We start from the raw sequence: 57671 nt of genomic DNA on the forward strand, positions 1-57671 counted from the left end.
ACCCCGATCGCCATGGACCAAGGCCTGCGCTTCGCCATCCGCGAAGGCGGCCGCACCGTCGGCGCCGGCGTCGTCGCCAAGATCGTCGAGTAGTCCTCGACTTTCTAGCTTCGGCTACCAAGACAAGCGAAGGCCCCGGAGGAAACTCCGGGGCCTTTTGCTTTGGCGGATAGGCGGCGACACGAGGCAGTCGCGGGGCGTCGCGCTTCGGCGGCGTAGCTATGTCGGCAACCGGCTTGACGCCCCAGGTGCGAGAGCTAAGCAGAGTGCGGGGTTGGGGATTCACGCCATGGATTGGCGCAGGCTGAGGGAGACGTCGGTTTTCCGCTATGGCTTCGCCGTCTTGATGGCGGCGCTAGGCCTTGGCGTGCGCCTGGCCATGGGGGACTGGTTCCCGCCGGGCTTTCCCTATCTGACCTTCTTCCCGGTGATCATCGTCACCACCTATCTGGTCGGGGCGCGGCCGGCGATCCTGTGCGCGACCCTGTCCGGCCTGGCCGCCTGGCGCTTCTTCATCGGGCCGGAGCAGGGCTTCGCGCTGGGCTTCACGACCGTCGTGGCGATCGCCTTCTTCGCCTTCGTGGTGGCGGTCGACATCTTCTTCATCGACGGCATGCGCGGCGCGCTGCGACAGCTGTCGGCCGAGCGCGAACGCTACGCCAAACTGACCGAGAGCCAGGACCTTCTGTATCGCGAACTGCACCACCGGGTGAGCAACAACATCCAGGTGGTCGGCGCGCTGCTGCGCCTGCAGGCGGCGGGCGTCAAGGACGGCGACGCCCGCCACGCCCTGGTCGAGGCCGGGGGCCGCATCGAGGTGATCGCCAAGATTCAGCGCGAGCTGCACAACCGGGTCGGCGACCCCGTGCCGTTCCGCGCCTTCGCCGAGACCCTGCTGCGCGACGCCGGCGCGGCGGCGGGCGTGACGGCGACGGTCAGCGTGCATGGCGGCGAGCAGCCCGTGCATCCGGACCAGGCCACGCCCGTGACCCTGGTGCTGCTGGAATGCTTCAACAACGCCCTGGAGCACGCTTTTGGCGACAGTCGCGGCGGCGCGGTGCAGGTGCGGCTGGACCAGAGCGGCCCCGAGCATGTCCTGACCATCCACGACAACGGGGCGGGACCGCCGGCCGGCTTCGACCCGGCCAAGTCGACCAGCCTGGGCCTGCGCATCGTCCGGGCCATGGCCAGCCAGCTGGGCGGCAGGTTCGAAATGACCCGCGCAGACGGCTGGACCACCTGCCGCCTGACCTACTCGGCCCGCGAGGGCTAGGGTTGGCGGTGATAGAACCGCGTATCCAACGCCATGCGAGGAAAGGCGGGCGGCAGGTCGTCGGGTGAGACGGCCGCGAAGCCGTTCTTCTCATAGAAGCGATGGGCCGCGAGGAAGCGATCGGTGGTGCCCAGATAGATGTCGGCGACCCGATGGGTGCGGGCGTGGTCCAACGCGGCCTCCAGCAACGCCTTCGCCGCGCCGACCTCGCCCCGGCCCTTGGGCGCGACGAACATCTTGCGCAGCGCCACGGCGCCTTCGCCGATGTCCTTGAGGGCGATCGTGCCAACGATCTCGCCGTTCAGCTCGGCCGCCCAGAACTGTCCCGCGCCAGCCTGGTAGAAGTCCGGGATCGCGGCCAGGTCGGGCTGATCGGCGGCGGTGATCGAGAAGCTGAACTCCTCGCGCTGGATCGACAGGATCAGCGCAAGGACCGCGGCGGCGTCGTCCGCCACGAAAGGGCGTACGACGAGCTCGCTCACAGGCGGTCCACCGGCGCGGCCTGGGGCGAGGCTTCGCGCGGGGTGGTCCAACGCGCCAGCTTCGGCTGCAGCCAGCGCTCGACGTCGTCGACGATCTCGTAGACCACCGGCACCAGCACCAGCGACAGCACCGTCGAGGTGATCAGGCCGCCGATCACCGCCACGGCCATCGGCTGTCGGAACTCTGAGCCGGTGCCGATGCCCAGGGCCGTGGGCAGCATGCCGGCCATCATCGCCAGGGTGGTCATGACGATCGGTCGGGCGCGCTCATGGCACGCGTCGATGATGGCGTCGCGCTGGCTCATGCCGGCCCGTTCCTGCTCGATGGCGTACTCGACCAGCAGGATCGAGTTCTTGGCCGCCAGACCCATCAGCATCAGGAAGCCGATCAGCGACGGCATCGACAGAGACTGGCCGGTGACCAGCAGGGCGAAGAACGCGCCGCCGATCGCCAGGGGCAGGGCCGACAGGATGGTGATGGGCTTGAAGAAGCTGCGGAACAGCAGCACCAGCACGCCAAACACCAGGCCAACCGCCGACAGCAGGGCGATGGCGAAACCCGTGAAGAGCTCGACGAAGGCCTCCTGGTCGCCGGCCGTGGCCGGCGCGACGCCCGCGGGGAGCTTCTTCATGGTCGGCAGGTTGTTGACGTCCTTCATCGCCTCGCCCAGCTGGGCGCCGTTGTTAAGGTCGGCCTCGATGGTCAGCTGACGCTTGCGGGCGAAGCGGTCGATCTTGGCCGGGCCGGCCTGGAAGTAGAGGTCGGCCACGGTGTCGAGCCGGGTCGTGCCGCCGCTGGCCGTGGGGATGCGCAGGGCGCCCAGGGCTTCGAGGTCGGCGCGGGTGTCGGCCGGCAGGCGCACGCGGATCGGGATCCGGCGCTCGCCCTGGGTCATCTTGGCGACGTTGGCGTCGATGTCGCCGACCGTGGCCACGCGGGCGATGGCGGCGATGTCGGCGGCGCTGACGCCCAGGCGGGCGGCCTCGTCGGCGCGGGGGCGGATGACGATTTCCGGACCGCTGGGCGGGGTGGAGGGGCGCGGATCGGCGATTGTCTTCAGGCCGCGCATCTCACGCTCCACCTGAGCGGCGGTGCGTTCCAGCAGGGGGCCGTCCTCGGCGGTCAGGATGGTCTGGACGTCGGATGAGCCCCAGTCGCCCTGCAGGTTGACGCGGGCGTCGGGGATGTCGCGCAGGCCGTCGCGAACCACCTGCTTGATCTCGGTGACGGTCAGGTCGCGCTTGCCGTCCAGCACGACGGTGATGGTGGCGTCGCGGACGTCGGCGCCGCTCTGGCCGCCAAACCCGCTGCTGATGTTCGACCCGACCTGGGCGAAGACGTGAGCGGTTTCCGGGCGCTTGCGGAACATGGTGGTCACCGCCTGGACGGAGCGCTCCATGTCGGCCGCAGTCGCGCCAGGCGGCCCCTGGATCTTCAGATAGTAATAGTTGGCGTTGCCGGCTGGCTGGAACGCCGTGGGCAGCAGGCCGGCCAGCATGATCGAGCCGACGAAGATCAGGCCGCCGATGATGCAGGCCAGGATCCGGTGGTCCAGCGACCAGTCCAGCACGCTGCGATAGAAGCCCTTGAACTCGGGACGCGGGTGCGGGTCCTTGGCCGGCTTCAGGAAATAGGCGGCCAGAAGCGGGGTCAGCAGGCGGGCCACGACCAGCGAGAACAGCACGGCCACGGCGACCGTCAGGCCGAACTCCTTGAAGAACTGGCCGGGCGTGCCGGGCATGTAGGACACCGGCACGAACACCGCCACGATGGTGAAGGTGGTGGCCACGACCGCCAGGCCGATGGCGTCCGCCCCCTCCATCGCCGCCTGGAACGGTCTCTGGCCCCGGGCGACGCGCTTTTCGATGTTCTCGATCTCGACCACCGCGTCGTCGACCAGGATGCCGATGACCAGGGTCAGGGCCAGCAGGGTCACGACATTCAGCGAGAAGCCCATCACCGCCATGAAGGCGAAGGTGGGGATCAGCGACACCGGCATGGCGATGGCGGTGATCAGGGTGGCGCGCCACTCGCGCAGGAACAGGAACACCACCAGCGAGGCCAGCAGCATGCCCTCCAGCAGGGTGTGCTCGGTGGCCGCGAAGCTGGCGCGGGTCTCGTCGACGGTCGAGAAGATCTTCACGAACGACACGTCGGCGTGCTTGGTCTCAAGCGCCTCGATGGCCTTCTTGACCCGGTCTTCGACGGCGACGTCGCTGGAGTCGCGGGTCTTCATCACCTGGAAGGCGACGACGGACTTGCCGTCCAGGCGGGCGAAGCCCCGTTGCTCTTCCGAGCCCTGGCCGACCTGGGCCACGTCGGTCAGCTTCACATAGCGGCCGCCGCTCAGGGGGATGGTGATCTGGCGAAGCTGGTCGACGGTGGTCGCCGCGCCCAGCACGCGCAGGGTCTGCTCGCGACCGCCGACATTGGCCCGGCCGCCGGGCGCGTCGACGCTGAAGCTAGCCAGGGCCTGGTTCAGCTGCGGCGCGGTGATGCCGAAGGCGGCCATGCGGTCGGGATCGATGACGACGTTGATCTCGCGATCCACGCCCCCGACCCGGGCCACCTGGGCCACGCCCTTTTCGCCCTGCAGAGCGCGGGTCACGGTGTCGTCGATGAACCACGACAGCTCGGTCGCGCTCATGTTCGGGGCCGAGACGGCGTAGGTGATGATCGGGGCGCTGGTGATCTCCAGGCGCTGGACGATCGGTTCGTCGACCTCCTTAGGCAAGGTCGACCGGGTCTGGTCGACCTTGGAGCGCACCTCGTCGGTCACCTTCTGCAGGTCCTCGCCGAGGTTGAACTCGATGGTGGTGGTCGAGGCCCCCTGGACCACCGACGAGCGGATGGTCTTGACGTTGGAGATGCCGGCCATCGCGTCCTCGATGGGGCGGGTGACCTGGGTCTCCATCTCGCCGGGCGCCGCGCCGCTCTGGGTGACCGTCACGGTCACGGCGGGGAACTCGACGTTGGGGAACTGCTTGATCGGCAGGCTCAGATAGCAGCCGATGCCGGCGACCATCAGGGCGATGAACAGCACCGCGACCGGGATCGGGTTCTTGATCGCCCAGGCGGAGATCTTCAGTTCGCCGCTCTTCTGTTCGCCGACCATCAGCGGGCGGCCTTCTGAGTGGCGGGGCGAATGGTGTCGCCGTCGGCCACGAACGAGGCGCCGCCCAGGACGATGCGGGTTCCGGCGGGCGGTCCCTGGACGAGCTGGGCCCAGCCGCCGCCCTTCTGGCCGATCTTGATGGCCACCTGATGGGCGCGGTTGTTGCTGTCGACGGTCATCACCGACAGCCCGTCGGCCTCGTAGCGGATGGCCGATTCCGGAATGGCGGTGACCGCCGCGCCGGAGGCGCCGAAGGTGGCGCGACCGAAGCCGCCGGGGCGCAGGTCGGGTCGGACGGGCAGGCGCACGCGCACCTTGCCCAGGCGGCTGTTGGTGTCGACCCGGGGGCTGACCAGACGCACGACGCCCGAGATCAGCTGGCCGCCAGGCAAGGACACCTGGGCCGATTGGCCGGCGCGCACACCGGCCAGGTCGGCCTCGTTGACCTCGGCGTCGAGCTCGACCAGGCCGTCGCGAGCGATGGTGAACCACGGCGTCGTGCCGCCGCCGGCGATCTGGCCGGGCTGGACGCCGCGTTGCAGCACCCGGCCGCTGACAGGCGAGGTGATGGTCATGCGCGAGGCGCGGGTGCGGATTTCCTTCAGCGCCGCTTCCTGGGCCTTGGCCTGGTAGCGGCGGGTCTCGATCTGCTCTTGGCTGAGAACGCCTTGGCCGTCGAGGCCGGCCACGCGCGCCGCTTCGGCCTGGGCCTGGGCCGTGACGGCGGCCTGCTGGTCGACCTGGGCGCGCAGCAGGGTGTCGTCGAGCTGGGCCAGGGGCTGGCCGGCCCGCACCCAGTCGCCTTCGTCGGCATAGAGGCGCGCGACGCGATAGCCCGAGAGCTCGGAGCCGACGGCGGCCTCCTCACGGGAGACCAGCACGCCGGAGGCCTCGACCCCGCCGCCCAGCGGCCGGGTCTCGACGCTGCCGACGCTGACGGCGCGAGCCTGGGCGGCGGCAGGAGCCTTCGCCGCGTCCTTGTCTTTCTTGTCGCCGCAGGCGGTCAGCCCGACCGACGCGATGACAAGCGCGGCGGCGATCGTGGTGCGGGTCGTCATGGGGGAGGATCTCATTTCGAGGAAGCCTGGGCAGGAGCGGACGCGGCGCGGGCGTCCCTGGTTTGGGCGACGGCGTCGGGCGACCAGCCGCCGCCGAGCGCCTTGTAGGTCTGGACCGCGCGGCCCAGGGCCTGGGTCTTGGCGGCGGTCAGGGCCGAGCGCGACGCGCGCCAGGAGGTTTCTGACTGGAGGGTCGTGGTCTGGTCGATCAGGCCTAGCGTGTAGCCCTTGCGATTGGCGGCGTAGGCGCGCTGGGCGCGGGCCTCGCCATCGGTCAGCAGGGCCACGCGGCGCTGGTCGGCGGCCAGCTGGGTCATCGCGTTCTCAGCCTCGCCATAGGCGGTCTGCACCGCCTTCTCGTAGGCGATGGCCGCCTGCCGCGTGCGGGCGTTCTGGGCGTCGATCTCGGTCAGCAGATAGGGGATGTTCAGCACCGGGATCGAGACGTTGCCGCCCAGGGTCCAGGTCGAGGTGGTGGTCGAGGTCGTGCCGCCGCCACCGCCGCCGTTCAGGAAGGCGTAGGCCGGCGCCACGCTCTTGGCCAGGCCGACGCCGGGCGTCAGGGTGAAGGTGGGGAACAGGGCCAGTTCGTTGATCTTCAGGTTGCCGGCCGCCGAGGCCAGCTTGGCCTGGGCCTCGCGCACGTCGGGTCGGCGAGCCATCAGCTCGCCCGGCACCGTGGCGGGAACCGGTGGGGCGGCGGCCAGGGCGGCCTCGACCGGCAGGTTGGCCAGCGGCTCGGCGCCCTTGCCGACCAGGACCAGTAGGCTGCGGCGGGCCGCGCTGAGCTGGGCCTCGAGATCGGCCACCTGGGCCAGGCTCTGGGCCTCGTCGGCCTCGGCGCGATCGGACTCCGACGAGGCGATCAGGCCGGCCTTGGCCTTCTTGACCGAGAAAGCGCGCAGCGCGCCATTGATGCGGGCGGTCTCTCGGGCGTCGTCCAGCTGAACCGCCAGGCCGCGCGCCTCGAAATAGGACTGGGCCACCTGGGCGGCCAGAGAGGCGCGGGCGCCTTCATAGGCGAAGCGGGCGGCGGCCAGGTCGTTGTCGACCACCTGGCGGGCGGCGCGGCGGCGGCCCCACAGGTCCAGCTCCCAGCTGACGTCGAACTTGGCCGAATAGTTTTCGGTGTCGCCGCCCTGGGTGAAGCTGGAGCCGCTGCTGTCGAGGATCTCGGTGTGGGTGCGGCTGGCCGCGCCGGTCAGGGGCGTGGACGGGATGTAGAGTTGGCGGATCTGGCCCTTGCGCGTGGCGCGGGCCAGGTCGAGCGCCGCCTCGGCGCTGCGGGCGTCGGGAGCGTTGGTCAGGGCCGTGTCGATCAGCGCCGTCAGCTGCGGATCGTTGAAGCTGGTCCACCAGCGATCCAGCGTCGCCTGGGGCAGGGCGGCGCCGGCCGGGGCCTCATAGGCGGCCGGCAGGCGAGTGTCGGTCGTCGGGCGCGGGCTGTGCACGCAGGCGGACAGGGCGAGGCCGGCCAGGCCCAGGGCCAGCACCGAGACGCCGGATGGCCGAAGGCGACGCTCGTCGGTCGGGATCACACTCATCGACAGGCACTCTTGGGCGCGACCGCGCGGGGGAGGGGCGGGGGAGGAAGGGACATCGGGCTCAATGGGGTTCGGGAGGCATGGGCCCAAGGCCCGCCACGTTGCGATAGGCGTCGACGACCTGGTCCAGGAAGACTTCGATGACCTGGCGGTCGGCCGGGCTCAGGCCGGCCAGGACCGCGTCCAGGCCGTTCAGCATCGGCGCCAACTGCTCGAAGGCCCGCTCGACGGCGGCTTCCACGGGAACGACGAAGATCTTGCGGCGGTCGTTGGTCTTGCGTTCGCGCGCCACATGTCCGGCTCGCTCGAGGCGGTCGACGATCTGGGTGGCGGCCGCGGTCGTCACCTTTAGACGCTCGGCCAGCTGACCCGGCGTCTGGGGGCCGTTGTGCAGGAGGTGCTCCAGAGCCGCCATGTCGGTGACGTTCACGCCCAGGGTTTCGCCGATCTTCTTGCCGATCTCGCGGTTCAGGACCGAGATCGTCTTCAGGCGCTGACCAATGGGGTCGCGCGGCACATGCGAGTTGCGCCATCCCTGATAGGTGAGGGTCGGATCCCGGGTCATGGCGGCGACCGATATTATTAAGCCGCTTAACAGTCAATCGACTTAGGTATTGATACGGATGCCGTCGTCGACGCTCGCGATCTGCGTACCACCGTTCATCTAAGTCGGGCGGGCGACAATAAAAGAGCTGCGCGTTCATTCGGTTCCGTCGCTCCGGCCGGGATGCGCGGGCGCGCCGTCCTCTCATATGACGAATGTGGCGAGGGCTTTGCGACAGCCGCGCGTCGAAAGATTTCGCCGCCTTGGCCCAGTGTTGCGACGTCGCGCCGAAAGGCTCCCGGGCAGGGCGACGGTTGACGTACCGTCAAAACATACCGCATCATCGAAACAGGTGTTCGACTCCGAAATCGACCACCGGCTTCGCGGCAAGTCGTGGAGCCAGTATGCGTGGCTTTCCTAGTATCCGGCTCGGGTTTAACCCAGGGGTGTCGGTCTTGAACGGCGCATCTTCAGATTTCGAAAAAGGCGCGACGCCTGATTTCGCCGGTTGCGGCGGGATTGCGCTCGCGCGTCGACGACGAAGGCGCCGCGACCCCCACGCTTAAAAACGAGCCTCAAAAAAACGCGTTCAAAAACGCAAACGAGGGAGGGAAGAAACTATGAAACGCACCGTGTTCCTGCGCGGGGGCTCGTCACTGGCGCTGGCCGTCGCCCTGACCACCGGCATGGCCCATGCCCAGCAGGCCAAGCCCGACACCGCGCCCACAGAAGTCGAGGAAGTGGTCGTCACCGGCTCCTTCATCCGCGGCACGCCCGAGGACGCCGCCCTGCCGGTGGACGTCATCGGCGCCGAAGAGCTGCAAAAGCGCGGCTCGCCCTCCACCGTCGAACTGATCAAGGCCCTGTCGGTGTCCAGCGGCGTGCTGGGCGACACCAACCAGTTCGACAGCCGCGCCCAGGGCTCGGAAGGCTCCGGCTCGGTCAACCTGCGGGGTCTCGGCTCGCAGCGCACCCTGGTGCTGCTGAACGGCCGTCGCATGGCCATCAATCCGCTGGCCGCCGCCGGCGCGGGCATCGTCGACACCAACATCATTCCCGCCGCCGCCATCGGCCGGCTGGAAGTGCTCAAGGACGGCGCGGCGGCGACCTATGGCTCGGACGCCATCGCCGGCGTCGTCAACTTCATCACCAAGAAGAACTTCAACGGCCTGGAAGTGGGCGCCGACTATCGGGTCATCGACGGCTCGGACGGCGACTACGGCCTCAACGCCACCTTCGGCAAGGTCTGGGACAACGGCAACGTGCTGGTCAGCGCCGGCTGGCAGCATCGCTCCAAGCTCAGCGTCGCCGATCGCGACTGGGCCAACCAGCCCTATCTGTCGAACCCCGAGGCGGGGTGGTCGGCCGCCGGCAATCCGTCGACCTTCATCCCCCTGGCCAGCACCACCAACGCCACGCGCGATCCAGCCTGTACGGGCATCGGCGGCTATGCCGGCTTCAGCGGCCTGACCCCGGTCTGCTACTGGCACTACACGCCGTTCGACAACCTGGTCGAGAAGTCCGACGCCTTCCAGATCTATGGCGAGGTCAACGCCGACCTGTCGGCCAAGACCAAGTTCCACGCCGAGGTGCTGTACGCCCACACCGACGTTCCCGACTGGAACACCTCGCCGTCCTACGCCGCCCTGGCCACGCCGACCGCCGAGGTCGCGCCCAGCGCCGCCCTGACCGGCCGCTACTACGTGCCCGCCACCAATCCGGGCCTGATCGCCTTCATTGCGGCCAACCCGACGGTGTCGCTGACCAACCTGGCTACCGGCGTCCAGACGACCGCACCGGGCTCGATCTTCGCGTTCGGGGCGCTGAACGTCGCCAACCGTCCGTTCGGCATCGGCGGCAATCCCAAGTTCAACTATGGCCCGTCGATCGGCTCGCGCTCGTTCGACGCCTTCCGGGTCTCGGCTGATCTGCAGGGCGAATTCGACAACGGCATCGGCTGGGACGTGGCCCTGACCTACTCGCAGGAAGTGGGCATCCGCACCGGCTACGACACCCTGGTCAACCGCTTCGCCCTGGCGCTGCAAGGGCTGGGCGGTCCGCTGTGCGACAGCAGCCCCACCACGCCGGGCATCCAGGGCACGCCGGGCGTCGGCGGCTGCATGTATTACAACCCCTTCGCCAGCGCGATCCCGAGCAACGTGATCACCGGCACGGCCAACCCCGGCTACAACGCGGCCCTGGCCAACAACAAGGACCTGGTCGACTGGTTCTTCAAGAAGCTGTCGACCAAGCAGTCCTCGCGACTGTTCGTGGGCGAGGCCGTGCTGAACGGCAAGACGGCCATCACCCTGCCGGGCGGCGACATCGCCTGGGCGGCCGGCGTCCAGTATCGCCGCACCTACTTCAAGGCCGACTACAACGACATCAGCAACGCGGCGATCAATCCGTGCGTCAACACGCCCGACTTCGGCGTGACCACCTGCACCGGTTCGGCCCGCAACGGCCCCTTCATGTTCCTGGGCGTCGGCAACGAGGCCGACAATCAGTCGGACGTGATGGCCGCCTTCGGCGAACTGTCGGTGCCGATCACCGAGACCTTCCAGGTCCAGGCCGCGGCGCGCTTTGAAGACTACGGCGGCGCGGTGGGCTCGACCTTCAACCCGAAGATCTCGGCGCGCTGGCAGGCCCTGCCTTGGCTGGCGGTGCGCGGCTCGGCCGGCTCGACCTTCCGCGGCCCGCCGGACCCGGTGACCACCACGACCTCGGTGACCTCGCTGCAGGGCATCCTGGGCGTGTTCCGGGCCGTGGACATCTTCGGCAACCCGAACCTGAACCCGGAAAAGGCCAACACCTATAACGGCGGCCTGCTGTTCAACGTCGGCAACTTCAAGGCCAGCATCGACTACTTCAAGTTCGACTTCAAAAACCCGATCGTCACCGAGCCGGTGGCCGGCATCGTCTCCGCGCTCTATCCGAACGGCGCGGCCGGCTCCAACAACTGCGCCAATCCCGCCTACGCGGGGCTGGTGGCGCGCTTCACCTACAACGGCGCCTGCGGGACCCCGACCACCAGCATCGCCCGCCTGAAGACCAACTACATCAACGGCGCGGCGGTGAAGAATTCGGGCTTCGACTTCTCGGCCGACTACCGGTTCGAGAACGTTCTGGGCGGCGACGTCTCGGTCGGCGGCAACGCCACCTACATCTCCGAGTACAAGGTGGGCGCGACCTCGGTCGAGGGCATCGTGGTCGAGAAGGCCTTCGACGCCGTGGGCCTGCTCAACTACCAGACCACCGTGGTGCCGATCCCGAAGTGGAAGGGCGACGTCTTCGCCGAGTGGAACATGGGCCCGCACAACCTGCGCGCCACGGTCCACTACATCGACTCCTACACCGACCAGCGCACGGCGCCCTTCGCGGCCAACGCCTACAAGGACACCACCGGCGCGGGCGTGACGGTGTCGGCGGGCAAGAAGATCGACGCCCAGGTCCTGACCGACCTGGCCTATCGGGTCTTCCTGCCCTGGGACACGACCCTGACGGCGGCGATCACCAATGTCTTCGACAAGGACCCGTCCTACGCCCGCCTGGATCTCGGCTACGACCCCTTCACAGGGGATCCGCTGGGCCGCACCTACAAGGTGGGGGTCCGCAAGAAGTTCTAGGATCTAGCTGGAGCGAACGAACGGAAGCGCGCCTCGCGAGGGGCGCGCTTCTTTCGTTGAGCGGCCAGGCTCAGCTCGGCTCGCGGGAACGCTCGGCCAGTCGATCGGCCTGGCGCTCCAGGTCGTCGGCCTGGGCGGGCAGGCTCTTGGCCAGGTCGAGCAGCGCGGCGTCGGTGACGATGCTGCCCCGCGACCGGTTGTCGGCGATCTGGCGGGCGCGATAGGCCGGATCGCGAAGACGAACCGCCTCGGCGCGCATGTCGCGGGCGCCCTGCCGCATCTGCTCGGCGCCCTTGGCCATCTCGATGCGGACATTGACCATATTGCGGGCGACCTCCTGCCGGATGCGCTCGCCGTCGACCCGGGCCCGTTCGCCCTCGGCCCTGGCGCGTTCGCCGTCCTTGCGGGCGCGTTCGCCGTCGATCCGAGCCTGATCGGCATGGATGCGGACCTGATTGGCGGCCAGGCGAGCGATGTCGACCTGGGCGCGGACGAGGTCGGCGACACGACGGGCAGCATCGGCTTGGCGTCGCGCTTCGTCGGCCTGGACACGGGCCTCATTGGCGCGGGCGCGCGCTTCGGCGGCCATCTGGCGTTCCTCGGGCGTCGCGAACCGGGCGAGGCTGTAGTTGACGCTCCCAGGCGGCGGCGCGGGCGGCTCCGGCGGGGGCGGGGGCGGAGGAAGCGGCGGAAGTGGCGGAGGAGCGGGAGCGGCGAAAGCCGGTGGTTGCGGGGGCTCCGGCGGCGCGGGCGGCGCGGGTGGCGGGGCCGGGGGAGCCGGCGGCGGCGGCGGCGCGACCCAGGTCTGATGGCGGATCTCCAGCGCGGCCAGGGGCGTGGCGACCACGGCCAGGGCGGCGATGGTCAGGGCCACCGTCAGCGGGCGGCGGCGGGCGGACGTGTCGGTCATGATGCAGGCGATCCTTGTCTTCAGCGTTCGGGCGTCAGCGGCCGCCATGGCCGTGGCCACGCGATGCGCGGGATGGGGGGCGGAATGGGCGGCCAGGCGAACCAGGGCCCGGGCGTAGAGCGTGCGGTCGATGGTCTTCAGAGCGTCGGCGTCGGCGGCTTCCTCCGACCGCGCGGCGAGGTCGGCATGCAGGCGCCAGACCAGCGGGTTGAACCAGAACAGCGCCAGCGCCAGTCGCGAGAGCACCAGGAAGATCCAGTCGTGGCGGCGCAGGTGGGCCAGCTCGTGGGCCAGGATGGCGGGGGCGGCGTGGCGTTCGGCCAGGCTGGCGGGGTCGACGACGATGAAGCCCGGGGCGACGCCCCAGCTCAGCGGGCTGGCGACGTGCGGGCTGGAGACCAGACCGGGGCGGTCGGAGGGTTCGAGGCGCTCCAGCGGCGCCAGCCAGGTGGGGCATGACACCGGCTGACCCTTGCGGGTCCAGCGTTCCAGTGTCGCCAGGCCCAGCAGCAGGCGGGCGCAGATGGCGGCCGCGCCGGCCAGCCACAGGGCGACGACGATCTGGACCGGCGAGAGCCAGGGGCTCGAGACAGCCCCGATCGCGCCGTCACGCTCGATCGGCAAGGCGGCCGCCGGCGCGAGCTCCGGCGAGATCGGCGGCAACAGGGCCAGGTCCAGCGTGGGCAGGATGGCGGTGACGACGGGCAGGGCCAGCAGCAGGCAGACCGTGGCGCGCAGGATGTCGACGCGATCGACGGGGCGCTGGGCCAGCAGGCGCGCGCAGGCCAGGCCGGCGCCGGCGACGAGGCTGGACTTGACCAGCAGGGCGATCAGCAGGGTCCAGGTCATGGCTTCTTCTCCACGGCCTGCTCGATGACCCGTTCCAGGGCGGCGGCTTCTTCCGGCGTCAGCTTCTGGCCCAGGCCCAGCAGGGCGGTGGCGGCGCTGGCGGCCGAGCCGGCGAAGAAGGTGTCGATCATCCGCCTCAGGGCGCCGGCCGCGACAGTCTCGGTGCGCTGGGCGGGACTGTAGAGGATGCCCTCGGGACCGGACGCCCGTTCAACCAGGCCCTTGGCCTCCAGCCGCGAGAGCATGGTGCGGACGGCGGAGTCGCTGAGCGGGTCCGACAGGGCGGCTCGGACGCCCGAGGCCGTGCCCGTTTCCAGCCGGCACAGGGTCTCGAAGACCTCGCGTTCGCGTCGGGGCAGGGATTCGATCATGGCGGCCTCCGCAACACTTCGTCGCTACATGTGTAGCGCTACGTGTGTAGCGGGCAAGCCTTCATAGGATGAATTCGCCGTAAGGTGCGGCGGTCCTAGCTCAGATAGTCGAGCAGGCTCATGGATCCGGACGTCGCCAGGCCGCCGTCGGCGCTGAACAGCGAGGCCAGCTTCTCGCGGGTGTTCTGCATGGCGACCATCTTGTCGTAGAGCTCAGGCGTCCAGCCGGAGGCCTCGCGCTCTTCGGTGGTCATGTCGGCATAGCGGGTGATCATCGACTTGCCGAAAGCCGACGGGTCGGACGAGGCGCTGTCCTTGTAGCTGGCCATCACCGACTCGTGGTTTCGGGCCTTGATCTCGCCGGCCGCCTGGCTGACCTCATGGGCCGAGAACTGGCCGTCGCGATTGAGCGAGATCGCCGCCAGCGAGCGGGCGTCGAACTTCGAGAAGTCGATCTCCCCGTCATCGGGACTGGTCGCGGCGTCGGCGCCGGTCGCCGTGGCGTACTGCTTGTCCAGCACGGTGCGGACGTCGCTGGCCACCTTGCCGAAGTCGCGGGTGCGCGGATTGGGAACCACGCCGCCGACCTCCTTCAGATAGGCGGCGACCGGATCGCCCTCGATGCCGCTGGGCGCGACGCCGGGGCGGGCGATGGCCTGCTTGCGGCCTTCGGTCAGGGCCGCCTTGTCCTGGGCCCATTGGGCGGTGGTCTTCTCCTCCGCGCCGGCGGCGTCCAGCCGGTCGAGGGCGGCCTGGTAGAGGCTGGCGTAGTCGCCGGTGACCCGGGCCGAGGCGGCCGGGCCGGCCAGGGCGTCGGCGTTGCGCGACTTCAGCTCCAGGGCGGCGACGACCTGTTCCTCGATCGGGAACTTGCCGCCCCGGCCGGTGGCGATGGCGTAGAGCTCGCGGCGGTCCAGGTCGCCAAGATCGATGGTCGCCTTGCCGTCCTTCAGCGCGCTGGCGGCCTTGGCCGATTTCAGCAAAGCGTCGAGCGCCGAGCGGGCCTCGGCGACCACGCCGTCGGCGGTGCGGGTGTCGGTCTGGGCCTTCAGCGCGGCCTGCGCCTCGGCCGACAGCGTGACGTTGACCGCCGCCGTGGCGTTGTTGGCCGCCTTGGCCTGGGCTGAGGTGTTGTCGGCCGTCGTTGTGGTGGTCTTGTTGGCCGCGACGCCGGTGTTGGCGTAGCCCGTGACGTACGGCTGGGATCCGATGATGGTCATGCGGGAACTCGAAGCGACTCAATCGCCGCAAGAGTAACAGCGACGACACGCTTTGAAATCCTGGGAAATCAGACCGTTGCCTGGTTAACGCGTGAAGACGCCCATCAGCAGCGGCCGCGCGAAAAGCTGGGCGGCCTCGTCGCGCTCGACGTCCGACACCCAGGTGCGCAGAGAGGCGGCGGCGTTCAGCATCGAATTGATCATGTGGGCGGCGATCATCGGGTCCACCGGGCGCACCGACCCGTCGGCGATGCCGTCCGAGATCATCGCTGCGAACCGCTCCGATCCTCGGCCATAGCCCTCGGCCATGTCGTGGCGGATCTCGGCGGGCAGGGCGCCCATCGACGAGGCGCGCAGCAGCGGGCCGTGGTCCGACAGCTGGTAGGCGACCAGGGCGGCGGTGGCCGACGCCACCTGGTCCCAGGACGAGCCCTTCAGCGCCTTGGCGTCGGCCTGCGACTTGCGGGTGACCGCGAAGGTGCGCTGGAAGCACTCGACCACCAGGGCGTCCTTGTCGTCGTGGTGGTGGTAGAACGAGCCCTTGGTGACGTTCAGCGCCGCTGAGATGTCCTCGACCGAGGCGCCGCGATAGCCGCGCTGGTTGATCAGGCGGGTGGCGGCGACCAGGAAGGTCTCGCGCCACTCCTGGCCGTCGGCAGACACCGGTGTCGGATCCGGCAGGGCCGCCGGCGTCCAGGCGCGATCTGGGGCGGCGATGCCGCCAGCCAGGATGTCGTAGATCTTGTCGCGGACCCGCTCGTAGTCGTCCAGGTCGTAGCGGCGCAGCCAGGTGCCCGACCAGAACACCTGCTCGAGCAGCAAGTGGGTGCGGGCGTTGCGCTCGCGCTTTTCCAGGTGGTCGAACTGCGGTCCTTCGAAGAAGCCGCGCACCCGCCGGAACATGTCGTTGAAAGCGCTCATCACCGAGGTGCGCATCGGCTCCTTCAGCGCCTTGACCTCGGTGAAGCTCGTCAGGGGCGTGGCCTCGCCCAGGCGCACCCGGCGGTTCAGGTCGAGATAGAGGTCGATGAACTTCAGCAGCCGGGCCGGCGGATCGGGCTCGGCGGCGGCCTGGTCGATCATGGCGTCGAACCGCTCCAGCCCGCGCATGAAGCAGGCGGCGGCCAGGTCGTCCTTCTTGCGGTAGTAATAGGTGACGCTGGTGGTGATCAGGCCCACGCGGGCGGCGACGTCGGCCAGGGTCATGCCGCGCACGCCCTGGCGGTTCAGCACCGCGGTGGCGGCGGCCAGGATCGCCTCCTTCTTGCGGGCATAGCGCGCCGTGGCTACGCCAGCGATCCGACCGTCATCCATACCTGGCGGGTCCCTAAACTGCCGGCGGCGCCGGTCTCTGGACTACACGGTCCAATTTAGGCGTCTCTAGACCCGAAACAAAGGGCGAGATCCATTATCCCGACCATATCAGATGGAAAGCTCTTCAGTTTTTCAGGTTTGTTTCAGGACGCCCTGAGAGCAGGCGCCGTCTGGCGCTCCACAAGCGTGGCGGTGATCGTCTGGATCAGGGCGGCAGGCGACAGCGGCTTGGCGATGGCGCCGTCCATGCCGGCGGCCAGGTAGCCGGCCTGCTGGTGGGCCATGGCGTTGGCGGTCATGGCCAGGATCGGCGTGCGGCCGACCTCGCCTTCCTGGGCGCGGATGCGGCGGGTGGCCTCGACGCCGTCCATGTCGGGCATCTGGATGTCCATCAGGATCAGGTCGAAGCCGCGTTGGGCCGCCTCGACCCCGCCGGCGCCGTCCTCGGCGGTCTCGACGCGGGCGCCCATGGCCTCCAGCATGCGCGAGGCGATCATGCGGTTGGTGGCGTTGTCCTCGACCAGCAGGACGCGCAGGCCGTCGAACAGCGGGGCCTCGGCCTCCTCGCAGTGGGCCACGGCAGCCGCGTGCGGTGCGTCGATCTCGATCCAGAAGGTCGAGCCCTGGCCCGGCGTGCTGGAAAAGCCGATCTGGCCGTCCATCAGCTGGACCAGCCGCTTGGTGATGGCCAGGCCCAGGCCCGCGCCGCCGAAGCGGCGGGTGGTCGAGCCGTCGGCCTGGCTGAAGCGCTCGAACAATTGCCGGCCGGCCTCTTCGGAAATGCCGATGCCGGTGTCCTGGATCTCGAACCGCAGGCGAGAGCCGCCCTCGACGGGCGTGGCGGTCAGGCGGACGTCGACGCCGCCCTCCAGGGTGAACTTGGCGGCGTTGCCCAGCAGGTTGAACAGGGCCTGGCGCAGGCGCACCGGATCGACCTGGACCCAGCCCAGGTCCGGTGAGGTTTCGACCCGCAGATGCAGGCCCTTGGCGCGGGTCTGCGGTCGCAGCAGGTCGGCGACGCCACGCACCAGGGCGGCCGGATCGGTGGGTTCGGGAGCCAGCTCCAGCTTGCCCGCCTCGACCTTGGAGAAGTCGATGATGTCGTTGAGCAGCTCCGACAGCATGGCGCCGCAGCCCAGGGCTTCGTTCAGCAGCAGGCGGCCGTCGTCCGACAGGTCCTCTTGCTTGAGCAGGTGCAGCACGCCCAGCACGCCGTTCATCGGCGTGCGGATCTCGTGGCTCATATTGGCCAGGAACTGGCTCTTGGCCTCGGCGGCGTCCAGGGCGGCGTCGCGGGCGTCGATCAGTTCGGTGACGTTCTGGCTGATGCCGATGACGTCCCACAGCTCGGGGCTCTGCCCCCGCACGCCGCGCCAGGCGGCCCGCATCACGGCCCAGGTGTCGTTCTCGGGATCGAGATAGCGATAGTCCAGCAGGCGGTGTTCGCCGGTCTGCAGCGTGGCCTGGAAGTTCTCCCAGACGCGCGCCCGGTCGTCCTGGTGGATCGAGGTCGTCATCTCGGTCATGGTCATGGTCCGCACGCCGCCGCGCGGGTGCGAGGGCGTGGGGATGTCCTGGTCGAAGACATAGACGCCCTTGCGGGGATTAAACCGCCAGACATAGACGCCGGCGGTGGTGCGCAGCATCTCGTTGGCCCGTTCGGCCTGCTGCTTGGCGATGGCGCGGGCGCGATCTTCGCTGAAGTCCTGGAAGACCACCAGCAGCACGTCGCGCGACAATTGCTTGGACTGCGAGCGCACCCACAGCCAGCCGCCGCCCTTGCGGGCCAGCCGGTGCTCCGAGCGCGCGCTGCCGGTCGCGCGCAAGGACCTGTCCAGCTCTTGGAAAATCTCGGTGTCGTGCAGGTGGAAGAAGTCGCGCATCGGCCGGCCAAGGCTTTCCTCGGCCGTCCAGCCGGTGAGGGCCGCCCAGGCGGGATTGACGCGGGAGATCGCGCCGTTCTCCAGCACCACGAACATGTCGAGGCTGTTCTGGAAGAACCAGTCGGCGGCGGCGTCTTCCGTGCTCGGGGCGCCCTGGTGATCCAAGTGCTTGCCCATGGGCCATCCCTCGTTTTCAATCAGTATGCACGGGCCTGGTAAAGTTAGGGTTGCGTCACAAGGTCTCGTTCTCAACAAAAACAACGCCTTCAGGCGCGGGCGGTCGCAAGGGGAGATCCATAATCTTGAGCAAGCCGGAAGCCGTAGGGCTGTCTTCGGAGCGCCTGAAGCGCATCGAGACCTTCATCCAGGACAAGTACATCGCCAGCGGAAAGCTGCCCTGCGCCCAGGTGCAGGTCTGGCGGCGCGGCCAGCTGGCCTACCAGACGGTGCTGGGATCGGCGGATATCGAGCGCGGCGCGCCCCTGAAGGCCGACAGTCTGTTTCGCATCTATTCGATGACCAAGCCCGTCACGAGCGTGGCCTTCATGATGCTGGTCGAGGAGGGGCTGGTGTCGCTGGACGACCCCGTCCACCGCTTCATCCCGGCCTGGCGCGATCTGGGCGTCTTCAATGGCGGGGTGCCCGGCGCGTTCCAGACCAAGAAAGTCGCCGAACCGATGCGGATGCTGGACCTGCTGCGCCACACCGCCGGCCTGACCTATGGCTTCCAGCAGCGCACCAATGTCGACGCCGCCTATCGCAAGGCCAGGCTGGACGGCATCGACAGCGAGGGCGGGCTGCAGACCTTCGTCGACACGCTGGGGACCATCCCGCTGGAGTTCAGCCCCGGCGAGTCGTGGAACTATTCGGTGGCCACCGACGTGCTGGGCTATCTGGTCGAGAAGATCTCTGGCCAGCCCTTCGACGCCTTCCTGCAGGCCCGCATCTTCAATCCGCTGAAGATGGTCGACACCGGCTTCTTCGTTCCCGAAAGCCAGCGCGGCCGGTTCACCGCCTGCTACGCCCTGACGCCGTCGGGCAAGGTGGTGCTGCAGGACGATCCGACCAAGAGCCGGTTCCTGTCCGATCCGGCGGTGAAGTCGGGCGGGGGCGGGCTGGTCTCGACGGCCGACGACTACATGCGCTTTTGCCGGATGCTGCTGAACGGCGGCGAGTTGGACGGGGCGCGGCTGCTCAGCCCCAAGACCATCAAGCTGATGACCCTCAACCACCTGCCCGGCGGCAAGGAGCTGACCGAGCTCTCCAAGTCGTTGTTCAGCGAGGCGGTGTTCGAGGGGCTGGGCTTTGGCCTGGGCTTCGCCATGACCGTCGACCAGGCGCGGACCAAGAACATCGGCTCGCTGGGCGAATACTTCTGGGGCGGCATGGCCTCGACCGCCTTCTGGGTCGATCCCGTCGAGGACCTGGCGGTGGTGTTCATGACCCAGCTGATGCCGTCGTCGGCCTATCCGATCCGGCGCGAGCTGCGGACACTGGTCTATTCGGCGTTCACGGAGAGTGCGGCCTAAGACAACGGGAATGCTCCCCCTTTGGGGGAGCTGTCGCGGAGCGACTGAGGGGGTCCTCAACGGCTTAGACCGGAGAGGACCCCCTCCGGCCCTCCGGGCCACCGCCCCCAAGGGGGGAGGATCTATCTCTTCGCCCACAAGAAAGCGGCGCGGGAGCAGGCTCCCGCGCCGAGTTGCGCTTTACCAAGTTCGACGCATTGGCCACAACGCGCCGCGTCCGCGCAAAATCCATGACTTAGAGTTTGTGGGACGCTTGCAAGTCGCGTCCCAGCCCCAGCTTCCACGCGTACGCCCTCCCCAGCACGGATCGCTCTGCGGCGCGTCGACGGGGCGGGTTCGCGTTCAACGCGGCGTCCGCTCCCGGGGACAATCTCGGCTGAAACTACTGTTTCGAATTTGTAGTATGTCCTGGGCGGCGTCAACGCCGCCTGCCCACAAATCGGGCGCCGTCGCGAGAGGCTGGACATCCGCGCGGCGTCGTGCAGGTTTCGTCTTTCAAACAGCCGTTCAAACAAGAGCAGGGGTGGAACCGCCATGACCGCGATCAACGCCGTCACAGATCTTACCGTCGAAGGCGACATCGGCGTCGTCACGCTGAACTCGCCGCCGGTCAACGCCCTGTCGGCCGCCGTGCGCGAGGGTCTTTCGGGGGCCTTCGAGGCCGCCATCGCCGACCCGGCCGTCAAGGCCATCGTGCTGATCTGCGAAGGCAAGACCTTCATCGCCGGCGCCGATATCACCGAGTTCGGCAAGGCCATGACCGGCCCGTCGCTGCAAGACGTCCAGAACACCATCGAAAACTCGCCCAAGCCGGTGATCGCGGCGATCCACGGCACGGTGCTGGGCGGCGGCCTGGAAGTGGCCCTGGTCGCCCACTATCGCGTCGCCGTGCCCTCGGCCAAGGGCGGTCTGCCCGAGGTCAACATCGGCCTCTTGCCCGGCGCCGGCGGCACCCAGCGTCTGCCGCGCATCGTCGGCGTCGAGAAAGCGCTGGAGATGGTCACCAGCGGCCAGCACGTGCCGGCCAAGGCGGCCCTGGCCATGGGCCTGTTCGACGAGCTGGTCGAGGAAGGCAATCTGCGCGCCGGCGCCATCGCCTTCGCCAAGACGGTGCTGGCCGAGAAGCGACCGCTGAAGAAGGTCCGCGAGCTCAACGACAAGGTCGAGGCCGCCCGCGGCAAGCCCGAGATCTTCGCCGAATTCCGCAAGGCCAACGCCAAGAAGTTCCGCGGCTTCATGGCGCCCGAAAACAACATCAAGTGCATCGAGGCGGCGGTGAACCTGCCGTTCGACGAGGGCCTGAAGGAAGAGCGCCGGCTGTTCCTGGAACTGATGTCCGGCAGCCAGTCGGCCGCCCAGCGCTACGTGTTCTTCGCCGAACGCCAGGCCGCCAAGATCCCCGATGTGCCGGACGATACTCCGACCATCCCGATCAAGAAGGTCGGCGTGATCGGGGCCGGCACCATGGGCGGCGGCATCTCGATGAACTTCCTCAACGCCGGCGTGCCGGTGACGATCATCGAGGCCAAGCAGGAGAACCTGGATCGCGGCGTCGGCGTCATCCGCAAGAACTATGAGAACACCGCCAAGAAGGGCCGCCTGACCCAGGACGACGTCGAAAAGCGCATGGGGCTGCTGACGCCCTCGATGCACCTGGAGGATCTCGCCGACTGCGACCTGATCATCGAGGCCGTGTTCGAGCTGATGGAGATCAAGAAGGAGGTCTTCGGCAAGCTCGACAAGATCGCCAAGCCGGGCGCGATCCTGGCGTCGAACACCTCCTACCTCGACATCGACGTGATCGCCGCCAGCACCAGCCGGCCGGAAAGCGTCATCGGCCTGCACTTCTTCTCGCCAGCCAATGTGATGCGCCTGCTGGAGATCGTGCGCGGGGCCAAGACCGACAAGTCGGTGATCGCCACCGCGATGCAGATCGGCAAGAAGATCGGCAAGGTCGCTGTGCTGGTCGGCAACTGCCACGGCTTCGTCGGCAACCGTATGCTGGCCCAGCGCCAGCGCGAAGCCCAGAAGCTGATCCTGGAAGGCGCCATGCCCTGGGACGTCGACCGCGTGCTCTACGACTTCGGCCTGCCCATGGGCCCGTTCGCGATGAGCGATCTGGCCGGCCTCGACATCGGCTGGGATCCGGCCAAGACCTCGTCGTCGACCGTGCGCGAAGTGCTGTGCGAGATGGATCGCCGCGGCCAGAAGAACGGCAAGGGCTTCTACGACTACGACGAGAACCGCAACGCCAAGCCCTCGCCGATCGTCGAGGAGGTGATCCGCGACTTCGCCGAAAAGCGCCAGATCCAGCGCCGCGAGATCACCGACCAGGAGATCCTGGAGCGGTGCCTGTATCCCATGGTCAACGAGGGCGCGAAGATCCTCGAGGAGGGCAAGGCCATCCGGGCGTCCGACATCGATATCGTCTGGATCAACGGCTATGGCTGGCCGGTCTATCGCGGCGGCCCGATGTTCTGGGGCGAGCTGGTCGGCCTCGACAAGGTGCTGGCCAGGATGAAGGACTTCCACGCGGAGTTGGGGGATGACTTCAAGCCGTCGGCCCTGCTGGAGCGGCTGGTGGCCGAGGGTAAGGGGTTCAAGGACGCCTAAGGGCTCGTCAGTATCCAAAAAAGCTTGTCATCCCGGCCGCAGCGCAGCGGAGAGCCGGGACCCAGGAGCCACCGCACTGCCATTGGCCCCTGGGTCCCGGGTCGGCTTCGCCGCCCGGGATGACAAGAATGTTTTGCGTTCCAGGGAAGACGCCATGACCACCATCGCCGCCATGATGTCCGCCGACTACGGCGTGATGGGCGACATCCTGCGGCTTCGGACGCAGGAAAACCCCGACCACCCAGCCATCATCATGGAAACCGGCGAGCGCGTGACCTATGGACAGTTCGACGCTCTGGTCGACCGCGTCGCCGCCGCCCTGCAACGCGACGGCGTCCAGCAAGGCGAGGCCGTCGCCGTCTGCGCCCTGTCGTCGATCCCCTATGCGGCGGTGTTCCTGGGCGGTCTCCGCGCCGGCGTCGCCGTGGCCCCGATCGCGCCTTCGTCCACGCCGGAGTCGATCGCCGGCATGGTCGCCGACTGCGGAGCCAAGCTGTTCTTTCTCGACGCGGGGGTGGCCGAGGCCCAAGCGCCCGCGCCGGTCGCCGCGCGCCACATCGCGCTGGACGGCTCGTCGACCGGCGAGGCCTTCGACGTCTGGTTGGCCCCCGAAGGCGCCAGGCCGACGGCGGTCGAGATCGCCCCCGAGCATCCGTTCAACATCATCTATTCCAGCGGCACCACCGGCACGCCCAAGGGCATCGTCCAGTCGCATGGCATGCGCTGGAAGCACGTCTTCCGAGGCGACGCCATCGGCTACGCGCCCGGCGCGGTGACCCTGCTGTCGACGCCGCTCTATTCCAACACCACGCTCGTCGTCTTCTTCCCCACCCTGGCCGGCGGCGGCACGGTGGTGCTGATGAAGAAGTTCGACGCGGGCCGCTATCTGGAGCTGGCCCAGCAGTACCGCATGACCCACACCATGCTGGTGCCGGTGCAGTACCGCCGCCTGATGGAGCGGCCGGACTTCGACAGCTACGACCTGTCGACCACGCACATGAAGTTCTGCACCAGCGCGCCATTCGCGGCCAATCTGAAGGCCGATGTGCTCAAGCGCTGGCCCGGCGGGCTGGTCGAGTATTTCGGCATGACCGAGGGCGGCGGCACCTGCATCCTGATGGCCCACGAGCATCCCGACAAACTGCACACGGTCGGCAAGCCCGCGCCCGGCCACGACATCCGACTGATCGACGAGGACGGCGTTCAGGTCGGCCCCGGCGTGGTCGGCGAGATCGTCGGCCGCTCGGCCGGAATGATGAACGGCTATCACGGCCAGCCGGGCAAGACCGCCGAGGCGACCTGGATCTCGCCGGAGGGCTGGAACTTCATCCGCACCGGCGACGTCGGCCGGTTCGACGAGGACGGCTTCCTCACCCTGATGGATCGCAAGAAGGACATGATCATCAGCGGCGGGTTCAATATCTATCCCAGCGACCTGGAGGCCGAGATCCTCAAGCACGAGGCCGTGGCCGAGGCCGCCGTGGTGGGCGTGCCGTCCGACGCCTGGGGCGAGACGCCGATCGCCTTCGTGGCGCTGAAGAGCGGCGCGACCGCCAGCGCCGAAGAGATCCGGACCTTCGTCAACGGCCGGGTCGGCAAGACCCAGCGCCTGGCCGACCTGCTGATCGTCGAGTCCCTGCCGCGCAGTCACATCGGCAAGGTTCTCAAGCGCGAGTTGCGCGACTCATGGCAGCGTCCGGTTCAGTAACGGTTCCGCCGAGGTTGTCCGGGAACGCGTAACGTCTTCGCTCGTTTGGCGTCGTAACCTGAGCTGCGCCTTGCGCGACCAGGGACGATCAGAGGGTGAGCAATTGTCCCGCGACCGCGCGCCGCATCTAGGCGAATGGAATCGCTCGATACGGTTGCTTAACCATAAGGCGCCGCAATTGGGGCGTCGGTCACTCGTGGAAGCGCCTCAGTCATGCGTCCTTCGCCCGCCGTCGTCCCCGAACTGAAGTCGAAGAGCGCTGTCTCGCGCGCGCCTTCCGTCCCGGTCGATTTCGACGCCGTCGCCGAAGCCCTGCGCGCCGCTGGCCACGGCCCCGGCCAGGAAGCGGCGCTGATGGCGCGCTTCTGCCGTCCCGTCGCCATCCGTGTTCTGTCCGATCGCACCCAGGCCGTCGCCGCTTCGCTGACCGCCCTGGGCGTGCGTCCGGGCGGTGTCTGCGTGGTCTCGGCCCTGGCCAGCGCCGAGGTTCTGGCCGGCGTCGCCGCCGCAGGTCTGAAGCCCTGGCTGGTCGACGTCGACCCGTTCAGCTGGATGTTCGACGCCAATCACCTGCGCGAGCGCCTGCCCGAGGCCCCCGGTCCGCTGGAGGCCATCCTGCCCGCCGGCGCCCACGGCCGTGCGCCCGACCTGCGCGCCTGGGCCGCCTTCCGCGACGAGACCGGCCTGCCGATCCTGGTCGAGGCCGTCGAGGCCTTTGACGTCATCCAGAGCGCTCCCGTGCCGGTCATCGTCGGCCTGCCCAGCGGCCAGGGCGTGTTCGTCGCCTGCGAGGACGCCACCCCGATCAACGCCATCGAGGCCGCGCGCTTCGAAGGCGAGGCCGGCCTGGAGCTTTGGCCGCGCATCCGTCCGCGTCTGTCGACCGCCGCCCAGCGCCTGCGGGTGCTGCTGCTGGACGCCCCGATCGGCTTCCAGCCGGGCTGGGGCATGAGTTGGGTGTCGGACGCCTGCGCGCTCAGCCTGCCCGACGACACCGCACCGGCCGTGCTGGCCCATTTGCGCGACGCCGGCGTGCAAGCCGTTGGTGTTTCGTCGCGCAGCCGCGAGATCGCCTCGGATGAAACGCCGATCGCAGATCATCTGGAAGGCTCTGTGGTGGTTGTGCGGATCGATCCGGATATCGATCTGGCCGGGCTCGACGACCTTGCCGCGGCCTTGCGAAGCGCCGTCGCCGGCTAGTTCGCGACTCGTCACACCCAATCTTGTCATCCCGGAAGCCTCGCAGAGGCTGTCCGGGACCCAGAGGCAGCCGCATTGCGTTGGCCCCTGGGTCCCGGCTCTCCGCTTCGCTGCGGCCGGGATGACAAGCTTATGCGGTATCAGGTGAGTCAGTTCGCCGCCGCGTAAGCCTCGACGCCCGCCACCCGCTCGGCCTTCTCGGCTTCGCTGAGGAACGACCCCGAGAAGCTGTTCTTGGCCAGGGTCACCAGATCCTCGCGCGTCAGGCCGACGGCGTTGGCGGTGGCCATGTAGTTTTCCAGCAGATAGCCGCCGAAATAGGCCGGGTCGTCGGAGTTGACCGTGGCCTTCAGACCCAGTTCCAGCATGCGCTTGAGCGGATGCACGTCCAGGCTCGGCACACCGCACAGCTTCAGGTTCGACAGCGGGCAGACCGTCAGGGTCGTGCCGTCCTCGATCAGGCGCGCGGTCAGGGCCTCGTCTTCGAGGGCGCGGTTGCCGTGGTCGATGCGGTCGACCTTCACCAGGTCGATGGCTTCCCAGACATAGGCCGGCGGGCCTTCCTCGCCGGCATGGGCGACGATCTTCAAGCCCAGGTCGCGAGCGGCCTGGAACACGCGGGCGAACTTGGCCGGGGGATGGCCCACTTCGGAGCTGTCCAGGCCGACGCCGGCGATCTGGTCCAGCCAGGGCTTGGCCTGCTCAAGCGCGGCGAAGGCGGCGTCCTCGTCCAGGTGGCGCAGGAAACAGAGGATCAGCTTGCTGGTCACGCCCAGCGTCTTTTCGGCCTCGGCCATGCCGGCCAGCAGACCCTTCATCACCACCTCGAAGGCGACGCCGCGATCGGTGTGGGTCTGGGGGTCGAAGAAGATCTCGGCATGGGTGCCGCCGTCGGCCGCTAGGCGCATGAAATAGGCCAGGGCCAGGTCCTTGAAGTCGGCCTCGGTCAGCAGCACGCCGGCGCCTTGGTAGTAGATGTCGAGGAAGTCCTGCAGGTTCGAGAAGGCGTAGGCCGCGCGGATCTCGTCCACCGACTTGTAGGGCAGGGTGACGCCGTTGCGGGTCGCCAGCTCGAACATCAGCTCGGGCTCGAGGCTGCCCTCGATGTGCATGTGGAGTTCTGCCTTGGGCAGGCCGCGGACGAATTGGATGAGGCTGGTGTCGGTCATGCCGATTCCATCGGCCGTCGGCGCGGCGCGGTCAAGGCGAGCGACGGCCTTTCGGGCCGTCTGCCTGCCGATGGATCAGGGCCGGCGTGTCTGGGCTTCGGCTTGCAGCCGAGCCTCGGCCCGGGCCTCGGCGCGCGCGCGGGCCTTGGGATCGCGCATCTGGTTCTGGACCATGTCGATCAGCTCGTAGGGCGGCTGCAGGACGGCGCTGGTGTCGCCGATCAATTCGACGCGGCCGTTCTGAGCGACCCCGGCGCTCAGGGGCTCCATGTCGCGCACCGACTGGAAGCCGTACCATTCCCGCAGGCTAGCGCAGGTCTTCTGCTGGGGCAGGCGACTCTTGGTGCTGGTCTTGGCGACGCAGACGACCCGATCCGGCTCCTTGGCCAGCAGGGCGTTCCATTGCATGGCGATGTTGTGATGCGTAGGCGTGCCGGCGCGAGGCTGCACGCGCACGCCGTCCAGCACGGTCGGCTCGGCCGAAGCGGGTTGTTGCAGCATGAGTGTGATGAGAACCAGGCCCAGCATGTGACGTGCTCCTGACAAACCGGCGATATCTCACGATAGCGCAGTTTCGGACGCATGCACTCAAGAAGTGTGTCGACGCGCACTTGCGCGTTTTTCGGTCTGGAACGCTTCGTCTTTCGGCGGGTTCTGACTGTCAGCGTGGCGGCGCGGCGAAAGCCGAGATGCTCGCGCGCGCCCCTCAAACCCGGGATAGTCCAATGAACAACGAACAGATCTTTGGCGCCGCTGAAAACGTTTCGGGGCGCGTGGAAGACGCGGTCGGCGCCCTGGCCGCCAATCCCAAGACCCAAGCCAAGGGTAAGCTGAAGCAAGCCGCCGGCGCCGCCAAGGAGACCTATGGTCATCTGAAGGAAGTGGCGCTCGACGCGGTGGACCACACCAAGGAAAACGTTCACGTCGCCGTGGATAGGACCAAGGAAAAGGCCCTGGCCGGCTATAACGAGGTCGAGACCTTCGTGCACAAGAAGCCGGGTCCCGCCCTGGCCATCGCCGCCGGCGTCGGTCTGGTGCTGGGCCTGATCCTGCGCGGCCCCAGCAAGATCATCAATCGTCGCGTCGCCTAGGGTTCGGCCAGGAAGGCGACGATCGCCGCCGCGAACGCCGGATCGGCGACCGCGGCGCGGTGGTCGCCCTTGACCAGCAACGAACGCGCGCCGGGGATGGCGGTGGCCAGGCGGTCCGGATGGATCGCCAGCGGATCGTCGTCTCCGGCCGTGACCAAGGTCGGCGCCGTGATCGCCGACAGGGCGATGGGCGTAGCGTGCACGACCGACGCCTGGGCCGCCAGGGCCTTGCGGTCGGCGCCGATGGCGTCGGCGAACTGCCGGAACGGGGCCGCCCCCGGATGGGTGATGGTCGCCGGATCCTCGGCCAGCAGGGCCGCGACGATCTCCATGTTGGGTACGAAGCGCGTGTCGACCCCGCCGGTCGCCACCACGCCTTCGCCCACGCCGCCGGTGACGAGTCGCCGGATGCGCGGCTCCTGGCTGGCGGCGATAAGCGACACGATCGCGCCCATCGAATAGCCCGCCAGATCGACGGCCGGCACGCCCAGATGATCGATCAACTCCGAAAGGTCGCGCGCCATGCGCGCCTCGCCGTAGAAGGCCGGATCGTGGGGCTTGTCCGATGCGCCGTGGCCGCGCGCGTCCACCGCCACCACCTTGCGGTCGGCCGCGACGAGGGCGTCGACGACGCCGGGGAATTTCCAGTTGATGGGTCCGCTCGCGCCAAAGCCGTGATGCAGCAGCACCGGCGGGCGACCCTCGTCATCGCCCCAGACGTGGTAGGCGACGTTCAGGCCGTCGGACGTGGTGAAACCCAGCATGCGTCCCCTTTGTCAATCGTTCGAACAATCGTTTGATCGGGGTTAGCAGGCTGGGCCGTCCGGGGCAATCGACCGCCGACCGCCCTCAGGACGGTCGGCGGTCTTGGCTCTAGTGAGCGGCGTCCTTGGCCTTGTCGCCGGCCGCTTTGGCGGCGTCGCCGGCCTTCTCGGCTTCCTTGCCAGCGGCTGCGGCGGTGTCGCCGGCGGCTTCCTTGCTGGCTTCGGTCGTGGCCGTCGCGGCGTCCGCGGTCGCGGTGGCGGCTGTGGCGGCGGCGTCGGCGGCCTTCTGGCTCTCGACGGCGGCGGTGTTGGCTTCGGTGGTGGCCTCGGCCGCCTTCTCGGTCTTGCTCTCGCAAGCCATGGCCGTCAGGCCCAGAGCGGCGATCGCCGCCATCGTCACGATACGCATGGTCGTCTTCTCCCAATCCCGGCGTTTGCGCCGTGGTCAGGAGATAATTCGGCAGCAACGCTTCGGTTGCCGCCAAACGTCACATTGGCTGAGGCGGCGGAGTCGGCTTGGCTTCGGGCAAGGGGATGAACTCGTCGTGGTCGAGGTCGGGCAGCTTCATGCGCCCGGCTTTCCAGTCGGCCTTCGCCTGCTCGATGCGGTCCTTGGACGAGGAGACGAAGTTCCATTCCATGAAGCGCGGGCCGATCGGCTCGCCGCCCAGCAGCATGACGGTCGAGGGCTCCAAGGCCTTGAAGACGATGGTGTCGCCCGGCGCGAACACGGCCATCTGCAGGGCGTTCAGCTCGCGCCCGTCGACCTCGACCTTGCCGCTGGCGACATAGGCGGCGCGCTCGGAATATTCGGCGGGCAGGGCGGCGGTGGTCCCGGCCGCCATCTCCCAGTGCACATAGAACAGCGGCGAATAGACCGGCACATTGGCCTTGGCCCCGAACGCCTCGCCGGCGATCAGCCGCGCTTTCAGCCCGCCGCTCTCATAATAGGGCAGCTCGGTGTCGCCCTCGTGGTGGGTGAAGCTGGGATCGACCTCCTCGTATTCCTTGGGCAGGGCGATCCAGGCCTGCATGCCGTCCATGCGGCCGCCTTGGCGGCGCAGGGTCTCGAAGCGCTCGGAGTGGGTGATGCCGCTGCCGGCGGTCATCCAGTTGACCTCGCCCGGCTTGATCACCGCCAGCGAGCCGACGCTGTCGCGGTGGGTGATCTCGCCCTGGAACAGGTAGCTCAGCGTGGAGAGGCCGATATGCGGGTGCGGCCGCACGTCGGCGCTCTTGGGAAAGCCCGGTGCGAACTCGGCGGGACCCATGTGGTCCAGGAAGGTGAAGGGGCCGACCATCCGCTTGGCGTGGAACGGCAGCACCCGGCCGACCTCGAAGTTTCCGATATCGTGACGGCGGGCTTCGATGACGAGGTCGATCATGGCGGGCTCCGAGGAAGAACGACTCGAACTTAGCCGCGCGCGGCGGCGGGCGTCTTGTCTAAATCCCTCAGGAACGGGCGCCGCTCTTATAACATTCGTCATTCCCGCCCTTGTGGCGGGAACCCCTGGTTCAGCTGACACGTGAAGCGCATTGGCGCGCCACACATCCGCACCTGCGGACGGGCAGAGGGGTTCCCGCCACGAGGGCGGGAATGAAGGAGATAGGAGGCGCTACAGCGTGTCCGGCATCGTCTTCAGCGGCAGCAGGGCCAGCAGGCTGACCAGGCCGGCGACGCCCAGATAGAGGCCGACATAGGCCAGGCCGCCATGGCCGACCAGCGTCTGGGCGACCATCGGCGCCAGGCCGCCGCCGAGGATGCCGCCGGCGTTGAAGGCGATCGAAGCGCCGGTATAGCGCACGCGGGCCGGGAACAGGCTGGGCAGCCAGGCGCCCAGCGGTCCGTAGACCAGGCCCATCGAGAACAGCGCCAGCGACAGCCACACCCAGACCAGCAGCAGGGAGCCGCTGCCCAGCAAGGTCCCCAGCAGCGCGCCGGTGACGAGGGTGGCCACGCAGCCGGTCATCAGCACCCGGCGCGGGCTGCTGGCGTCGGCCCAATAGCCCGAGACGATGATGCCGCCAGCCATGAACAGGATGGCCACCAGCATCACGCCCAGGAAGGTCTCGCGGTCATAGCCGAGCGCCGTGACGCCATAGCCCATCACGAAGGCGGTCGAGATGTAGAACAGGGCGAAGCAGGCCACGACGCCCAGCGTGCCGGCCAGGGTCTCGCGCGGGAAACCCTTGAACAGGTCCAGCAGCGGCACATTGGCGGGCGGGGCTTCGTGCAGGGCCTCGGTGAAGGCCTTGGTCTCGGTCAGCTTCAGGCGCACCCACAGGCCGACCCCGACCAGCAGGAAGCTGCCCAGGAACGGCAGGCGCCACCCCCAGGCCTGGAACTGTTCGGGCGACATCAGCAGGCCCAGGATCAGGAACAGTCCGTTGGCGGCGATGAAGCCGACCGGCGCGCCCAGCTGCGGGAACATGCCGAACCGCGCGCGCCAGCCGGGGGGAGCGTTCTCCACCGCCAGCAGGGCCGCGCCGCCCCATTCGCCGCCCAGGCCGAAGCCCTGGCCAAAGCGCAGCAGGCACAGCAGGAACGGCGCGATCCAGCCGGCCATCTGGTAGGTCGGCAGGAAGGCGATGGCCATGGTCGAGCCGCCCATGATCAGCAGCGACGCCACCAGGGTCGACTTGCGGCCGATGCGGTCGCCGAAGTGTCCGAACACGATCGAGCCCAGCGGGCGGGCGATGAAGGCGATGCTCAGGCTGGCATATGACGCCAGAAGTTGAGCCGAGGCCGAGGCCGACGGGAAGAACAGCGGCCCGAACACCAGCGAGGCGGCAGTCGCGTAGATATAGAAGTCGTAGAACTCGACCGCCGTGCCGATCAGGCTGGCGGCCAGCACGCGTCGCGCCGACGCCCCGGAGGCGCCGGATGCCGGATTGGCCATGATCGATCTCTCTTAGAGGGGGTTAGCCCAGCGGGCTCACATACGGGCTGACCAGACCCAGGGGCACCGCCGTCGAGTTCTTGACGCCCCGGATGACGATCCGGCTCTCGATGTTCGACACCAGGCCCAGCGACAGCAGCTTGTCGCGCAGGAACTCGTCGAAGGCGCGCATGTCGCGGGTGACGATGCGCATCTCGTAGTCGGCCGCGCCGGTGACGGTGGCGCACTGGACGACCTCGGCCCATTTGCCCACGGCCTGCTCGAACGTGTCGAGGTTTTCCTTGGTCGGCAGCGACAGCTTGACGGTGCAATAGACCTCGAAGCCCAGGCCCAGCTTTTCGCGGTCCAGAATGGTCACGCGGCGCTGGATGACGCCCGCGTCTTCCAGTCTTTTGATCCGCCGCCAGCACGGGCTGGACGACAATCCGACCCGTTCGGCGATCTCGGCGACGGACAGTCCGGCGTCGTGTTGGATGAGATCGAGGATCTTAGCATCCACGGCGTCGAGTTGTTCGGACAAGAATTCCTCCCCCAGAGGTCATTTGACGCGGCGATCTTGCGCAAAGCGGTCCCGAGTCGGGCACGCCTTGGGCAAACAATTTCCGCGCTTCTATAAGATATTGCTGAGCGGGCGAGAAGACCCGGGAGGAAAATTTTTGCCATGAGGCACTCGGAAGTCACGCTCGACGACAAATATGTGCTCGAAGATGGTCGCGCCTTCATCACGGGCGTGCAGGCTTTGATCAGGGTTTTGCTCGATCGCAAGCGGCTGGACCGCATCGCCGGGTTGAACACGGCGGGCTTCCTGTCGGGCTATCGCGGCTCGCCCCTGGGCGGTCTGGACCAGCAGGCGGCGCGGATGGGCAAGCTGCTGGGCGCCCACGACGTGGTCTTCAAGGAAGGCCTCAACGAGGATCTGGCCGCGACGGCCGTATGGGGCAGCCAGCAGGCAAATCTGTTCCCCGGCGCGACTCACGATGGCGTCTTCGGCATGTGGTACGGCAAGGCCCCCGGCGTGGACCGCACCGGCGACGTCTTCAAGCACGCCAATTTCGCCGGCAGCTTCCCGACCGGCGGCGTGCTGGCCGTGGCCGGCGACGACCACAGCTGCAAGTCCTCGACCCTGCCGTCGCAGTCGGAATTCGCCTTCCAGGACTTCGAGATGCCGGTGCTGTCACCGGCCGACGTGCAGGAAGTGCTCGACTACGGCCTGCTGGGCATTTCGATGTCGCGCTTCACTGGCCTTTGGACCGGCATGATCGCCCTGGCCGACACCATGGATAGCGGCGTGACCATCGATGTCTCGCTGGACCGCCACAAGCTGGTCATCCCCGACTTCCCGATGCCGCCCGGCGGTCTCGGCATCCGGCTGAAGGACCAGCCGATGGAGAAGGAGCGCCGCCTCCGACTTCACAAGCTGCCCGCCGCCCTGGCCTTCGCCCGGGCCAACCAGATCGACCGCGTGGTGCTGGGCGCCTCGCACGTTCGCGTCGGCAAGGCCCGCTTGGGCATCGTCTGCCAGGGGCAGGCCTATAAGGACGTGCTGGAAGCCTTCACGGCCATGGGCATGACCTTGCAGGAAGCCGCTGACTTGGGCGTCTCGATCTACAAGGTCGGCATGCCCTGGCCGCTGGAGCCCCTGGGCATCCGCGCCTTCGCCGCCGGCCTCGAGACCCTGATGGTCATCGAACACAAGCGCGGCCTGATCGAGCCCCAGGCGCGCGCCGCGCTCTACGATCTTCCCGCGCAAGCCCGCCCCCGCATCATCGGCAAGACCGACGAGCACCATCACCCGCTGCTGTCGGAGCTGGGTTCGCTGTCGGTCGCCGAAATCGCTCTGGCCATCTATGACCGCCTGCCCGACGGGCCGCACATGGCGCGGGCCCGGGCCTATCTGGACCGCGTGTCGGCCGCCGGCGTCGCCGCCGTCAGCCTGGCCGCCGACCAGGCCCGCAAGCCGTTCTTCTGCTCGGGCTGCCCGCACAACACCTCGACCAAGCTGCCCGAGGGCTCGCGGGCCCTGGCCGGCATCGGCTGTCACTACATGGCCGGCTTCAACGATCCCTCGACCGACCTCAACACCCACATGGGCGGCGAGGGCCTGACCTGGGTGGGCGCGGCGCCGTTCACCACCGAGAAGCACGTCTTCCAGAACCTGGGCGACGGCACCTACAATCACTCCGGCTCGCTGGCGATCCGGGGCGCGATCGCTGCCAAGGCCAACATCACCTACAAGCTGCTGTTCAACGACGCCGTCGCCATGACCGGCGGCCAGCGGGCCGAAAGCGGCTTCACCCCCGCCCAGATCACCCGCCAGCTGGCGTCCGAGGGCGTGACCAAGACCGTCATCGTCGTCGATGAGCTGGAGCGCTATCAGGGCGTCACCGATCTGGCCCCCGGCGTCGAGGTCTTCCCGCGCTCGGAGCTGATGACCGTGCAGAAGATGCTGCGCGACACGCCCGGGACCACGGTGCTGCTCTACGACCAGACCTGCGCCACCGAGAAGCGCCGTCGCCGCAAGCGCGGGACCATGGCCAAGGCGACCCAGCGCGTCTTCATCAACCCGCTGGTCTGCGAGGGCTGCGGCGACTGCTCGGTGAAGTCCAACTGCGTCTCGGTCGAGCCGCTGGACACCGAGTTCGGCCGCAAGCGCAAGATCAACCAGTCCAGCTGCAATCAGGACTATTCCTGCGTCGAGGGCTTCTGCCCGTCGTTCATCACGCTGGAGGGCGCCGAGAACGCGCAGTCAAAGACCAAGCCCGCCGCCCTGACCGCCGACTCTACGCCGCTGCCGGAATTCGAACCGCTGACTGGCGTGCGCAAGATCATCTTCACCGGCGTGGGCGGCACGGGCGTCACCACCGTCGCCTCGATCCTGGCCATGGCCGCCCATATCGACGGGCGCTCGGGCAGTGTCGTGGACATGACGGGTCTGGCCCAGAAGGGCGGGTCGGTGTTCAGCCACGTCAAGATCGGCGAGACGGAAGAGACCGTGGTCGGCGGCCGCGTGCCCGCCGCCAGCGCCGACGTGCTGATCGCCTGCGACCTGCTGGTGGCCGCCTCGCCGGAGGGTCTGTCGCTCTATGCCAAGGACCGCACGCGGGCCTTCGGCAACAGCGATTTCGCCCCCACCGCCGACTTCGTCACCAGCCGCGACGTCAAGTTCGACAGCGGGGCCATGGCCCGCCGGGTCAAGGCGGCGTCAAAGTCGTTCGACGCCTGTCCGGCCCAGGCCCTTGCCGAGCAGCAGTTCGGCGACGCCATCTTCGCCAACATGATCATGGTCGGCTTCGCCTGGCAGCGCGGGGTGATCCCGCTGTCGAGCCGCGCGCTCTACCGGGCCATCAAGCTGAACGGCGTCGAGGCCGACGCCAATCTGCAGGCCTTCGAGCTAGGCCGCCGGATCGCGCATGATCCTTCCGCCGCCGGCCCCAAGACCCCGACCGTCGCCACGCCCGAGACGATGCCGCTCGACGAGCTGATCGCCAAGCGGACGGCCGAACTGACCGCCTACCAGAACGCCGCCTACGCCCAGCGCTACGCCGAAAAGGTGGCCAAGGTCCGCACGGCGGAAGTCGCCGTCAGTCCCGCCGACAGCGCCCTGCCGCTGACCCGCGCGGCGGCGGTCAATCTCTACAAGCTGATGGCCTACAAGGACGAGTACGAGGTCGCCCGTCTGTACACGGATGGTCGCTTCGCGGCCGAGCTGGCCGGCACGTTCAAGGGCGGCAAGGCCAAGGTCTGGCTGGCCCCGCCGATCATCGGCGCCAAGGACAAGGACGGCCGTCCCAGGAAGATCGCCTTCGGCGGCTGGATGCTCGACCTCGCCTTCCCGATGATGGCGAAGATGAAGGGCCTGCGCGGCGGCGTCTTCGACATCTTCGGCAAGACCGAGGAGCGCCGGATGGAGCGCGGCCTGATCGCCTCGTACGAGGTGGCGCTGGATCGCCTATCGGCCGGCCTGCGCCTCGAGAGCCTGCCCCTGGCCGTGAAGATCGCCGAGATCCCGCAGGCCATCCGCGGCTACGGCCACGTGAAGGACGCCTCGGTCGTCACGGCCAAGGCGGCCGAGGCCAAGCTGTGGGAGCAGTGGGCGGGGTGAGCGCCTAGGGGCGAGCGCGCGTCAGGGCGCTCGTCTCGACGGCGTGGCGCAGGGCGGGCCAGTTGAATTGGACCATGATCCAGCCGCCGCCGGTTGGCGTCTTATCCTCGGCCTGTTCCGGCGCGGTAAAGAGGCCGAGCAGTCCTTCCATGGCGGCGGCCTGGGCGTCATCGGCCGGTCCTGTTCGGGCGCACTGAACAAGGCGCCGGTCCGCGCCCACTGAGCAGGTCAAGGCCGTGGTGGCGGGGCCGCCATTGACGCTCCGCACAAAGGCGGCGGTCTCGGCGATGGTCGGCCGCTGATCCCAGGTGAACCTGTGCAGCACGCACTTCTGGTCCGGCGCGCCGGCCGCCGGGCACGGAATGGTTCCGTCCCTCGCGGCGGTGGTTAGCAAAATGGCCGGACCGCCGGCCAGGTCGTCGCGCAGGGGCGCGGGCCCGCCGTTCGTCATGTTCAGGATCGTGGGGATCGCCACGACACCGCCGGCGAGGCTGGCGGGGTCCATTTTCCTGGTGTCGAGCTGGAACTTGCTGCTCAATTTGAGCGCGGCGTCGCCAAAGCCGTAGCCTGCGGGCGCTTCACCAAGGAGCTTGCAGTCGGTGAGGTCGCCCGTCACCTGGGTCAGGCATTCGACAACCGCCCACCCCGCCTTGGATTCTCTCTGGGCCTTTGGAGGATAGATGCGGGCGATGTCCTCGCCATTGGGCTTGAGCCGCCAAGCCAAGCCTTTGGCGGATAGGGCATGAAGCGTTTGAGCGCTCGCGCCGCCGGCTGCCAGTAGCAACACCAAAGCCAGCCAAACCCAACGGTCCATGCGGTTCATCCACTCCTAAATTTCAACCTTAGAGTGAACGGCGTCATGATGTTTGACAACCTTTGGCGGCCCGACGTGGCATGCCATGGCCCGTTCGTGATAGGCTGGCGACCATGGAAAAGCCGGTCAACGCCAATCACGTCACGGTGCGCCTCAGCGCCGAGGACGCCGCCGATCTTCAGGAACGGGTCAATCGCGGCGAGTTCGCCTCTCTGGAAGAGGGCGTCGCCGCCGAGCTCGCCGAGCTGAACTATCGCCGCGCCGCCGAGATCGTCGGGGGTTCCGAGCAGTTGGAAGCGCTTCTGGACGAACTCGACTTCGACGTCATCGACCCCGAAGAAAAGGTCGCGGGCAACATCTCGCTGTCCGAGATGCTGGCGAACCTGAAGACACAGGCCAAGGCCGCCGACGAGTGAGCCAGGCGTTCGATTTCGACGCCGTGGTCGTCGGCGCGGGCGCCGTGGGCCTGGCCTGCGGCTATGCGCTTTCCAAGCGCGGCCTGGTGGTGGCGGTGCTGGAGGCCGAAAGCCACATCGGTCAGGGCGTGTCGTCGCGCAATTCCGAGGTGATCCACGGCGGGCTCTACTATCCCACCGGTTCACTGAAGGCGCAGCTGTGCGTGAAGGGCCGGCGGCTGCTCTACGCGTTCCTCGACACCCACGGGATCGCCTACAAGAAGTGCGGCAAGCTAGTGGTGGCCACGAGCGACGAAGAGATCCCGCGCCTGGACGCCATCCTCCAGCAGGCGCTCGACAACGACGTCGAGGGCATGGCGCGGATGAGCGGCGAGCAGGCCCGGACGCTGGAGCCCGGCCTCAACGCCCACGCGGCCCTGCTGTCACCCGAGAGCGGCGTCTTCGCCAGCCACGACTACATGCTGGCTTTGCAGGGCGAGATCGAGGCGGCCGGCGGGGCGGTGGTGCTGTCGACGCCGTTCGAGGGCGCCGAGGCCATCGCGGGCGGCGGCTTCACCGTTCGGGCTGGCGGCGCGGATCCGACGACCCTCACCTGCCGGCTGCTGGTGACCGCGCCGGGCCTGTCGTCGCAGGACGTGGCGGGGCGCATCGACGGCTATCCCGCCGATCACATCCCCAAGGCCCACTACGGCAAGGGCGTCTATTTCCGCCTGACCGGCAAGGCGCCGTTCCAGCGGCTGATCTACCCGCCGCCGATCCACGGGGCTCTGGGCACCCACTATCGCAACGACCTGGGCGGCCAGGCGGTGTTCGGGCCCGACCTCGAATATGTGCCGGCGCCCGACTATTCGGTCGATCCCGCCCGGGCCGACGCCTTCGCCGCCTACATCCGCAAGTTCTGGCCCGGCCTGCCCGACGGCGCTTTGACCCCCGACTATGCCGGCGTGCGGCCCAAGCTGCACGGCCCCGACGAGCCGCAGCCCGACTTCCAGCTGCGCGGCGTCGACGACCACGGCTTCGAAGGGCTGATGGCCCTGTTCGGCATCGAGAGCCCGGGCCTGACCAGTTCCTTGGCGATCGGCGAGGAAGTGGCGGCGCGACTGGGCGCCTGACCGCGCTTCAAGCTTGGCTTGATCGTCTGACGTGCTAGCACTTTCGCCCTGAGTTTGATGAGGGGCGTTCGATGTCTTCAGGTTTCAAGGCGCTGCTGGGCGCGGTGTCGGCGCTCGCGCTGGGTGTCGGTTACGCGCAGGCGGCGGTTTCGCCCTTGCCGTCCCTGGCCGAGCCGGCGTTGTCGCCCGACGGCGCCGAGATCGCCTTCGCCTCGGGCGGCGACATCTGGACGGTTCCGGCCAAGGGCGGCCAGGCGCGCCTGCTGGTCACCGACCCGGCCACCGAATCCCGGCCGGTCTATTCGCCGGACGGGACCAAGCTGGCCTTCGTCTCCACCCGCAGCGGCTACGCCAACATCTACGTGCTGACCCTGGCCACGGGCGCCCTGCAGCGCCTGACCTATGCCGAGACGGCCGAGAGCCTGGACGGCTGGTCGCGCGACGGCCAGTGGATCTACTTCACCTCGGGCGCCAACGACGTCTCGCGCCTGGGCGACATCTATCGCGTGGCCGCGACCGGCGGCACGCCGCTGGAGGTCAGCCGCGAGCGCTATCTGGCCGAGTTCGAGAGCGCCCCGTCGCCGGACGGCAAGTCGGTGGCCCTGATGGCCAAGGGCATCAGCAGCCGCCAGTGGTGGCGCAACGGCCACTCGCACATCGACGAGACCGAGCTGTGGCTCAAGCCCATCGCCGCCAACGCGCCGTATCAGAAGCTGCTGCCGGCTGGCGCCAAGCACGCCTGGCCGATGTGGACCCCCAACGGCGGCGCGCTCTACTACATGAGCAACGAGAGCGGCGCGGAGAACATCTGGAGGCTGCCGCTGAACGGCAAGCCGCAGCAGGTCACCCGCTTCACCGACGGCCGGGTGCTGTGGCCGTCGATCGGCTATGACGGCAAGACCATCGTCTTCGAACGCGGCTTCTCGATCTGGTCGCTGGACACCGCCACGGGCCAGGCGACCCAGACCCCGATCGTTCTGCGCGGTTCGCCGGCGGCGGCGGGCGAGAAGCGCCTGAACGAGACCAGCTTCGACGCCCTGTCGCTGTCGCCGGACGGCAAGAAGGCCGCGATCATCGCCCATGGCGAACTCTTCGCCGTGTCGACCAAGGACGGCGGCGCGGCCCAGCGCGTCACCCGCACCGCCGGCGTCGAGCACGACCCGGTCTGGTCGTCGGACTCCAAGCGCTTGGTCTATGTGTCCGAGCGCGACCTGTCGGCCCAGATCTACGAATACGACTTCGCCGCGGCGAGCGAGCGGGCCCTGACCTCGGGCAAGGGCCGCAACACCGCCCCGGTGTTCTCGCCCGACGGCAAGATGCTGGCCTATGTGCGCGACGCCAAGGAGCTGCACGTGATGACGTTCGAGGGCGGCAAGGTCGCCAAGGACGTCGCCATCTTCAACGGCGCGCTCGACAATTTCGACGACACCTTCGCGGTGTGGTCGCCCGACAGCAAATGGCTGGCCTTCACCCTGACCGACCGCAAGTCGTTCGCCAACATCAACGTCATCCCGGCCGAGGGCGGCACGGCGCGGCCGATCAGCTTCCTGGCCAACGGCCAGACCGGCGGCAAGATCGCCTGGTCGCCGGACGGCAAGTTCATCCTGACCGACACCGGCCAGCGCAGCGAAGACTCCAAGATGCTGCGCATCGACCTGCTGCCCAACACGCCCAAGTACAAGGAGGACGCCTTCCGCGACCTCTTCAAGCCGGGCGAGCCCGACAAGCCCGCGACCACGCCGGACGGTCCGCCCAAGTCCGAGCCGTCCAAGAGCGCCGAGAGCAAGGACGCGCCCAAGGAGCCGGCCAAGCTCGACGCCAAGCCGGCGGGGGCCAAGCCGAAGATCACGCCGGTGAAGATCGTGTTCGAAGGCATCCGCGAGCGGGCCTCGTTCCTGCCGCTGGGCATGGACGTCGGCGATCCGGCGATCAGTCCGGACGGCAAGACCCTGCTGTTCCGCGCCCGTCAGGCCGGCCAGACCAACTTCTACACCTACAGCCTCGACGAGCTCTCCAGGGAGCCGCCGGTTCCGGTGCAGCTGACCTCGACCCGCCGTCCGAAGGGCGACGCCGCCTTCACGCCGGACTCCAAGGAGGTGTTCTTCCTGGAGGGCGGTTCGATCGTCTCCAGTCCGGTGGAAAGCCCCAAGCCCAAGCCGCTGGCGGTCAACGCCGAGCTGGACATCGACTTCGACGCCGAAAAGACCGTGGTGTTCGAACAGGCCTGGGGCGTGCTGGACCGCGGCTTCTACGACGGCAAGTTCCACGGCAAGGACTGGGACAAGCTGCGCCAGCAGTGGGCGCCCTATATCGCCGGGGCCCGCACGGGCGACGAGCTGCGCCGCAACATCAACCTATTGATCGGCGAGTTGAACGCCTCGCACTCGGGCATCAACGCCCCCGATCCGTCCGGCCCGCAGCCGGCCCGGGCCGGGGACCTGGGCCTGCGCTTCGACCGCGAGGCCTATGAGGCCGGCAAGGGCCTGGTGATCCGCGAGGTCATCGCGCTCGGTCCGGCGGCCATCGAAGGCAGCATCAAACCGGGCGAAACCTTGGCCGCGGTCAACGGAACGGCGTTGACGCCGGGCGTGAACCTGGACCTGCTGCTGCGCGGCCAGGCTGGCAAGCGGGTGTCCCTGTCCATCGAGGGCGCGAGCGGCAAGCGCGACGTGGTCGTGCGGCCGGTGGCCGGGACCGTCGCCACGGGTCTGCTCTATCGCCAGTGGGTCAACGACCGCCGCGCCTATGTGGAAAAGGCCAGCGGCGGACGTCTGGGTTATGTCCACATCGCCGACATGTCGGACGCCTCGTTGGCCCAGCTGTTCATCGACCTCGACGCCCAGAACCAGGGCCGCGAGGGGGTTGTGGTCGACGTGCGCAACAACAACGGCGGCTATGTGAACGGCCACGTCATCGACGTGTTCGCGCGCCGCAACTATCTGATGATGACCGCCCGCGACCGCTTCCCGGTGCCCTCGCGCCAGAACCTGGGCCAACGCGCTCTGGGCCTGCCGACCGTGCTGGTGACCAACGAGTCGTCGCTGTCGGACGCCGAGGACTTCACCGAGGGCTATCGCTCGCTGGGCCTGGGCAAGGTGGTGGGCAAGCCGACGGCGGGCTGGATCATCTTCACCGGCTCGCGCTCGCTGATCGACGGCTCCAGCGTGCGTCTGCCGTTCATCCGCATCGACGACCTGCGCGGCCAGAACATGGAGCTCAATCCCCGCCCGGTGGACGTGGATGTCGACCGGCCGCTGGGCGAGACCCTGAGCGGCGGCGACGCCCAGCTGGACGCGGCGGTGAAGACGTTGCTAGGCGGGAAGTAGGGGAAGATATTCTCTTCTCCCTTCCCCCCTTTGATGGGGGAAGGGCGGGGATGGGGGTGACACCGCCGGACGGCTTCACGCACGCCGCGCCATATCCTGAACCTCTGTCACCCCCATCCCCAACCCTTCCCCCATCAAAGGGGGAAGGGGGCGCACTGAGGATCTTTGCCAACCGCCCCCGCGTTGACACCAAATGCGGGCGCCCCGAAGGTCCCGGCCCATCAGCAGATCCGGAGCCCGCCTTGACCAACATCCTGCACGCCATGCTGGGCAAGGGCTTGGGCGGCCTCGAGCAGGTGTTTCTCGACTACCAGCCGATCCTGGAGGCCATCGCCGCCAAGACCGGCGGGAGCTGCGCCGGCGTGGTGCGAAAGGGCGGCAAGGTCGCTGTCGCCGAGGCGAACCGCAAACCGCCGCTGACGCCGATCCCGGCCTTCACCGACTGGGATCCGCTGACCCTGGGCGCGGCCCGGCTGACGGTGCGGGCGACCAAGCCGGACCTGATCATCAGCCATGGTCAGCGACCCGCGCGGCTGTTCGCCAAGGTCGCCCTGCCTGGGACGGTGCTGGCCGTCTGCGTGCATAAGCCGGCCTTCGACGTGGCGCCGGGAACCCACTATCTGTGCGTCGGCAAGCATCTGGCCCAGCTGGCGATCGATCGCGGCGCGCCCGCCGACCACGTCCATTTCATTCCCAACGCCGTCAAACCACCCACCGCCCGCGCCGCGCCGTTCGCGCGCGAGGGGGCCAGCGTGCGCATCGTCGCAGCGGGCCGGCTGCACCCCAAGAAGGGCTTCGACGGCCTGATCCGCGCCATGCAGCGCCTGCGCGCCTGGGACATCGACGCGGTCTGCGAGATCGCCGGCGAGGGCGACGAGCGCGGCAAGCTGGAAGCCCTGATCGCCGAGCTGGACCTGGATCCGTGCGTCAAGCTGGTCGGCTGGAAGGGCGACGTCTCGGCCTTCCTGGCCACCGGCGACATCTTCGCCTTCCCCTCGCACCAGGAAGGCTTTCCCCTGACTCTGCTGGAGGCCATGGCCGTCGGCCTGCCGGTGGTGGCGTCCGAAATCGACGGGCCGATCGAGATCATTAAGGAAGGCCACAACGGCCGCCTGGTCCCCGACGACGACCCCGACCGCCTCGCCGAGGCCCTGGCCGAACTGGCCTCCGATCCGGCGACGGCCAAGGCCCTGGGCGAGGCGGCGCGAACCCTGGTGCTGTCGGAATACGGCCCCGAGCCCCTGGCGCGACGTCTTGAAGCGGTGGTCGATCAGATGCTGTCGCGGGCTTGAAGCGCTCGCCGCTTGGGCGTATGACCCCCGTCCGTCCTGGTTCGGCTGGGTAGCTCAGATGGTTAGAGCGGTGGATTCATAACCCACAGGTCGGCGGTTCGATCCCGCCCCCCGCCACCAGGACGGATTTCCCGATACCTTTGCGCTTCGCCAAACGCGAGCCGACCGAGAGGTCGCGCGGCGGCTACAGGTGAAAAGTGGACGCAATCCAGATCCTCACCCTTTTGGGGGAGCATTTGACGTCCGCAATGGGTGGGTTTGGGAAGTTCTCCGCACTACTTCCGTCATTCCGGGCCTTGTGCCCGGAACCCCTCGTTCAGCTTGCACGTTAAGCGCCAGCGGCGTGCTGAGCACGCCGCCTCTCCCGCACCTACGGTGGACAGAGGGATCCCGGGCACAAGGCCCGGGATGACGATGTTGGTTTGGTCGAAGCTAACGTTCACTCAGGATCGTTTAGCCGCCCTGCCCCCTGCCGCCCTTGTCTCCGCGCGAGGGGATAAGGGGCGCTGGTCGCTGTGCGTTCGGAAGATCGAACGTCACGAAATCAAAGACTTGAAACTTTTTCGCGTCGAGCTTTCCTCCGCGTTGAAACCGCCCGCATACTCAATCTCACCTGACGGCACGGGAAGGGCGCTAGGCCGGCGACCGATGCGGCTGTCAGGGGTGATCGAGCGGGATCAGAGGGCGGGGGACGTAAACCCACCCATCGGGGGCTAGCCAAACCCCCGCCCGTCCGAAGGTTCGCGCCGGTGCTCCGGAACGGGCAAACATCAGCCCTCCCTCTTGGGGGAGCGGTGCTGGTCGGGTTCCCACGGAGAGCACACCGGAAGGTGGCAAAGGGTTGAACAAGACCCGCGCGCCCCGGCCAGAGGAATAACGATCACGCGGAGCGCTCGTCTTCGTCGAAACGGTACTTCTACACACCCTACATCCGGGCGAGGCCCGGGCGCTCCGCGACCCTTCCCACCCACTCACAGCCAGGGGCGTGAGGCGGCGGACGCACGTCCAAGATCTGTCTCCTAGTCCACGTGCCCGTGCGTATCGGCCTCGGTCAGGTCGACGTTCAACGCCTCGCCGTCCGCGCTCTGGAACCAGAACGGCGGGCGGGCCGGCTTGCCCACCTCGTTCATTTTGCCGTCGAACACCCGGCCGTTGGCGATGGTGTAGGCGATGGTCGAGGTGTTGCGGATGTTCTCCAGCGGGTTGGCGTCGAACACGATCAGGTCGGCCAGCTTGCCGGGCTCCAGCGAGCCGACGTCCTTGTCCAGGCCCAGGGCCTTGGCGCCGTTGATGGTGCCCACGTGCAGGGCTTCCATCGGTGTCATGCCGCCCTGGACGAAGCCCCACAGCTCCCAGTGCGCGCCCAGGCCCTCGCGCTGGCCGTGGGCGCCGATCTGCACCGAGACGCCCAAGCGGCTCAGCGTCGTGGCCTCGCGGGCGATCGAGATGTGGTTCAGTTCCTCGTCCGGCGTCAGCACCGGGCGGCGGGCGCGAGCGTCCAGCAGGCGGCGCGGCACGTACTGGGTCAGGCGCGGATCGTCATAGACCTTGGTGGCCTGGTACCAGTAGTTCTCGCCGAAATTGCCGCCATAGGCGACGATCAGGGTCGGGGTGTAGGCGACCTTGGTCTGCGGCCACAGCTGCTTCACGTCGGCATAGATGTGGGCCAGGGGCAGCGAGTGCTCGACGGTGGTGTGGCCGTCGATGACCATGGTCATGTTGTGCTCGAACAGCGAGCCGCCTTCCGGCACGACCATCACGCCCAGCTCATTGGCGGCCTCGATGATCTGCTGGCGTTGGTCGCGGCGAGGCTGGTTGTAGCTCTTCACGCTCCAGGCCCCGACCGCCTTCATGCGGCGCAGGGTGCCGACCGCGTCGTCCAGGCTGTCGATCTTGGCGGTGAAGGGCGTGGCCGCGCCGTAGAGGATGGTGCCGGTCGAGAAGATGCGCGGCCCCACCACCTTGCCGGCCCGCTGCAGCTCGGAATGGGCGAAGATCTCGCTGCTGTCGTTGGACGGGTCGTGGATGGTGGTGACCCCGAAGGCCAAGGCCGCATAGTCCACCCAGCTGCGCTGCGGGATGATCTCGTCCGAGCCCATCGAGCCGTGCCAGTGGGCGTCGATCAGGCCGGGCGTGATGGTCTTGCCGGTCATGTCCATGACCTTGGCGTCGGCCGGGACGGTGACCGAGCTCTTGGCGCCGATGGCCTCGATGCGGTTGCCGTTCAGCACCACGACGCCGTCCTCGATGACCTCGTCGCCCTTCATGGTCACCAGACGCGCGCCGGTCAGGGCGACGCGGCCGCTCGGCTTGAAGGCGGTCTGCTGGAAGCCGAGATTGATCCCGGCCTCGGGCGGCTTGGGCAGCTCGGTCGGCGCGCCGTCGACGAAGGTGAAACTCTGCTTGAGGTCGCGGCTGAACAGTTCAGGGCCCAGGGCCCAGTGCAGGGTGCGGCTGTCGCCCGACCAGTGCACCCAGTCGCCGGCGTCGCGGGTGACCTTGGCCTGCGGGATGGCCTTGCCGTCCACGCTGACGCTGATCGCGCGGCCCGACTTGGCGAAGGGCGCGACATAGGCGTTGAAGCGCTCGTTCCAGGCCACCCAGTTCTCGTCGGGCGACACGGCGAATTCGGAGGCGAACTCCGACGTCAGGTGGGTGCGCACATCGTGGCCGCCGAGATCCGCCGACTTCAGGGCGATCAGCTTGTCCTGGCGCCCGGTGAAGTAGACGCGGTCGTTGCTGGCCCCGAACTGCGGGGCGCTGCCCTTGTCGGTGATCAGCACCGGATCGCCGCCAGCCGTCGGCACGCGATAGATGCCCGGGTTGCGGGTCCACAGGGCGCTCAGCAGCACGCCGTCGGTCGAGGTGCGATAGACGATGGTCTTGCCGTCGGGCGAGAACACCGGCTCGACGAAGCGGCCGGGGGTCTTGTTGACCTTGCGGCCCTCGCCGCCGGCGGCCGGCACCACGCGGATGCTGCCCAGCTCCTCGTCGTTCCAGGTGGTGTAGACGATCGACTTGCCGTCGCGCGACCACGACGGATAGAGCTCGAAATGGTTGGTCTGCTTGGTCAGGCGGCGCGGCGTTCCGGTTGGCAGGTCGCGGATCCACAGATTGCCCAGGGCCTCGAACACCACCTTCGAGCCGTCCGGCGAGGTCTTGGCCCAACGGATCATCTTCACGTCGAACGTGTCGGGCGCGACCTTGACCGGGAAGCGCACGGCCTCGCGGGCCTTGCGAGTGTCGACGATGTGGAAGGGGATGTCGGTCACGGCCTTGCTGGCCACGTCGACGCGCTGGATCTTGCCGCCGGCCCAGAAGACGATCGACTTGCCGTCCGGCGTCCAGCTCATGGCCGGATAGACGCCGTGGATGGCCCAGGTCTCCTGCATGTCGCGGTCGAGGTGGTCATAGACCTTGGTCTCGGCGCCCGAGGCGATGTCCATCACGTACAGCACCGACTGGTAGCGAACGCGACGGATGAAGGCCAAGGACTTGCCGTCCGGCGAAGGCGTCGGGCGGATCGCGCCGCCGGGACCGCCGAGGAACTTGCGGGTCTCGCCGGTCTCGCGATCCAGCCGCTGGATGGCGTAGATCTCGGTGTTGGGATCCTTGCTGTACTCGAACACGCCGCCCGGGGTGACGTCGTCGCTGTAGTAGAGATAGCGGCCGTCGGGCGAGAAGGCTGGCTCGCCGCTGTCCTTCTGCTGGGTGCGGCGCTCGGTCAGCTGCACGCCCGCGCCGCCGGCTCCCGCCCGGTGGTACATCCACATCTCGCCGGCCCCGAGCGAGCGGGTCGAGGTGAAGTGCTTGCGGCCGACGATGAACTGGCCGTCCGGCGACCAGGTGGGTTGCGACAGCAGGCGGAAGGTCTCGCTGGACACGGCCTTGGGGTCGGAGCCGTCGCGGTTCATCACCCAGATGTTGTCTCCGCCGCCCCGGTCGGAGGTGAAGGCGATCTGCTTGCCGTCGGGCGAGTACTTGGGCTGCATGTCCCAGGAAATGCCGCTGGCGATGTTGCGGGGCGCGCCGCCGCCGATGGGCATGACATAGATGTCGCCCATCAGGTCGAAGACGATCTCCTTGCCGTCGGGGCTGACGTCGAGCGCCATCCACGAGCCTTCGGTGACGTCCAGTTTCAGATCGAGGGTGTAGCCGGGCGGGTTGCGGACGTCCCACTTGGGCTTGTCCGGCTTCGGGGCGTCCGTCTTGGGCGCGTCGGCCTTGGCGGTCTGGGATGCGGGCGTCTGGGCCAGGGCCGGGCCGCCGAGAACCAGGATGGCCGCCGTGGCCAGCAGAGCGCGCTTCATTGTTCGATTCTCCCCGATGTGGGCGAGACCTTAGACGACGATCGCGCGCGATGGCCATGGTCAAGCATGGGCGTTGCGGCGCGTGGCGGAAATCGAAGCAACTTCGCCGCCGGCCGGCCGTTGCCCCGCCATGGCCCGCGCCCCGAGGATCTTCACCTGGTCGGATGGTTTCCACCGCTACACCGTGGCGGCAAGCTCGCGCGCCAAGGCCCTGGCGGCCTGGGAGACCGACCGCGATCTCTTCAAGGAGGGCGTGGCCCAGGAGATCGCCGAAGGGCCGGATGCGGCGGCGGCGATCGCCGCGCCCGGGGCGGTGATCCGGCGGGCCGAGGCCGGGCTGAAGGCCGCCGTGGAGAAGATGCCCAGGCCCAGCGCGCCCAAGCCGTCGGCCAAGGCCGAGGACCGGCGCAAGCTGAAGGCGGCCCGCGAGGCCCTGGCCGCGGCGGACGCCGAGTTCGAGCAGGCGCAGGACGCGCTGGAGGCGCGTCGCCGCAAGCTGGACGAGGACGCCGCCGCCCTGGCCAAGGAGCGCGAACGCCGGCGCGGCCCGCTGCTGCGCGACATCGCCCGGCTCTCTGCCAAGCTGGACGATTAGCGCCTAGACCGGCGTCAGGCTCGGCGCGGCCTCGACCTGCTCGGTCGGCTTGGCGCATAGGGCGGCGATGGTCAGGATCAGGTCGGCGGGCTTGATGGGCTTGGGCTGGACGGCGTCGAAACCGCAGGCCAGCAGCGCGTCCTCGTCGCCGTGCATGACGTCGGCGGTCAGGGCGATGACCGGCAGGTTGGACGCGCCCGCCGCACCGGTGCGGAGGCGTTTCAGCGCCTCCAGCCCGTCCATGTCGGGCATGTTGACGTCCATCAGCACCACGTCGAAGGCCTGCTCGCCCAGGCGCTCCAGGGCGTGGCGGCCGTTGTCGGCGACCTCGACCCGCGCCCCGGCGGCCTCGAGGATGGCCCGGGCCACCACCTGGTTGACCGGGTTGTCATCGGCGACCAGCACGTCCAGGCCTTCGATGCCGAGGCGCTCCGGGACCAGGCCGGCGACGGGCGGCGCGGCGGACGGCAGCGGCAGGCGCAGGACGAAGGTCGAGCCCTGGTCGGGCGCGCTGCGCACCGCGATGGTCCCGCCCATCAGTTCGGTCAGCTGCCGGCAGATCGACAGGCCAAGACCCGTGCCGCCGAACCGTCGGGTGATCGAGGCGTCGGCCTGGGAGAAGGTCTGGAACAGCCGCGCCTGCTGCTCGGCGCTCATGCCGATGCCGGTGTCGGAGATCTCGATCTCCATCAGGCCCTCCGGCGTCACGGCCAGGACTAGGCTGACCTGGCCGCCGGAGGTGAACTTCAGGGCGTTGGAGACCAGGTTGTTGAGGATCTGGCGCAACCGCGTCGGATCGCCGCGCACCCAGGTCGGAACGCCAGGCGCGATCCGCCAGTTCAGGCTCACGGCCTTGGCCTGGGCGGCCTGCAGCCACAGGCCGCGGACCTCGTCGGCCAGGGTGTGGATGTCGAAGGTCAGGTCCTCAAGCTCCAGCCGGCCGGCCTCGATCTTGGAGACGTCCAGGATGTCGTTGAGGATGGTCATCAGGCCGTCGCCCGAGCGGATCAGCATCGCCACGTGCTCGGCTTGGCGCGGGGTCAGACCGCTGGCGTTCAAGGCGTGGGCCATGCCCAGCACGCCGTTCATCGGGGTGCGCAACTCGTGGCTCATGGTCGCCAGGAACATCGATTTGGCGTCGCTGGCGGCCATGGCGGCGCGCTCGGCGCTTTCCAGGGCGGTGACCCGCTTGGCGTTCGCGCTGGCGCTGGACACCGTGTAGATCATGACCAGGAACACGGCGAACAGGATCGTGGCCAGCCGGCCTCCGGAAAAGCCGCCGAACAGGATCGGCATCAGGGCCAGGGACAGGGCGGGCAGGCCCGCGTCGATCGCGAACAGCAGCCGCGAGCGGAAGGTCACGGCCTGGGCGTGGATCATCTGGCCGGCCGACAGGCAGATGGCGGCGAAGCGCAGGGCCTGGTCGCCCGACAGCCACAGCACCACGGCCAGCGACGTCCAGACGCTGACCATGAACACGACGGCCGAGACATAGCCCAGGCGGCGCTGGCGCACGCTGAAGCGCAGCAAGGTCGCTACCCGGCTGATCGCCCAGCCATAACCCTCGGCGAGCAGAGCGGCGGCGAACCAGATCGCTGCCACGCGCCAGCCCATGTGGAAGATCAGGAAACCGAAGATCAGCACGGCCATGCCCAGGCGACCCGGGCGGGCGCTGCGGCCCGCGACGGCGATCTCGTCGATCTGATCGTCCAACAGGCGGACATGGCCCAGCATGCGAAGCGCGCTCCAGGCGCTTCCGTCGCGCCTGGACGCAATCTGCGCCGTGAGCCTTTCCAGCCCGTTGGCGAGGGGTGCGACGTTTCGTCCCGGGGGGCGGATCAGCAGTCCAGGAACTCGACCTCGCTGGCGTTGTAGCGCAGGTCGCTCGGCGAAAAGAGGCTGGAGAGGCCCAGCAGGGTGCAGCGGCCGCGCGCCAGATAGACCGGGATGGTCGACAGATAGCCGCTCATCCGGCCCTTGGCGCGGAAGCGGCGGGCGAAGGCCTCGCGGTCGAGCAGACCGTCCAGGCGCTCCAGCAAGGGGCTGTTCAGATAGACGCCGCCGCGCGCCGCATAGAGCAGGGCGACGTCGCCGACGAAGGCGCCGAGCAGGGCGCTGAAGATCGAGATCGCTTCCTTGGCGACAGGATCGCCGGCCCTGCAAGTTTCGATGATAACGCTGTCATCGGTGGGCGAAAAAATCGCGGCTTCGGGGGCGGCGAGCAGGGCGTGAATTTCGCCAAGGCCTGTCTGGCTCAGCAGCCGCTCGGCCGAGATGTGGTCGTGTCCGGCGCGCAGGCGCTCGAAGATCATCGCCTCGCGCGGCTCGCCCGGCGCGAAGTCGACATGTCCGCCCTCGCTGGGCACCGCCAGCCATCCGTCGGAGCGCAGCGGCGCCAGGGCGGCCACGCCGAGGCCCAGGTCCGGACCGACCACAGCGATGGTCGCGGACTTGGACGGGACGCCGTCATGGAGCGTCTCCAGGGCGTCGGCCGACAGCCGGGGCGCGCCCATGGCGCAGGCGGTGAAGTCGTTGATCAGGTGGACGCGCGGCGTCCGCAGCAGGCTGCGCAGCCAGCTCTGGCCGACCGTGAAGCCGGCGCTGGTCAGCACGATCTCGCCATCGATCTCGGGACCCGCCGCGCAGACGGCCGCGCCGATCAGGTTGTCGAACCCGATCTCCAGCGCGGCGGCCGTCAAAGCCGTCTCAAGGTCCGCCAGAGAGGCGCAGGGCAGTGTGCGGTGATCGCGTGGCGGCTCGCCTGGGCGTGTGATCGCCAGAACCAGATCGCGACCGTTCAGGTCGGCCAGAAGAACCGATCCCAGAGCCATTGGCGTTTCCTCGTGGCCGGGTTTTTCCCGTGCCGATCAGTTTGCTGCGCCACACATAGTGGCCCCGCGGAGGTTAACGTCTGGTCGCGCGTGGGCAAGCGCCGTCGTTCTGTCGGATATCTAACAAAATGTGCGCTATTTCATAGGGTTAATAGCGATAAAGCGTCCCGGAAGGCGAGAAAAGAGGCGCCGTTGCACGGCCGATTAACCGCGCCATGCGTTTATACCTTCATGTCGAAGTACGCGTCAGGTAGCGAAGGCGATCGGCGGGGCGCGCCCCGCATGTCGACCCAGAGGGCCGGAAAGGTCCTTTGCGGCTCCTTCGCTTGGGATTGCGTGATCCGCGACGTCTCGGACTCTGGCGTTCGCGTGCAGATGCTGGCCGGGGTCGCCCCGCCCTCCAAGGTGCAGCTCGTCGATCTCGCCGCTGGCCTGGCCCACGACGTCCAGACGGCCTGGCAGAAGGATCGGGAGGTCGGCTTCAAGATCCTGAAGACCCACGACCTGCGCGGCCTGACCCACGCCTCGGCCCGCACCGCCAAGAACATCTGGACGGCGTCCCTGACGAGGGCCTCGGTCAGCTAGGTTCCCGACAGCAAAAAGCCCTGGCGGCAGACCGTCAGGGCTCAAGGCTTCAGCTTCAGGCTGCTGAAATCAGGCGGCGGATTCGCCGCGACCGGCTTCGTCGGCCATGGCGCGCACCAGGTCGAGGACCTGGCGGCGAACGCGGCCGCGACCGATGCGCGGGAAGACCTCGGCCAGTTCCATGCCTTCCGGCGTGGTCAGGAACTCCTGCACCACGCGCTCGGCGTGCTGGCTGGCGTCGTCGACTTCCGAGCCGCCCATGGGATCGGCCAGGCCGTCGAAGAAGAATGACACCGGGACCTGCAGGGTCTTGGCGATCTCGTACAGCTTGCTGGCGCTGACGCGGTTGGCGCCACGCTCGTACTTCTGCACCTGCTGGAAGGTCAGGCCCAGGGAATCGGCAAGCTGCTCCTGGCTGACGCCGAGCAGCTTGCGGCGCATACGAACGCGTCCGCCGACGTGCAAGTCGACCGGGTTCGGACGACGGCCTTCGGTTTCTTCGCTCATGTTTTTCGCCTCCAACGGTTGTTCACGCAGAATGACACGACCGTGACCTTGGCGGAAGTATGCGCGGCGTTACGTCGCGCTGGTTGTGGAATTGTCCTCAAATCGGGTTCGCGAACGTTTGTTTCCGCAAAACTTTCGCCTCAGGCGTGCAGTCCGATCGGACGCCCGCTGTCGCGCTCGGCCCAGATTCGGCGCGCCTGGCCCGAGGTGTCATGCAGCCGGAACAGCGTTTCGGCGGCCAGGGTTTCGTCGCGCTCGGCCCCGGCGGACAGTTGAGGGGTCATCGCGCGGGTCACCTGACGTTGCACTGCGGCCAGGTCGCCGAAAGCGAGCATGTCCATGGTGTCGACGTGATAGCCCAGCGGCGACTCGCGGCCGAGCGCCTCGAGCACGCGCTCGAGCAGGCCGCGCGACAGGGCGATCTCCGATCCCGCCACGACGCCGTACTCGTACGGGCGCGGCAGGCCGACGAGGCGGGTGTCGATCGGCGAGTTCATGATCCCGGGATAGAGCTGCATGTCGATCATGCCGACAAAGCGCGTGACGCCATTGGCCAGGGCCAGCTCCATCGCCGCCGCCCATGCCTCGAACACCCGCTCGCCGCGACCCGGACCCTTGCGCTTGCGATAGGCCTCGGTGGTGAACAGGCGGCTGGCCTCCCAGACGTCGCGGCCCTTCTTGGGCGTCTCGCCCGGAGCGATCAGGTGGGGGAACTTGTCGGCCAGCATGCAGCGGTCGTCAGTGGGGCGCAGCCGCAGGCCGACCTCCAGCTGCATTTCGTCATTGAAGCCCAGGAGGTAGATGGCGCGGGCGTCGTCGTAGTCGTCGATCTCGCCGCCATCCAGCACCACGAGGTCGACCCAGCCGTTCTTCTCGACGCATTGCAGTCGCCGCTGTTCATGCATGGCCCACAGCTGCGGGCCATACAGATGACGGTTCTCGGACGTTACGATGTGGATCATGACCGTTCCCCAGAAGTACGGCCGTGATTAAGTGTCAGGACGCCGGCCGATAGCGATAGGCCAAACGGCCTATGCCCCTCGCCGCGCGCTGTGCATTTCCGCACAAAGGCCTGCTCAAACCCGCGGCAGGCGCCTGTTTTCCAGGGGCGTGACCGCCAATCGACCAGCGATGGACGCGGTGCGGGCGGCCTTGCCATCGGCGGGCGGCGGGGCGAACATCGCCCGATGAGCTCCGTTTCCGACCAGCTATCGCAGTTTCGCGGCCTTCTACCCGTTCTATCTGACCGAGCACGTCAATCCGACGAGCCGGCGGCTGCATGTGACGGGGACGAGCCTGGTGATCGTCTGCCTGGTTCTGGGCGCGCTGGTCGACCCGCGCTGGTTCATCGCCGCGCCGCTGGTCGGCTACGGCTTCGCCTGGGTCGGCCACTTCGTGTTCGAGAAGAACCGGCCGGCGACGTTCAAATATCCGCTCTACAGCCTGGCCGGCGACTTTCGGCTGTGGTTCGAGGTTTTGACCGGCAAGCGCAAGTGGTGAGACGGGCCTAGCCCTTCGCCAGCAGGCCCAGTTCGCCCGCCTTCATCACCGCTTCCTGACGCTTCACCACGCCCAGGCGCTTCTTGGCGTTCTCGATGTGATGGTGGACGGTGCGCGGCGACAGCTCCAGGATTGCGCCGATCTCCCAGTCGGTCTTGCCTCGACTGGCCCAGTACAGACATTGGGCCTGACGCTCGGAGATCACCCCGTAGTCGGGATTGTCGTCCTGCATTTCCCAGTGCTTGAGCATGATGGTGCCGAACACGGTGGCCAGGCTCTCGATGACGGCGCGGGCCATGGGGTCGGTCTCGCGGGCCTCGGTGGCCATGCGGATCAGCACCTCGTGGCCGGCCGGACCGAACACCCGAACGACGAAGCCGTCGTTCATGCCCTGCTCGGAGGCCTCGTTCCACATCAGGTCGGCCCGGTTGTCGCCGAACGGCTTGGCGTCCGACCAGGCGAACGACCGCGTCGACTTCATCAGCAGCTTCACGCAGGGATCATGGACCACATAGCGCTCGCCCCAGTAGCGGGCGTCCCAGGCGTCGAAGTCCTGGCGGCTGAGGGTGGGCGGCTCCCGGCCATAGTGGTCGGCGTTGACGAGCGTGGCGCAGAACCGATCATAGCCGAAGGCCGCGAGGGCCAGGCCGAAGTGCGTCTCGACTTCGTCGGCGGTCGCGTAGTGCTGCGCCTTGCTGAGAAAATCCCAGGCCATCCGCTCGGCGGTGTTGAGCACGCGAACTCCGTCTTCAACTCAAAAACAGAGTAAAGCCTGTAACGCGTTCTGCCCAGAGACTGCTCGCGGAGCGTGTGCGGATCAGGCCGCGGCTTCCTCGGCGCCTTCGTCGTCGTCGCCGCCCAGCAGGGCGCTGAGCACGATGGCCAGGCGCTCGGGCTTGATCGGCTTTTCGACGACGTCCTGCATGCCGGCTGCCAGATAGGTCTGGACGTCGGCCGGGTCGGCGTTGGCGGTCAGGGCGACGATCGGGGTCGTGGCGGGGCGACCGGGCATTTCGCGGATGGCGCGGGCGGCGGCGACGCCGTCCATGCGCGGCATCTTGATGTCCATCAGGATCAGGTCGAAGCGGCCGCTCCTGGCCATCTCGACGGCCTCCACGCCGTCGACGGCCTGTTCGGACGTGCACTCGAACATGTCGCAGAGGGCTTCGGCCACCATGCGGTTGGTGGCGTTGTCGTCGACGATCAGGATGTGGGCGGCGCGGGCGTCGATGGTCGGTTCGGCCACGGCGACGTCATTGGTCTCGGCGGACGGGGCGACGAAGGCGAAGCGCACGGTCAGACCGGCGCCGCGATTGGCCTCGGCGGTGACCTCGCCGCCCATGCCGCGCATGATGCGGTGAGCCAGGGCCATGCCGACGCCCAGCGCCATCTCGGTGCGATCCTCGATGCGCTCGGCGCCGAGGGGGGCGTAGACGCGGGCCAGGCGATCCTCGGCCGCGCCGGCGGCGTTGTCGCGGACGCTGCCGTCGAGGTGGACGCCATCCACCCCTTGGCGGGCCTGGAGGCAGGCCTCGATGACGCCGCGACCGCTGGCCAGGGCGCTCTCGATCAGGGCGTCGAACACCTGCATCAGGCGCTCGTCGTCGGCCTCGACGCCGCATTCCGGCTCGCCATCGTAGGAGAACAGCAGGGTCGAACCGCCCTCGGCCGCGCGGGCCGACCAGCGGGCCTCGACCGCATCGGCCATGTCGCGCAGGCGGATCGGCTTGGGCGTCATCGGCAGATTGCCGACGGTGGAGCGGTGCAGGTCGATGGCGCGGCCCAGCATCGCGCCCATGTCGCGGCTGGTGTCGCCGATGGCGCGCACGAAGGCCGAGGCGTCGGGCGTCAGGCGCTGCTGCTCGAGTCTTTCGGTGATGGCCAGCACGCCGTCCAGGTGATGATTGATATCGGCCGCCATGCGCTCGACCAGCGCCATGGCTTCCTTGGCCTCGCGCTGACGGCGGCGATAGGAGGCCAGCAGCGAACCCAGCCCGCCGACACCGAGATAGTCGCCATCGTCGTCGACGGCGATGAAGGCGGTGCGGAAGACCGGCGAGGCGCTTTCAGCGAGGCCGTCGATGAAGCCGGCGATTTCCTGATTGGCCTGCACGATGCGGGGCGTGGCGTCCATCGCCCTGGTGATCGGCTCCCCCGTCAGGATCTCGGAGGCGACGGCCATCACGCCGACGAACACGTCGCGATAGACGACGCCCAGCGGCTTGCCGCCGTCGACGACGGCGACCGAGAAGGCGCGGGGATCGGCCGTGAAGATCGCCAGGACATCCTGGCAGGATGTGTCCGGGGCGATCGGGGCGCGGCGATCAATGAGACGAGATAGCGTTTCCATGCGGCCGCTTCGCTGGCGTCTGTGAAGGGACACCTTGGCCCGCACGCCGTTGCGGAGTCGTTAAGTCCGTGCAGATTCTCGCATCTTGGCCCGACCTTGCCTGGTCAGGCGCGCGTCGAGATGACCCCGCACGGAAAAAGGGCGGCGGATCGCTCCGCCGCCCCGTCTTCGGACGCCCTTTCAGGCCCGGAAAGCGATCACCAGCTCTTGGTGATGCTCACGCCGTAGAGGCGCGGCTCCTGGGTGATGACGTTGGTGAACAGGCCCGAGGAGTCGTCGGTCGTGTAGGCGTCGACGATCGGGGTGTCGTTGGTCAGGTTCTTGACGTAGGCGTCGACCGACAGGCCCCACTCGGGCTTCTCGATCTTCAGCGTGACGTTGGCGTTCTCCCACGACTTCAGCTTGTCGTAGGAGGTGTTGTAGACGCGGGCGTATTGGCCGGTCTGGCGGTAGTAGTCGCCGCGCAGGGTGGCCGACCAGCCGCCCGTGAAGTCCCAGGTGTACTGGGCGCCGACCGAGGTGGTCCAGTGCGGCGAGTTGGGCAGTTCGTTGCCCGACAGGTCCGCAGCCGTGCCTTCGATCGAATAGCCCGCGCCGTAGTTGTAGAGGCCGGTGGCGTTGGCCAGGAAGGCCGCCGTCGGAGCGGGCAGGCCCGCGCCGCCGAGCGCCGCCGGCGTGGCCAGGAAGCCTTGATAGGCCGCCGCGCCCGAGCAGGCGAAGGGCAGGGTGGCGCCGGCCCCGGCGGCGATGAGGGTGGCGACGCCGGCGGTTGTCAGCACGCAGTTGGCGCCCACGGCCGACGAGTTCGGACCCACCTTCACGACCGTGTAGGCGGCGTTGCCCTGGGTGCGGTTCATGGTGTCGATCGAGGTGACGCCGTCGCCGATCTTGGTGTGCAGGTAGCCGACATTGGCGTTCAGGCGCAGGTTGTGAACCGGCGACCAGATCGACTCCAGCTCAAGGCCGTAGACCGAGGCGTTGACGTTCTCGTTGACCGAGGTGCGGTTGACGATCTTCGAGATCTGGTAGCCCTGGTAGTCGTAGTAGAAGCCCGTGGCGTTGAAGAGCAGGCTGCCGCCGAGCATCGTGTTCTTGGTGCCGATTTCGACCGCGTTGACGAATTCGGGGTCGAAGGTCTGGGGCACGCCGACGGCGTTGGCCGGGACCCCCGGATTGATGCCGCCGCCCTTGTAGCCCTTCGAATAGAAGGCATAGATCAGGGTGTCGTCGGTGAAGCCCAGATGGGCCTTGTAGTCGAAGCCGAAGCGGCCGGTCAGCTCGCTAAAGCGCGCGCGCTGGTCGGGGTTTGACGGGTTCAGGGTCAGGCCCGTGCCGGCGGCCAGCAGGACGGTCGAGTAGTTCTTGACCGACTTCTTGTCACGGGTCTGGCGCAGGCCCAGGGTGAACTTCAGGTCGTCATTGGCCTGGAAGTAGAGTTCCCCGAACAGGGCGTCCGACACCAGGCTATAGGGCGTGCGGTTGTCATAGTAGTTGTGGCCGTCGCCCGTCGGCGTGGCCGAGGTGTCGATGCCGATGCAGTTGGCGGTGGTCGCCGCGTTGCAGTTCGGGTTGCCGGTCTTCTGGAAGTTCAGGGCCAGGCTCGACAGGGTCAGCGAGTTGCCGATGACGATGTAGTCGGTCAGCGTCCGGTAGGTGAAGTGGATGCCGCCGACGTTGAAGTTCAGCGGGCCGTCGAAGTTCGACTGCAGGCGCAGTTCCTGGCTGAACTGTTCGGACCGGCCCGACGAGACGTCGATGGTGGTGAACTTGTTGGTGTTGCCGACCTGCGGATCGTTGAAGAAGCCGCCGGGCGTCAGGGCCGTGCTGTTGAACGGGATCGGCGAGACGTTCCGGTTGTAGTCCTGCTTGGTGTAGACGGTGCCCTTGCCGTACGAGGTCATGGCCGTCACCGACAGTTCGTCGGTCAGGTCGTAGTTCAGGGTGAACTGGTAGGTGTTCGACTTGGACTGGTAGATCGGGTCCAGCGAGGTCTCGATCTGCTGCAGGTCGGTCGAGGTGGTGTCGCCGGCGTTGGCGTCGCCCGAGGTGAACCCGAAGAGGTTGCCCAGCAGGCCGGTGAGCGTGCCTGAGGTGTTGACCGTGCCATAGGCGGCGGCGTTGTACAGCGAGCCGGGCAGGCAGCCCTGGGTCAGGAAGACTCGCGAGGCGCCGGTCGGGACGCCGCCGACCGTGGCCGGGCCGTTGTCCTTGGTGCAGAGCTGCTTGCCGGTGCGGGCACGGTTGTCGTCCTCGTTGAAGCGTTCCCACAGGAAGTTGGTGCGCAGCTTCTCGGTGGGATTGAACATCACCTGGACGCGGGTCGAATACAGATCCCGATCGTCGACCTTGTGATTGTTGAAGGTGTTGGTGACGAAGCCGTCGCGCTTGACCAGGACGCCCGCGGCGCGGACGGCCAGCTTGTCGCCGGCGATCGGCACGTTGACCATCGCACGGTATTTCTGCGAGCCGTAGTTGCCGACCTCGGCGCGGACCATGCCCTCGAAGGTGTCGGTCGGCTTGGCGGTGATCACGTTGACCACGCCGCCGGTGGCGTTACGGCCGTACAGCGTGCCCTGCGGTCCGCGCAGCACTTCGACGCGCTCGACGTCGTAGAACTCGGCTTCGAACAGATTGCCCGCCTGTTGCGGGGCGTTGTTCATGTGGACGCCGACGCCCTGGTCGGCCGAAGCGCCGACGGCCTTGGCCCCGATGCCGCGGATCTGAAAGTTGAAGGTGTTGGTGAAGTTGCTCTTGGCGAAGGTGACGT

41 protein-coding genes, 1 tRNA gene and 2 pseudogenes (1 of these 44 running past the window's edge) are annotated in these 57671 nt (G+C 68.2%); 18 read left to right on the forward strand and 26 right to left on the reverse strand.

What is annotated here, in order from left to right; all coding sequences use genetic code 11:
- Positions 1-93 (forward strand): EF-Tu C-terminal domain-related protein (locus AC1RUS_RS00005; RefSeq protein ID WP_200918645.1); only part of this gene is annotated, 93 nt, incomplete at its 5' end.
- A gap of 196 nt (positions 94-289) precedes the next feature.
- Positions 290-1273, forward strand: a complete 984-nt coding sequence (locus AC1RUS_RS00010; RefSeq protein ID WP_492911774.1) for a sensor histidine kinase — start codon at positions 290-292, stop codon at positions 1271-1273.
- Here AC1RUS_RS00010 and AC1RUS_RS00015 read toward each other — a convergent pair.
- The 5 genes from AC1RUS_RS00015 to AC1RUS_RS00035 form a co-directional block, all read right to left on the reverse strand.
- Entirely contained in the window at positions 1270-1755 is a 486-nt protein-coding gene (locus AC1RUS_RS00015; protein WP_492911775.1) for a GNAT family N-acetyltransferase, read from the reverse strand. The two genes, AC1RUS_RS00010 and AC1RUS_RS00015, sit on opposite strands and share 4 nt — an antisense overlap.
- A complete protein-coding gene (locus tag AC1RUS_RS00020) occupies positions 1752-4871 on the reverse strand; it encodes an efflux RND transporter permease subunit (RefSeq protein ID WP_492911776.1) in 3120 nt (1039 codons plus the stop codon). Before AC1RUS_RS00020 ends, AC1RUS_RS00015 begins: the two co-directional genes overlap by 4 nt.
- The gene (locus tag AC1RUS_RS00025) at positions 4871-5944 is read right to left on the reverse strand and encodes an efflux RND transporter periplasmic adaptor subunit (protein WP_492911777.1); all 1074 of its coding nucleotides are present in this window, start codon (positions 5942-5944) and stop codon (positions 4871-4873) included. The genes AC1RUS_RS00020 and AC1RUS_RS00025 overlap by 1 nt, the downstream gene beginning before the upstream one ends.
- Positions 5941-7473 carry an efflux transporter outer membrane subunit gene (locus AC1RUS_RS00030; protein WP_492911778.1) on the reverse strand — a complete coding sequence of 511 codons (1533 nt, stop codon included), beginning with the start codon at positions 7471-7473 and terminating at the stop codon, positions 5941-5943. Before AC1RUS_RS00030 ends, AC1RUS_RS00025 begins: the two co-directional genes overlap by 4 nt.
- Before the next feature lie 61 nt (positions 7474-7534).
- A complete protein-coding gene (locus AC1RUS_RS00035) occupies positions 7535-8038 on the reverse strand; it encodes a MarR family winged helix-turn-helix transcriptional regulator (protein WP_492911780.1) in 504 nt (167 codons plus the stop codon).
- 599 nt (positions 8039-8637) lie between these two features.
- Here AC1RUS_RS00035 and AC1RUS_RS00040 point away from each other — a divergent pair.
- Positions 8638-11643 (forward strand): TonB-dependent receptor, encoded by a 3006-nt coding sequence (locus tag AC1RUS_RS00040; protein WP_492911782.1) that lies wholly within the window; start codon positions 8638-8640, stop codon positions 11641-11643.
- A gap of 70 nt (positions 11644-11713) precedes the next feature.
- Here AC1RUS_RS00040 and AC1RUS_RS00045 read toward each other — a convergent pair whose 3' ends face one another.
- The 5 genes from AC1RUS_RS00045 to AC1RUS_RS00065 all read right to left on the reverse strand — a co-directional run bounded on the left by AC1RUS_RS00045 (position 11714) and on the right by AC1RUS_RS00065 (position 18367).
- On the reverse strand, positions 11714-13402 hold the full coding sequence (locus AC1RUS_RS00045) for a M56 family metallopeptidase (protein ID WP_492911784.1): 1689 nt from the start codon (positions 13400-13402) through the stop codon (positions 11714-11716).
- On the reverse strand, positions 13399-13773 hold the full coding sequence (locus AC1RUS_RS00050; protein ID WP_492911786.1) for a BlaI/MecI/CopY family transcriptional regulator: 375 nt from the start codon (positions 13771-13773) through the stop codon (positions 13399-13401). The genes AC1RUS_RS00045 and AC1RUS_RS00050 overlap by 4 nt, the downstream gene beginning before the upstream one ends.
- A 95-nt stretch (positions 13774-13868) precedes the next feature.
- Positions 13869-14993 carry a hypothetical protein gene (locus AC1RUS_RS00055; protein ID WP_492911788.1) on the reverse strand — a complete coding sequence of 375 codons (1125 nt, stop codon included), beginning with the start codon at positions 14991-14993 and terminating at the stop codon, positions 13869-13871.
- A gap of 84 nt (positions 14994-15077) precedes the next feature.
- The gene (locus AC1RUS_RS00060; protein WP_492911790.1) at positions 15078-16307 is read right to left on the reverse strand and encodes a TetR/AcrR family transcriptional regulator; all 1230 of its coding nucleotides are present in this window, start codon (positions 16305-16307) and stop codon (positions 15078-15080) included.
- 143 nt (positions 16308-16450) lie between these two features.
- Positions 16451-18367, reverse strand: a complete 1917-nt coding sequence (locus tag AC1RUS_RS00065) for an ATP-binding protein (protein ID WP_492911792.1) — start codon at positions 18365-18367, stop codon at positions 16451-16453.
- Positions 18368-18492: 125 nt separating this feature from the next.
- On the opposite strand from AC1RUS_RS00065, the gene AC1RUS_RS00070 reads away from it, so the two are divergent.
- From AC1RUS_RS00070 to AC1RUS_RS00090, 5 genes and pseudogenes are all read left to right on the forward strand, one after another.
- A complete protein-coding gene (locus AC1RUS_RS00070; RefSeq protein WP_492911794.1) occupies positions 18493-19719 on the forward strand; it encodes a serine hydrolase domain-containing protein in 1227 nt (408 codons plus the stop codon).
- A 534-nt stretch (positions 19720-20253) separates the two neighbouring features.
- Positions 20254-22332, forward strand: a complete 2079-nt coding sequence (locus AC1RUS_RS00075; RefSeq protein WP_492911796.1) for a 3-hydroxyacyl-CoA dehydrogenase NAD-binding domain-containing protein — start codon at positions 20254-20256, stop codon at positions 22330-22332.
- Positions 22333-22348: 16 nt separating this feature from the next.
- Positions 22349-22456, forward strand: a pseudogene (locus tag AC1RUS_RS00080) (hypothetical protein); the annotation flags it as partial.
- A gap of 30 nt (positions 22457-22486) precedes the next feature.
- A complete protein-coding gene (locus tag AC1RUS_RS00085; protein ID WP_492912941.1) occupies positions 22487-24040 on the forward strand; it encodes a class I adenylate-forming enzyme family protein in 1554 nt (517 codons plus the stop codon).
- Between the two features lie 213 nt (positions 24041-24253).
- On the forward strand, positions 24254-25240 hold the full coding sequence (locus tag AC1RUS_RS00090; RefSeq protein WP_492911798.1) for a DegT/DnrJ/EryC1/StrS family aminotransferase: 987 nt from the start codon (positions 24254-24256) through the stop codon (positions 25238-25240).
- Positions 25241-25389: 149 nt separating this feature from the next.
- Here AC1RUS_RS00090 and AC1RUS_RS00095 read toward each other — a convergent pair whose 3' ends face one another.
- Together AC1RUS_RS00095 and AC1RUS_RS00100 are read right to left on the reverse strand one after the other, a co-directional pair.
- Positions 25390-26409, reverse strand: a complete 1020-nt coding sequence (locus AC1RUS_RS00095) for an adenosine deaminase (protein WP_492911800.1) — start codon at positions 26407-26409, stop codon at positions 25390-25392.
- A gap of 75 nt (positions 26410-26484) precedes the next feature.
- Positions 26485-26937: a hypothetical protein gene (locus AC1RUS_RS00100; protein WP_492911802.1), complete on the reverse strand. Its 453-nt coding sequence runs from the start codon at positions 26935-26937 to the stop codon at positions 26485-26487.
- 197 nt (positions 26938-27134) lie between these two features.
- Here AC1RUS_RS00100 and AC1RUS_RS00105 point away from each other — a divergent pair, with 197 nt between their 5' ends.
- The gene (locus AC1RUS_RS00105; RefSeq protein ID WP_492911804.1) at positions 27135-27500 is read left to right on the forward strand and encodes an ElaB/YgaM/YqjD family protein; all 366 of its coding nucleotides are present in this window, start codon (positions 27135-27137) and stop codon (positions 27498-27500) included.
- Here AC1RUS_RS00105 and AC1RUS_RS00110 read toward each other — a convergent pair.
- The 5 genes from AC1RUS_RS00110 to AC1RUS_RS00130 form a co-directional block, all read right to left on the reverse strand.
- Positions 27497-28264, reverse strand: a complete 768-nt coding sequence (locus AC1RUS_RS00110) for an alpha/beta fold hydrolase (RefSeq protein WP_492911806.1) — start codon at positions 28262-28264, stop codon at positions 27497-27499. The two genes, AC1RUS_RS00105 and AC1RUS_RS00110, sit on opposite strands and share 4 nt — an antisense overlap.
- A gap of 109 nt (positions 28265-28373) precedes the next feature.
- On the reverse strand, positions 28374-28673 hold the full coding sequence (locus AC1RUS_RS00115; RefSeq protein WP_492911808.1) for a hypothetical protein: 300 nt from the start codon (positions 28671-28673) through the stop codon (positions 28374-28376).
- A 79-nt stretch (positions 28674-28752) separates the two neighbouring features.
- Entirely contained in the window at positions 28753-29649 is an 897-nt protein-coding gene (locus tag AC1RUS_RS00120) for a pirin family protein (protein WP_492911810.1), read from the reverse strand.
- Positions 29650-29880: 231 nt separating this feature from the next.
- Entirely contained in the window at positions 29881-31164 is a 1284-nt protein-coding gene (locus tag AC1RUS_RS00125; RefSeq protein WP_492911812.1) for an MFS transporter, read from the reverse strand.
- Positions 31165-31186: 22 nt separating this feature from the next.
- Positions 31187-31684: an Lrp/AsnC family transcriptional regulator gene (locus AC1RUS_RS00130; RefSeq protein WP_035045585.1), complete on the reverse strand. Its 498-nt coding sequence runs from the start codon at positions 31682-31684 to the stop codon at positions 31187-31189.
- 141 nt (positions 31685-31825) lie between these two features.
- On the opposite strand from AC1RUS_RS00130, the gene AC1RUS_RS00135 reads away from it, so the two are divergent.
- Positions 31826-35266 carry an indolepyruvate ferredoxin oxidoreductase family protein gene (locus AC1RUS_RS00135; RefSeq protein WP_492911814.1) on the forward strand — a complete coding sequence of 1147 codons (3441 nt, stop codon included), beginning with the start codon at positions 31826-31828 and terminating at the stop codon, positions 35264-35266.
- Between the two features lie 4 nt (positions 35267-35270).
- On the opposite strand, the gene AC1RUS_RS00140 is transcribed toward AC1RUS_RS00135, so the two are convergent.
- On the reverse strand, positions 35271-36089 hold the full coding sequence (locus tag AC1RUS_RS00140; protein WP_492911816.1) for a hypothetical protein: 819 nt from the start codon (positions 36087-36089) through the stop codon (positions 35271-35273).
- Between the two features lie 104 nt (positions 36090-36193).
- Here AC1RUS_RS00140 and AC1RUS_RS00145 point away from each other — a divergent pair, with 104 nt between their 5' ends.
- From AC1RUS_RS00145 to AC1RUS_RS00165, 5 genes are all read left to right on the forward strand, one after another.
- A complete protein-coding gene (locus tag AC1RUS_RS00145) occupies positions 36194-36496 on the forward strand; it encodes a hypothetical protein (protein WP_492911818.1) in 303 nt (100 codons plus the stop codon).
- Entirely contained in the window at positions 36493-37608 is a 1116-nt protein-coding gene (locus tag AC1RUS_RS00150; RefSeq protein ID WP_492911820.1) for an NAD(P)/FAD-dependent oxidoreductase, read from the forward strand. The genes AC1RUS_RS00145 and AC1RUS_RS00150 overlap by 4 nt, the downstream gene beginning before the upstream one ends.
- 71 nt (positions 37609-37679) lie before the next feature.
- The gene (locus AC1RUS_RS00155) at positions 37680-40934 is read left to right on the forward strand and encodes a S41 family peptidase (protein WP_492911822.1); all 3255 of its coding nucleotides are present in this window, start codon (positions 37680-37682) and stop codon (positions 40932-40934) included.
- Between the two features lie 242 nt (positions 40935-41176).
- Positions 41177-42226 carry a glycosyltransferase gene (locus AC1RUS_RS00160; RefSeq protein ID WP_492911824.1) on the forward strand — a complete coding sequence of 350 codons (1050 nt, stop codon included), beginning with the start codon at positions 41177-41179 and terminating at the stop codon, positions 42224-42226.
- 43 nt (positions 42227-42269) lie between these two features.
- Positions 42270-42346 (forward strand) — tRNA-Met (locus AC1RUS_RS00165).
- Between the two features lie 899 nt (positions 42347-43245).
- Here AC1RUS_RS00165 and AC1RUS_RS00170 read toward each other — a convergent pair.
- Positions 43246-46536, reverse strand: a complete 3291-nt coding sequence (locus AC1RUS_RS00170) for an amidohydrolase family protein (RefSeq protein ID WP_492911826.1) — start codon at positions 46534-46536, stop codon at positions 43246-43248.
- Between the two features lie 82 nt (positions 46537-46618).
- Here AC1RUS_RS00170 and AC1RUS_RS00175 point away from each other — a divergent pair, with 82 nt between their 5' ends.
- Positions 46619-47131 (forward strand): hypothetical protein, encoded by a 513-nt coding sequence (locus AC1RUS_RS00175; RefSeq protein WP_492911828.1) that lies wholly within the window; start codon positions 46619-46621, stop codon positions 47129-47131.
- 3 nt (positions 47132-47134) lie between these two features.
- Here AC1RUS_RS00175 and AC1RUS_RS00180 read toward each other — a convergent pair whose 3' ends face one another.
- On the reverse strand, positions 47135-48865 hold the full coding sequence (locus AC1RUS_RS00180) for an ATP-binding protein (RefSeq protein WP_492911830.1): 1731 nt from the start codon (positions 48863-48865) through the stop codon (positions 47135-47137).
- A gap of 104 nt (positions 48866-48969) precedes the next feature.
- Positions 48970-49962 carry a glucokinase gene (locus AC1RUS_RS00185; RefSeq protein ID WP_492911832.1) on the reverse strand — a complete coding sequence of 331 codons (993 nt, stop codon included), beginning with the start codon at positions 49960-49962 and terminating at the stop codon, positions 48970-48972.
- Between the two features lie 336 nt (positions 49963-50298).
- On the opposite strand from AC1RUS_RS00185, the gene AC1RUS_RS00190 reads away from it, so the two are divergent.
- Positions 50299-50547, forward strand: a complete 249-nt coding sequence (locus AC1RUS_RS00190; RefSeq protein WP_492911834.1) for a PilZ domain-containing protein — start codon at positions 50299-50301, stop codon at positions 50545-50547.
- Positions 50548-50616: 69 nt separating this feature from the next.
- Here AC1RUS_RS00190 and AC1RUS_RS00195 read toward each other — a convergent pair whose 3' ends face one another.
- Positions 50617-51054 carry a helix-turn-helix domain-containing protein gene (locus tag AC1RUS_RS00195; protein ID WP_492911836.1) on the reverse strand — a complete coding sequence of 146 codons (438 nt, stop codon included), beginning with the start codon at positions 51052-51054 and terminating at the stop codon, positions 50617-50619.
- A gap of 140 nt (positions 51055-51194) precedes the next feature.
- Complete coding sequence (locus AC1RUS_RS00200) at positions 51195-52016, reverse strand: acyl-homoserine-lactone synthase (protein ID WP_492911838.1); 822 nt, start codon at positions 52014-52016, stop codon at positions 51195-51197.
- Between the two features lie 247 nt (positions 52017-52263).
- On the opposite strand from AC1RUS_RS00200, the pseudogene AC1RUS_RS00205 reads away from it, so the two are divergent.
- Positions 52264-52554: pseudogene (locus tag AC1RUS_RS00205) on the forward strand (Mpo1-like protein); the annotation flags it as partial.
- Positions 52555-52561: 7 nt separating this feature from the next.
- Here AC1RUS_RS00205 and AC1RUS_RS00210 read toward each other — a convergent pair.
- The 3 genes from AC1RUS_RS00210 to AC1RUS_RS00220 form a co-directional block, all read right to left on the reverse strand.
- Positions 52562-53290, reverse strand: a complete 729-nt coding sequence (locus AC1RUS_RS00210) for a helix-turn-helix transcriptional regulator (protein ID WP_492911840.1) — start codon at positions 53288-53290, stop codon at positions 52562-52564.
- 81 nt (positions 53291-53371) lie between these two features.
- Positions 53372-54904 carry a response regulator gene (locus AC1RUS_RS00215; RefSeq protein WP_492911842.1) on the reverse strand — a complete coding sequence of 511 codons (1533 nt, stop codon included), beginning with the start codon at positions 54902-54904 and terminating at the stop codon, positions 53372-53374.
- Between the two features lie 197 nt (positions 54905-55101).
- Positions 55102-57671, reverse strand: the 3' portion of a protein-coding gene (locus AC1RUS_RS00220) for a TonB-dependent receptor (protein WP_492911844.1). It continues 256 nt past the right edge of the window; the window shows 2570 of its 2826 coding nt (coding positions 257-2826); its start codon lies beyond the right edge, outside the window; the stop codon is at positions 55102-55104.

The organism is Caulobacter sp. GW821-FHT10F06 (genome assembly GCF_058809215.1).

What these genes read in the sequence shown, in the direction of transcription:
- AC1RUS_RS00035 (WP_492911780.1), bottom strand. Translation starts at nt 8,038, where the DNA reads ATGACCCGGGATCCGACCCTCACCTATCAGGGATGGCGCAACTCGCAT.
- AC1RUS_RS00115 (WP_492911808.1), bottom strand. Translation starts at nt 28,673, where the DNA reads ATGCGTATCGTGACGATGGCGGCGATCGCCGCTCTGGGCCTGACGGCC.
- AC1RUS_RS00025 (WP_492911777.1), bottom strand. Translation starts at nt 5,944, where the DNA reads ATGAGATCCTCCCCCATGACGACCCGCACCACGATCGCCGCCGCGCTT.
- AC1RUS_RS00075 (WP_492911796.1), top strand. Translation starts at nt 20,254, where the DNA reads ATGACCGCGATCAACGCCGTCACAGATCTTACCGTCGAAGGCGACATC.
- AC1RUS_RS00060 (WP_492911790.1), bottom strand. Translation starts at nt 16,307, where the DNA reads ATGGATGACGGTCGGATCGCTGGCGTAGCCACGGCGCGCTATGCCCGC.
- AC1RUS_RS00105 (WP_492911804.1), top strand. Translation starts at nt 27,135, where the DNA reads ATGAACAACGAACAGATCTTTGGCGCCGCTGAAAACGTTTCGGGGCGC.
- AC1RUS_RS00215 (WP_492911842.1), bottom strand. Translation starts at nt 54,904, where the DNA reads ATGGAAACGCTATCTCGTCTCATTGATCGCCGCGCCCCGATCGCCCCG.
- AC1RUS_RS00020 (WP_492911776.1), bottom strand. Translation starts at nt 4,871, where the DNA reads ATGGTCGGCGAACAGAAGAGCGGCGAACTGAAGATCTCCGCCTGGGCG.
- AC1RUS_RS00145 (WP_492911818.1), top strand. Translation starts at nt 36,194, where the DNA reads ATGGAAAAGCCGGTCAACGCCAATCACGTCACGGTGCGCCTCAGCGCC.
- AC1RUS_RS00110 (WP_492911806.1), bottom strand. Translation starts at nt 28,264, where the DNA reads ATGCTGGGTTTCACCACGTCCGACGGCCTGAACGTCGCCTACCACGTC.
- AC1RUS_RS00120 (WP_492911810.1), bottom strand. Translation starts at nt 29,649, where the DNA reads ATGATCGACCTCGTCATCGAAGCCCGCCGTCACGATATCGGAAACTTC.
- AC1RUS_RS00170 (WP_492911826.1), bottom strand. Translation starts at nt 46,536, where the DNA reads ATGAAGCGCGCTCTGCTGGCCACGGCGGCCATCCTGGTTCTCGGCGGC.
- AC1RUS_RS00095 (WP_492911800.1), bottom strand. Translation starts at nt 26,409, where the DNA reads ATGACCGACACCAGCCTCATCCAATTCGTCCGCGGCCTGCCCAAGGCA.
- AC1RUS_RS00140 (WP_492911816.1), bottom strand. Translation starts at nt 36,089, where the DNA reads ATGAACCGCATGGACCGTTGGGTTTGGCTGGCTTTGGTGTTGCTACTG.
- AC1RUS_RS00050 (WP_492911786.1), bottom strand. Translation starts at nt 13,773, where the DNA reads ATGATCGAATCCCTGCCCCGACGCGAACGCGAGGTCTTCGAGACCCTG.
- AC1RUS_RS00055 (WP_492911788.1), bottom strand. Translation starts at nt 14,993, where the DNA reads ATGACCATCATCGGATCCCAGCCGTACGTCACGGGCTACGCCAACACC.
- AC1RUS_RS00180 (WP_492911830.1), bottom strand. Translation starts at nt 48,865, where the DNA reads ATGCTGGGCCATGTCCGCCTGTTGGACGATCAGATCGACGAGATCGCC.
- AC1RUS_RS00195 (WP_492911836.1), bottom strand. Translation starts at nt 51,054, where the DNA reads ATGAGCGAAGAAACCGAAGGCCGTCGTCCGAACCCGGTCGACTTGCAC.
- AC1RUS_RS00085 (WP_492912941.1), top strand. Translation starts at nt 22,487, where the DNA reads ATGACCACCATCGCCGCCATGATGTCCGCCGACTACGGCGTGATGGGC.
- AC1RUS_RS00155 (WP_492911822.1), top strand. Translation starts at nt 37,680, where the DNA reads ATGTCTTCAGGTTTCAAGGCGCTGCTGGGCGCGGTGTCGGCGCTCGCG.
- AC1RUS_RS00065 (WP_492911792.1), bottom strand. Translation starts at nt 18,367, where the DNA reads ATGGGCAAGCACTTGGATCACCAGGGCGCCCCGAGCACGGAAGACGCC.
- AC1RUS_RS00135 (WP_492911814.1), top strand. Translation starts at nt 31,826, where the DNA reads ATGAGGCACTCGGAAGTCACGCTCGACGACAAATATGTGCTCGAAGAT.
- AC1RUS_RS00030 (WP_492911778.1), bottom strand. Translation starts at nt 7,473, where the DNA reads ATGAGTGTGATCCCGACCGACGAGCGTCGCCTTCGGCCATCCGGCGTC.
- AC1RUS_RS00200 (WP_492911838.1), bottom strand. Translation starts at nt 52,016, where the DNA reads ATGATCCACATCGTAACGTCCGAGAACCGTCATCTGTATGGCCCGCAG.
- AC1RUS_RS00045 (WP_492911784.1), bottom strand. Translation starts at nt 13,402, where the DNA reads ATGACCTGGACCCTGCTGATCGCCCTGCTGGTCAAGTCCAGCCTCGTC.
- AC1RUS_RS00185 (WP_492911832.1), bottom strand. Translation starts at nt 49,962, where the DNA reads ATGGCTCTGGGATCGGTTCTTCTGGCCGACCTGAACGGTCGCGATCTG.
- AC1RUS_RS00040 (WP_492911782.1), top strand. Translation starts at nt 8,638, where the DNA reads ATGAAACGCACCGTGTTCCTGCGCGGGGGCTCGTCACTGGCGCTGGCC.
- AC1RUS_RS00090 (WP_492911798.1), top strand. Translation starts at nt 24,254, where the DNA reads ATGCGTCCTTCGCCCGCCGTCGTCCCCGAACTGAAGTCGAAGAGCGCT.
- AC1RUS_RS00010 (WP_492911774.1), top strand. Translation starts at nt 290, where the DNA reads ATGGATTGGCGCAGGCTGAGGGAGACGTCGGTTTTCCGCTATGGCTTC.
- AC1RUS_RS00125 (WP_492911812.1), bottom strand. Translation starts at nt 31,164, where the DNA reads ATGGCCAATCCGGCATCCGGCGCCTCCGGGGCGTCGGCGCGACGCGTG.
- AC1RUS_RS00100 (WP_492911802.1), bottom strand. Translation starts at nt 26,937, where the DNA reads ATGCTGGGCCTGGTTCTCATCACACTCATGCTGCAACAACCCGCTTCG.